Source organism: Nocardia jejuensis NBRC 103114, from assembly GCF_001613145.1.
Taxonomy (GTDB): domain Bacteria; phylum Actinomycetota; class Actinomycetes; order Mycobacteriales; family Mycobacteriaceae; genus Nocardia; species Nocardia jejuensis.
This window is the reverse complement of the sequence record NZ_BDBU01000030.1, coordinates 57,672-113,746: the sequence shown is the minus strand read 5'-3', so window position 1 is coordinate 113,746 and position 56,075 is coordinate 57,672. Positions and strand designations below refer to the sequence as shown.

The following is a 56,075-nucleotide window of genomic DNA, read 5'->3' as shown; positions in this document are numbered from 1 at the left end:
TCGATGCCCGCACCGTGTTGCACGGGATCGCCCTGGCGAGCGCGGCCCGCGCCCAGTCGCCAGGTGGCGAGGCCGATGTCGAGGGCGTCGAGGTGGGTGACGGTGCCCGAGGCGGTGGCGAGCAGGGTTTCGGTGTGGCGGGCGGACGGGAGCTGGGCGTCGGGATCTCCGCCCTGCGCGGAGATCATCGCGCGCCAGTGATCCATGGCCCGGCCGTCGGCGAGGGCGTCGGCGGGATCGATGCCGTCGAGGCCGGCCTGGGCGAGCATCTCCCGGGCGAGGGCGAGGGTGAGGTCGACGACGTCGGCGGGTCCACCGCCCGCGAGCACATCGAGCGACTCGGCCACCTCCAGCGAGTTGCCCGCCGTACAGCCCAGCGGCGTATCCATGGCGGTCAGCAGCGCGACCGTGCGCACGCCCGCGTCGGTGCCGAGTTCGACCATGGCGGTGGCCAGTTCGCGGGCCTGGTCGAGTTGCTTCAGGAATGCTCCGCGCCCGACCTTGACGTCCAGCACCAGGGCCCCGGTGCCCTCGGCGATCTTCTTGCTCATGATGGAACTGGCGATCAGGGGGATGGACTCGACGGTCCCGGTGACGTCACGCAGCGCGTAGAGCCGTTTGTCGGCGGGGGCGAGATCGGCCCCGGCGGCGCAGACGACCGCGCCGATGGACGGGTCGGCGAGGATCTCGCGCATGCGCGCGGCCGAGATGTCGGCCTGCCAGCCGGGAATCGCCTCCAGCTTGTCGAGAGTGCCTCCGGTGTGGCCCAATCCGCGTCCGGACAGCTGTGGCACGGCGGCCCCGCACGCCGCGACCAGCGGCGCGAGCGGCAGCGTGATCTTGTCGCCCACGCCGCCGGTGGAGTGCTTGTCGACGGTGGGCCGGGGCAGGTCCCGGAAGTCCATCCGCCGACCGGACTCGATCATCGCCTGGGTCCAGCGCGCGGTCTCGCGGCGGGTCATGCCGCGCAACACGATCGCCATGGCCAGCGCGGACATCTGTTCGTCGGCCACCTCACCGCGGGTGAACGCGTCCAGAACCCAGTCGATCTGCGCGTCGCTGAGTTCCCCACCGTCTCGCTTCGCAGTAATCACCGACACCGCCGAATGCACAGTCACGCCTCCTACCCTGGCACGCCCGGCACGCCGGCGCACCGAACCTCGTACACCCCGGCTCGTCTCCGCAGCTCACGCGGAAGGCCCCCGGCGCCGGTATCGAAAGCCGCGTGCCGCACCGCCTTTCCGGCGGCCGAATGCCCGGCGGTAGCGGACAGCTATGGCCGCGGGAGCTACTGCTGCCCGGCTTCGAGGTCGCCGGGCCCGAAGGCGTCGGGCAGCAGGGCGCCCAGCGTCACCACCTCGCCGCGATGGTCGATCAGAAGTTCGGCGCCGCCGTGCTCGTAGAGCACCTGCCGGCAACGACCGCAGGGCATCAGGATTTCGCCCCTCGAGTCGCACACGGAGACCGCCCGCAAGCGCCCTCCGCCGGACGAAATCAAGTTACCGACCAGTACACATTCGGCGCAGAGCCCCAATCCGTATGAGATATTTTCCACATTGCACCCGCTCACAATTCGGCCGTCCGCGGTGAGAGCAGCCGCCCCGACGGGGAATCTGGAGTAGGGCGCATAGGCATTCCGCATGACTTCAGATGCCCTGTGGCGCAAGGTTTTCCAGTCAATATCAGACATATCGGACCATCCTCTCACGCCCATGCGGGGGCCCGTCCGGAAGCCTTCCGAGACCACCCGGAAAATCAGGAAAGGCAAACCTAACTTGCAACAATTCGGGCCAACGAGCGGCACGCCGAATTAGTTCCGTCAACACCCACGGATTAGAGTTCACGACAGATCGGTTCAGGATCCCGAATGCGGGCCTGCAGCACTGCCTACGGATGTTCATTCCTCTCCTGAGCAGGTGTTATCGACAGTCCGAAGGCTCCGCGGCCGGATCTGACCGGGTCCATCAACGACGTTGGAGGCACCGCACTCTATGACCACGCTAGAAGCTCCGGCCAAGCCGAAGCGGACCCTGTACCGAGGCGACCCCGGCATGTGGTCCTGGGCAATGCATCGAATCACCGGTGTGACGATCTTCTTCTTCCTGTTCGTCCACGTGCTCGATACCGCGCTGGTGCGCGTCAGTCCGGACACCTATGACCGCGCGATCGAGACCTACAAGAATCCCCTCGTCGCACTCATGGAGATGGGCCTCGTCGTCTGCGTGCTGTTCCACGCATTCAACGGCATCCGGGTCATCCTCGTGGACTTCTGGTCGAAGGGCCCCCGTTACCAGCGTCAGATGCTGTGGGTAGTCCTGGCCATCTGGATTCTGGTCGCGGGCGCAGGCGTCGGCCGCCAGTTCTTCTACCTGCTGACGAATTGAGCCGCTGACATGACCGCACCTGTCCTGGGCAAGTCCTACGACCGCCCCGCGAGCCTCGATGCTCCCCGCGCCCCCCGCCGCACCTCCGGCAACAACTTCGAGAAGTACGCGTGGCTGTTCATGCGTGCCTCCGGCCTGCTCCTGGTCGTCCTGGTCATCGGCCACATGACGATCATGCTGATGATCGACGGCGGCGTGCACCGGCTGAACTTCGCCTTCGTGGCCGGCCGCTGGGCCAGCCCGTTCTGGCAGATCTGGGACCTGACCATGCTGTGGCTGGCCCAGCTGCACGGCGGCAACGGCCTGCGCACGGTCATCGACGACTACGCCCGCAAGGACTCCACCCGCTTCTGGCTGAAGGCCGCACTGGTCGTCTCCATGATCCTGGTCATGGCCACGGGCACGTACGTCATCTTCACCTTCGACCCCAACATCAGTTAGGAACAGGCCACCTCGAATGAGTGAGCACAGCGAACGAATCAACACCGCTGAATCTCGTCCTGTTCAGGAGCACCGCTACGACGTCGTGATCGTCGGTGCCGGTGGCGCGGGCATGCGCGCGGCCATCGAGTCCGGTCCCCGGGTCCGCACCGCGGTGCTGACCAAGCTCTACCCGACCCGCAGCCACACCGGCGCGGCGCAGGGCGGCATGTGCGCCGCCCTCGCGAACGTGGAAGAGGACAACTGGGAGTGGCACACCTTCGACACCGTCAAGGGTGGTGACTACCTGGTCGACCAGGACGCCGCGGAGATCATGGCCAAGGAGGCCATCGATGCCGTGATGGACCTGGAGAAGATGGGTCTGCCGTTCAACCGCACTCCCGAGGGCAAGATCGACCAGCGCCGTTTCGGTGGCCACACCCGTGACCACGGCAAGGCCCCGGTTCGCCGCGCGTGCTACGCCGCCGACCGCACCGGCCACATGATCCTGCAGACGCTGTACCAGAACTGCGTCAAGCACGACGTGGAGTTCTACAACGAGTTCTACGTGCTCGACCTGATCATGACCGACGGCCCCGGCGGTTCGATCGCGACCGGCGTGGTGGCCTACGAGCTGTCCACCGGCGAGCTGCACATCTTCCACGCGAAGTCGATCATCTTCGCGACCGGCGGCTCGGGTCGCATGTACAAGACCACCTCCAACGCCCACACCCTCACCGGTGACGGCATGGCGATCGTGTTCCGCAAGGGACTCCCGCTGGAGGACATGGAGTTCCACCAGTTCCATCCGACAGGCCTCGCGGGCCTGGGCATCCTCATCTCCGAGGCGGTCCGAGGCGAGGGCGGCATCCTGCGCAACTCCTCGGGTGAGCGGTTCATGGAGCGCTACGCCCCCACCATCAAGGACCTCGCGCCGCGCGACATCGTCGCCCGCTCGATGGTGCTCGAGGTGGCCGAGGGGCGCGGTGGCGGCCCGAACAAGGACTACGTCTACATCGACGTCACCCACCTGGGCGCGGACGTGCTCGAGGAGAAGCTCCCCGACATCACCGAGTTCGCCCGCACCTACCTGGGCGTGGACCCGGTGCAGGAGCCGGTGCCGGTCATGCCGACCTGTCACTACGTGATGGGTGGCATCCCGACCAAGATCCGCGGCGAGGTGCTGCGCAACAACACCGACGTCGTCCCGGGTCTGTACGCGGCCGGTGAGTGCGCGTGCGTGTCCGTGCACGGCGCGAACCGCCTGGGCACCAACTCGCTGCTGGACATCAACGTGTTCGGCCGGCGCGCGGGCATCGCCGCCGCCGAGTACGCCGCGCGCAGCGAGTTCGTGGAGATGCCGGAGAACCCGGCGCAGATGGTGCAGGACTGGCTGGCGCTGATCCTGTCCGATCACGGCAACGAGCGCGTCGCGGACATCCGCACCGAGCTGCAGGCGACCATGGATGCCAACGCGGGCGTGTTCCGCACCGAGGACACCCTCAAGAAGGTGCTCACGGACATCCACGGCTTCAAGGAGCGCTACACGCGAATCACGGTCACCGACAAGGGCCGTCGCTACAACAGCGACCTGCTCGAGGCCGTCGAGCTCGGCTTCCTGCTGGAGCTGGCCGAGGTCACGGTCGTCGGCGCGCTGAACCGCAAGGAATCGCGCGGCGGCCATGCCCGCGAGGACTACCCGGACCGGGACGACACCAACTACATGCGCCACACCATGGCCTACAAGGAGAGCCCGGAGCTGATCTCCGACATCCGGCTCGACTACAAGCCGGTGGTGCAGACCCGTTACGAGCCGATGGAGCGTAAGTACTGATGACTGCCACACTCGACAAGGCGGTTCCGCAGACCCCGGCTCCGGTGCCGGACGGGTCGACCATGGTCACGGTCAAGATCGCCCGTTTCAACCCGGAGGACGGGCTGGGCAATCACTGGGACGAGTTCCAGGTGCCGGTGCTGCCGACCGACCGCTTCCTCAACGTGCTGATCTACATCAAGTCCTACCTGGACGGCACGCTCACCTTCCGTCGCTCGTGTGCCCACGGCGTCTGTGGTTCGGACGCCATGCGCATCAACGGCGTGAACCGGCTGGCGTGCAAGGTGCTGATGAAGGACCTGCTGCCCAAGGGCGGCAAGCAGCTCTCCATGACCGTCGAGCCGATCCGCGGCCTGCCGGTGGAGAAGGACCTCATCGTCGACATGGAGCCGTTCTTCGACGCGTTCAAGGCGGTGAAGCCGTACCTGATCACCTCCGGTAACGAGCCGACCCGCGAGCGCATCCAGTCCCAGCACGACCGGGCCCGCTTCGACGACACCACCAAGTGCATCCTGTGCGCCTGCTGCACCACCTCCTGCCCCGTGTACTGGAGCGACGGCAGCTACTTCGGCCCGGCCGCGATCGTGAACGCGCACCGCTTCATCTTCGACAGCCGTGACGAGGCGGCGCGTGAGCGCCTGGACATCCTCAACGACGTCGAGGGTGTGTGGCGCTGCCGCACCACCTTCAACTGCACCGACGCGTGCCCCCGTGGCATCGAGGTCACCAAGGCGATCCAGGAGGTCAAGCGCGCTCTGCTCTTCGCGCGCTAGGGATTTCGCAGTCGTACCCCGAGGCCGCTCTCATCTCCGGATGGGGGCGGCCTTCGCGTTGTCCTGCCCGGGCGTTCCGGCGGCTGTTTTCCTTCACAAAATCCAGAACGGTCGCCTCGATTCGCCGGTTCGGAGCGCTATGGTTCGGACGTGGGTTCGAGGGGGCGTCGATGATGTACGGGCACAGCACCGGGTTCCGCGCGCGTACGCCGGGCCGTTTGTCGGCGATCGCGCGGCGTCTGTCCGGGCCGACGCGGCGGCATCTGTCCGGGCCGACGCGGCGGCATCTGTCCGGGCCGACACGGCCGTCTCACGGCAGGCTGTCCCGGCTGCTCCTGGTCGGCGTGCTGCTCACCGCGGGCTGCGGAACCCTCGGCGGCGCTTCGGAATCGGCGCTGGACCGGTTCTACGAGCAGCATGTCGAGTGGGGCTCGTGCGCGGGGTATCCGGGCGCGAAAGAGTTGGTGGACTGGGGAACTCAGTGTTCGCGCGTGAGGGTCCCGCTGGATTACGACCATCCCGGCGGCGAGACCGCCGAGATCGCGATCTCACGACTACCGGCGCGCGGGAAGCGGATCGGTTCGCTCCTGACCAATCCCGGCGGCCCCGGCGGCGCGGGTCTCACCCGGTCGCTGATGCTCACGAATTCGCCGCTGTCCGAACAGTTCGACGTGATCGGGATCGACGTGCGGGGGCTGGGCGCCTCCACGCCGAAGGTGGCGTGCCGCACCGCCGAGGAGTTCGCGGCCGAACGCAACGACGCCGACCTCGACTACTCACCGGCCGGGATCGCCGCCACCGAGCAGCGGCGCAAGGACTTCGTCGCGAAGTGTGTGCAGCGCACCGGAATCGACGTGCTCTCCCATGTCGGCACCCGTGAGTCCGCGTGGGATATGGACGTGATCCGGTCCGCGCTCGGGGACAGGAAACTCACCTACTTCGGTTCCTCCTACGGCACCCGGATCGGCTCGACCTTCGCCGAGATGTTCCCCGATCGGGTGCGAGCCATGGTGCTGGACGGCGGGATCGACGCGAAGGCGGACATCGCCGACGCGGTCAACCGCCCGGCGGCACTGCAGCGAGCCTTCGACGCCTACGCCGCCTGGTGCACGAGATCCGCGAACTGCCCGCTCGGCAGCGATCCCGCCAAGGCCACGGAAACCTTTCGCGCACTGGTGAATCCGCTGCACGATCGCCCCGCCGCCACCGACGTGCAGCGCACCCTCGGATACAAGGACGCGGTGGCGGCGGTGAACATCCTGCTCTACAGCCCCGTCTCCTGGCAGAGCATCAGCACCGGCCTGACCGAGCTGACCAGGGGGCGCGGGGACACCCTGTTGTTCTGGGCCGATTTCGCCGCCACCAGCACCGTGGATCGCGATCTGCAGAAGGCGGTGCTCTGCCGCGAGGAACACACCACCGCGGACCGTGCCGTCGCCGCCGACCTGGATCGCAAGACCCGTTCGGCCGCACCGGCTTTCGACGACGGACGCGCCACCGGTCAGGTCCCCCTCGACGCCTGCGCCTTCTGGCCACTCCCCCCGGCGTGGCTCCCCCACTCCCCCGCCGTCACCCACCTGCCCAAGGTGGTCGTGATCGCCGCCACCGGGGATCCCGTAGCCCCCTACGACGGCGGCGTCGCCCTCGCACGCGAACTGGACGCGGCGCTGATCACCTACCAGGACTACCGCCACGGCGTGGTCGGTGTCGGCTCCGCCTGCATCGACGACGCGGTTGCCCAGTACCTCACCGTGCTGACCCCTCCGGAGAATCTGCACTGCCCCGCCGCCTGACCGCCAACGCGACCTCTGACAGCACCCCTACGGCGTCAACTTCCGGTGGCGGGCGAGGTTTCCTGGTGCGGGGCAAGGGATTCCCAGGACCAGGTGAGGGTCCCGGCGACGAGGTCGGCGATAACGCTTCGGACCCAGCGCAATTCGGCTTCGGTCATGGCGCGCAGGTATTCGTCTTCGAGCATGACCACACGTGGCAGGTGCATGCTCGCGGCCTGGACGGCGTCCTCGCCCATTTCGGTGAGGATGCTCTGGAGGGTATCGGCGCGGCGGGTGAGTTCCTCGCGCGCGCCGTCGGGGCCGAGCAGCATCAGGAACGACAGGGCCGCGGGGAATTCCGGGAATTCGTTGCGCGGGACCGCGACCATGTCGGCGAGCCAGGTCGCGCAGGCGGCGCGACCCGCCTCGGTGATCTCGTAGACGGTGCGCTCGGGATACTGCTGATCGCGGCCGGTTTCGCGGACCGCGACGAGTCCGGCCTCCTGCAGCCGGGCAATGGTCTTGTAGAGGCCAGCGCGCTGGCCGACATTGACGACCTTGTCCTTGCCCCACTCCTTGATGCGGCGCTGGATGGCGTAGGGGTGCATCGGCTCCAGGTGCAGGATCCCGAGCAGCGCCATGGCCAGGGGGGTCCGCTTGAACTGCGCCGATGCCGTCATGTCCCCATCGTACTAGATGCCCGGTTACTAGTTTCTCGGAAACTAGTTGCCAAGATACTAGTTCTCATGCAACTATTGAGGAGCAGGCGAACTCGACAACTACTCCCGACAAGGACCGAGATCATGAGCACCACCACCCCCGTTCGCATCCACACCGACCACGACACCACCAAGCGCCTCGGCGACTGGACCAGCGCCGACCGGTTCGACATCAAGGCCCGCTACGGCAGCATGGTCATCGACCTGCGCTCGCCGCTGATCGAGGGCGATCAACCCATCGAGATCCACGCCGACATCGACCACGGCATGGTCAAGCTCCTCGTCCCGGACGACGCCGTCATCGACCAGAGCGAGCTGCGGTGGACCGGCCGCGGCCGCGTGAAGGACTTCGCGCGGCCCTCCGATGCCGCGGGCCGTGTCATCCGGCTCACCGGTTCGGTCAAGTCCGGCGAGTTCCGCGTCCACCGCGCCGGAATCGCCGTGCTGTCGGCGCTTTTCAGCCGCGAGTTCTTCGAGGACGCCCGCCGCGCCCGCAAGGAGGGTCGCACCCCGACCCTGGTCGACCCGGCCAACGCCCCGCGCTGACCCACCGCCGTCCGGGTGCTGCAACACCCGGCCTCGGCTCGAACACCCAAGGCCGCCTTGCTCTTTCGAGCAAGGCGGCCTTCGGTGTTCCTCTCACGCGGCCGCGCCCGACACCGCCGCGGCCGGGCGGCCGACGGCCCCGTCCCGGCGTCGCCCGCCCGACCGCCCCCGATGGGCAGTCGCAACCTCTGGTGCCGCGCGATCGGCAGCCGATGACTCACCGAGTTGAACGGGAAGGCCCGAGCACGAGCCCGGGGTCAGCACATCACCCGGTGCGCTGGTTGTAAGGGTCTTCGCGTACGACTGCGCGCCTGAGCGGAGACCGCGCTCCCCGAACTTGGCAATCTGTTCAGCTGTCCGGGCTTTCGTTGTCGCCCGGGTCGCACAGTGATTGCATTCATGGCATGTTCACCGAGGCCCAGCTCTATTCGCCCGTCACCACGAGCGTCGACGGAGATGTGACCGTGCACCTGAGCGATGAGCATCCGGGGGTGCGCGATCCGGAGTACCGCGCCCGCCGCAATGCGATCGCGGCGCTGGCGCTGAGCCACCGGCCCGGGAGCCGGACCCCTCGCATCGATTACACCGGCGAGGAGCAGCGGGTCTGGCGGATAGTCTCCGCGGAGCTCGCCCGCAAGCGAGAGCGCTATGCCTCCGTCGAGGTGATCGAGGCCGCCGAGCGCCTGGGCTTGCCGACCGATCACATTCCACAGCTGGACGAGGTGACGTCGAAACTGGTGCCGCTCACCGGTTTCCGGTACGCGCCCGCCGCCGGACTGGTGCCGCTGCGGGAGTTCTTCGGGGCGTTCGCCGACCGCACCTTCCACTCCACCCAGTACATTCGCCACCATTCCGCGCCGCTGTACACCCCCGAGCCCGACGCGGTGCACGAGATCCTGGGCCACGCCAACCAATTGGCGAGCCCGCGCTTCGCCGCGATCTACGCCGAGGTGGGCGCGGCGGTCGCCCGGATCACCGGCGAAGCGGCGCTGAAATTCCTCGCCGACGTCTTCTGGTTCTCGATGGAATTCGGCGTGGTCCGCGAGGCGGGCGAAGTCCGTTGCTACGGAGCGGGTCTGCTGTCCTCGTTCGGCGAGATCGAGGAGTTCCGGCAGGCGGATCTGCGGCCGTTGAACATTCGCGAGATGGGCACGGCGGTCTACGACATCACGCACTATCAACCGGTGCTGTTCTGCGCCGAGTCGATCGACGAGATCGAGGACGTGGTGGGCGGTTTCTTCGCGACCGCCAGTGACGACGCGGTCGCCGCCCTGACCGGTGTGCAGCCGGTCTAGATCGGCATTCCGGCTTCCAGGAAATCGATGACGCGCAGAATTTTCTCGAGATCGAACGAGTGGCGCCCCATCTGCGCCAGCATCGCGCCGGTGAGCGCTCCGGCCAGCGCGCGGATCTCGAAATCGTCGGTGTCGCGCCCGGTTCGCGCCGCCGAGAGTTCGACCATCATCTCGATATTGCGGTCGAATTCACGAGCTATGACCCCGCGCAGTTCCGGCACCGAGAACACCAGATCGGTGCGCTCCCGCTCGAACGCGTAGTCCTCCGCGGACATCCCCTCGAAGGATTCGATGGTGGCCTGACGGAAGGCCGCGAGCAGCGACCGATCGGCGGGCTGGCGTTCGAACGCCTCGATCAGGACCGGGTCCAGATCGTCGGCGAGCACCACCTGTTCCTTCGAGGGGAAGTACCGGAAGAAGGTGCTGGGCGAGATGTCCGCGGCCTCCGCGATGTGCTCGACGGTGGTCTCGGTGTAGCCCTGCTCACGAAAAAGACGGAACGCCTCGGTGCGAATCGTGCGCCGAGTGCGTTCCTTCTTCCGCTCCCGCAGCGACGGCTTGGGCCGAAGCTGCGGGTCCGGGGACGTGGTGGTGGGCTCAGCCGGCATGCACCGATTGTGCAACATGGCTCTCGGGATTCTGTGGTTGTGCCGGTCGCCGGGTCGATACGGCGGCGAGCACGGTGGCGGCCAGGCAGATCGCGGCGCACACCCAGAGCATGAGGCTCATGCCGTCCATGAAGGCTGTCTGCACGTGGGTGAGCACGGCCGGATCCCCGAGCGTGCGCGCGACTCCGACGCCGGCATTGACGCCGTCGGAGACCGGGTCGTGGTTGAGCTCGCCCAGACTCGCGCGGTACTGCGTGGACAGCACGGTGCCCAGAACAGCGACACCGATGGTGCCCGCCGCCTGACGCAGCGCCTGCAGCAGCGCCGAGCCGGAGCCCGCGCGCTCGGGGGTGAGATCGTCCATGGCCAGACCCATGGCGGCGGGCATGACCAGCCCCATTCCGAACCCGAGCAGCGCGAGTGCGGTCGCCGCGAGCCCGTATCCGCTGTCCACGGTGAGCAGCGCACCCATCGCGAGTCCGGCTGCGAGCAGGGCGAATCCGACGGTGAGCACCACGCGCAATCCGGCCTTGGGCAGCACCTTGTCCACCACCCGGCTGCCGACCGCGAGGCCGCCGATCAGCGGCAGCAGTCGAAGCCCGCTGCCGAGCGTGTCGGTGCCGAGCACCGACTGGAAGTACTGCGGCATGGTGAAGAAGATGCCGAACATGGCGAAGTTCACCAGGACCATATAGACGGTGCCCCAACGGAATCCGCGGGCGCCGAACAGTCCGAGATCGATCAGCGGGTAGGTCGCGCGCCGCTGCCAGAGCACGAACGCGCCCAGAACCAGGACTCCGGCGACGATGGCCGCCCACGCGAGCCCGTCGCCCCAGCCTTCCTGGCCGCAGCGAATGAAACCGTAAGTGAGACCGAGCATTCCGAGGATCGACAGTCCGACACCCGGCAGATCGAGCCGGAACTTGGTGTCGGAACTCGACTCCGGCACCAGCAGCGCGACGGCGGTCGCGCCGACCGCGACCATGGGCACGTTGAGCAGGAACACCGAGCCCCACCAGAAGTGCTGCAGCAGCCAGCCGCCGACGATCGGACCCAGCGGCAGGCCGATGGCGGTGGAGGTGATCCAGATGGTGAGGGCGCGCTGGCGTTGCGCCGGCTCGGGGAACAGCCCGGGCAGCACCGACATCGACAGCGGCATCATGGCGGCCGCCGCGACGCCGAGCACCACGCGGGCGGCGATCAACTGCCCGGAGGACACGGCCAGGGCGCACGCCACCGAGGCGACGCCGAACAGCAGCAGGGCCCCGAGCAGGAACTTCTTGCGTCCGTAGCGGTCGCCGAGCGCGCCCGCCGGGAGCATGAACGCGGCCAGGGCCAGGGTGTACGCGCCACTGAACCACTGCAGTGCGGCGGTGTCGGCGTGCAGGTCGACGGCGAGGGTGGGCAGGGCGACGGTCAGGACGGTGACGTCGAGGCCGATGGTCAGCATGGCGACGGCCAGGGCGCCGAGCGCCAACCAGCGGCGCACGCCGGGTTCCTTCATGACAGATCCAATCATTTGGCTTCAACTAGATAATGAGAGCGTCTCTCATTTGATTGCAACTGTCAAAGCTTGTCGTGTCATCGACCCGCCTCTCGTTTACGGACACCTGTCCATCTCTCGATGCGACAGCGGCGTAGGGGGCTGCTACCTTCGTTCGGTCCGTTTTCAATTGGCAGACCCCGCAACGGGTCTGAATCTCTAAGGCTCGAAATGACTGTTGAAACAACCGAACCCGTCGAGACCCCCTTGCATCTGCAAGGGCGCGAAGCGGTTATCGCCGCCGCGGCCCCGGAAGACTGGCGGGACGGGGCTCCCGACTATCACCTCAGCCACCAGGTGATGCCGGTCGAGCGCACCACCCAGCACGCCCCCGATTCACTCGAGTTCATCGTCGAAGAGCTGGTCAAGGTCTTCGAAATGGAGGTCTCGCACAAGGCCGATCCGGCCAAGTGGGTCTCGCTGGTGGCCGAGCACTACCGCGGCCGCGTCAACGGCGGCAAGTGGCAGGACGCCCAGGAGTTCGCCACGATCGGCTCCTACAACATCCTGATCGGCGAGAACCCCTTCTACGACGTCGACAACGAGACGTTCGAGTCCTCGCACCACGTCTTCCACACCGCCTTCCCGGGCGGCTTCTTCTGGGAGGTGCTCGAGGTGCTGTCCGGCCCGCCGACGGTCACCTTCAAGTGGCGGCACTGGGGCCGGTACACCGGCGAATACAAGGGCCATCAGCCCACCGGCGAGCTCATCGAGATGACCGGCATCACCATCGCCAAGGTCGCCGATGACCTGCGCATCGTCGAACTCGAGCACTTCTACGACAACAACAAGCTGCTCGGCCCGCTGGCGCACGGCTGCCCGGTCACCAAGTCGGCGAACTGACGCCACACAGGCAGCGCGGATTCCGCACCGTCGTCCCCCGATCGCACAGCCCTGAGGGTCGGGGGATCCTCGCGGTCACGCCGCGGACCGGGCGTCGCCGCGCCGAGCGAGCGGGTTCGGCGATATTCTCGGGCGCGATGAGTATCCGCAGGCATTCGCGCCATGACCACAGTTCCGCGGGACACCGTCCGCGCCTTCGCGACCGGGCCCGCTCACCTCGCGTTCCGGTCCTCGTGGCCGCCGCGCTGACGGCGGGGCTCACCGCCTTCGCGGGCGTCCTCTACGCCCCGTCACCCGGTATCGCCGCAGCCCAACCGACAACCAGCACAACGCCTTTCACGACGCCGAACACCGAGGGCTGCCCGAACAAGACCACTCCCCCCTCGCCCATCGACACCTCCGAGGTGCCGGAGCCGGGTGAGACGACACCGAGCGCGCTGCCGATCCCGGATTCCGCGATCGGCGGAAGCAAGCTCGGCAGTTGCGGTCTCGTCGTGCCCAGCGGCGCGGGGGCGGTGCCGGAGGGCATTTCGGCCACGGCCTGGATGGTGTCGGACCTCGACACCGGCGCGGTGCTCGCGACCAAGGATCCACACGGGCGATACCGGCCGGCCTCCACCATCAAGGTGCTGCTCGCCGATGTGGCGCTGCGCGTGCTGGATCAGACGAAGGTGATCACCGGCACCCAGGACGACGCCAACGCCGACGGCACCCGGGTCGGCATCGGACCCGGCGGCAAGTACACGAATCGTCAACTGTTCCAGGGGCTCATCATGGCCTCGGGCAATGACGCGGCGCACGCGATCGCCGCGCAGCTCGGTGGCGACAAGGCCGCGGTGGCGAAGATGAACGACCGCGCGAAGGAGCTGCACGCCTTGGACACTCGCGCGGCGACGCCGTCCGGGCTGGACGGTCCCGGTATGAGCACCTCGGCCTACGATCTGTCGCTGATCTTCCGCGACGCGATGACGCTGCCGCTGTTCGCCGAGTTCATCCACACCGAGCAGGTCGACTTCCCCGGGTTCCCCGCCGATCCGAAAGACCCCGAGGACAAGGATCACCCGGGCTTCCCGATCGCCAACGACAACCACCTGCTGTACGAGTACGACGGCGCGATCGGCGGAAAGACCGGTTTCACCGATGATGCGCGGCAGACCTTCGTGGCGGCCGCGCAGCGCAACGGGCACCGGCTGGTGGTGACGCTGCTCAAGGCGGACGTGCTGCCGTTCCGGCCCTGGGAACAGGCCGCGAAACTGCTGGACTACGCGTTCGCGCTGCCGTCCGGGGCGAGCGTGGGCAGCCTGCCCGACAACACGGTGAAGGCCGGGAACTCCCCCGACTCGTCCGTGGTGCTCGCCAGTCCGCCGACCGACGAGGTCTCTGCCGATGATTCCGGGTCCGAGCACCGCGGGGTGCGCACGGTTCTCCTCATCGGCGGATTGATCGTCGTCGCGGCACTGCTGGGAGCCGCGGCCAGGCTCGCTCGCCGTCGGCGCTGACCGCGATCCGGCCCGACCGGACGACGCGGAGCCTCAGCGCTTGCGCCGCGACGAAAGCAGCGCCGCCACAGCGGCTCCCGCGCCGAACAGCGCCGCGCCCGCGCCCGCGGACAGGCCCGGACGGATCGCCCTGGTCTCGATGATGGCCGGGGCGGGCGCCGGAATATCCTCCGGCACTTGGTTCTCCGAGGCCGTCGCCGCCCAGGCGGTGGCGAACAGAATGATTCGCGCGGTGATGTAGGCGAAGACCATCAGCGAGATGATCGGGCCGAAGGTGACACCGGCCGGACCGGACACCACCGACCGCAGAATGATCGACGCGAGCTGCTTGAACAGCTCGAACGCCACCGCCGCGAACAGGGCGGCCCGGGCCGCGCTGCGCAGTGTGACCGCGTGCCGCGGCATGCGCGCGATGATCCACACGAACACCGCCCAGTTCGCCGCGACCGCCAGCAGCAGCGACAGCACGGTGAGCAGCACCGTCGCCCAGGGCGCGTCCTGCATTCCCCAGTGCCGCAGCAGGGTCGAGATCAGGCCGCTCGAGGCCAGGATCGACAGGCCGAGCGAGATCGCGATGGCCACGAACAACCCGACCAGCGCGGCCAGGTCCGACAGCTTGGTCACCGCCCAATTGCCCGGTTCGCTGGGCTGGTCCCACTGCTCGGTGAGCGCGGCGCGCAGGTTCCCGATCCAGCCGAGTCCGGCGTACGCGCCGGTCGCCAGACCGATCAGTCCGACCCCGGTGCGCGATTTCACGGCCTGATCGATCAGATCGTTGACCTGATCACCGGCCGAGCCCGGAATGTTCTCGACGATCTTGTCCTGCATCTCGACGAGCAGGTCCGGATTGCGCGACAGCACGAAGCCCGCCGCCGCGAAACCGACCATCAGCAGCGGAAACAGCGACAGCACAGTGAAATACGTGATGCCCGCGGCGTAGTAGTCACCACGCTGGCGCTGATAGCGTCCGCCCGCGCGCACCAGATGGTCGAGCCAGTGCCGCTTCTGGATCTCACGTTCGATCCATGCCTGGATCTTGCCGAACACCGCATACCTCCGCAACGCTCGGCGCGCGGGTGCCGACCGGATGGAACCGCACGCCGATCAGCGTGGCAGCAGCCCGACCCGGTCGTACACCTGCGCGAGTGTCTTACCGGCGATCTCCCGTGCGCGTTCCGCGCCGATGGCGAGAATGCGGTCGAGTTCGCCCTGATCAGACATATACTCTGTCACCTTCGCCCGCAGCGGGGTGACAAATTCGACCAGCGCGTCGGCGGTATCGGACTTGAGGTCGCCGTACCCCTTGCCCTCGTACTGCTGCTCCAGGCTCACGATCGGAGTGTCGGTGATGGAGCTCAGGATCACCAGCAGGTTGCTGATGCCCGGTTTGGCCTCCGGGTCGTAGCGGATCTCGCGTTCGGTGTCGGTGACCGCCGAGCGGATCTTCTTGGCGGTGACCTTCGGATCGTCGAGCAGGCTGATCAGACCGGCGTCGGAGGTGGCCGACTTGCTCATCTTCGCGGTCGGATCCTGCAGGTCGTAGATTTTCGCGGTGCCGGAGATGATGTACGGCTCCGGCACCACGAAGGTCTTCTTGAAGCGAGTGTTGAAGCGCTGCGCCAGGTTTCGGGTCAGCTCCATGTGCTGGCGCTGATCCTCGCCGACCGGCACCAGGTGCGGGCGGTAGAGCAGGATGTCCGCGGCCATCAGCACCGGATAGGTGAACAGGCCGACGGTCGCGTTCTCCGCACCCTGCTTGACCGACTTGTCCTTGAACTGGGTCATCCGGCTGGCCTCGCCGAAACCGGTGATGCAGTTCAGCACCCAGGTCAGCTCGGCGTGCTCGGGGACCTGGCTCTGCACGAACATGGTGGACTTCTTCGGGTCCACGCCCAGGGCCAGCAGCTGCGCCGCGGACTGCTTGGTGCGCTTGCGCAGCTCCTTGGGATCCTGCGGCACCGTGATGGCGTGCAGGTCCGGGATGAAGTAGAAGGCGTCGAATTCGTCCTGGAGCCGCACCCAATACTGCACCGCGCCAAGGTAGTTCCCGAGATGGAACGAATCGCTGGTCGGCTGGATCCCGGACAGGACCCGCTGCTTGGGCTCGGCGGCTGGTTCAGGACTGGACATGCTCCGATCTTCCCATGCCCATCAAGCCGAATTTCGCGCCACCCAGTTCCGTGGATCCACCCCCGGCATACTGGGCCGACCAGCGTGCACGAGCTCCTGTTCGCGGCGTGTCGCGATCTTGTAGAGCGGGTAGCTCGGCCCGGTCAGCGAACCGCGCAGCAACCGGGGGGCCAGCGGCGGGGTGAAGTGCGCGGCGCGAACGGCCCGGGCCAGCGTGCGGCAGGCCAGTTCCTCGCGAATGCCCCAGTCCAGACCGTAGATCCGGCGGATGCGGTCGGGCAGGCTGCCCTGCACGAGCAGGTTGAAGCCGCCGAGCGCCTGCTGCACGGGCATCGAGAGCGGATAGGCGATGCGCTGGCCCATCAGATACGCGCCGACGAGTTTCGCCTCCTCGGTGAGGAACAGTTCGTCCGAGGCGAGGTAGGCGTCGAAGTCGCGGCGGAATCGCGCGTAGGTCTCCGGCGCGGCGCTGCGCGGCATGCCGAACAGCTCACCCCAGCGCACGTAGTCCTGATAGAGGCCCTCGCGCTCACCGTCGGTGAGTCGGCGGACCAGCAGATCGTGCATGGCCTCGGCGGAGTCGAAGGTGAAGGCCATGGTCATGAACATCAGGTGCGGATCGTGTGCGGAGTAGCGGGTGCCGGCCGGATGGTGTGCGCCCGCGTCCTCCGGGAGCGCGCCGCTGACCTTGGCGTGCTTCTTGTCGGTGAAGGCCCGGGCGCGGTCGGCTTCGGCCTTGCTGCCCAGGGACACGGCTTCGAAGAGCCTGCCGGTCAAGGCGAGTCGCGTGTACGGGGTGGTGCGGTGCTCGGTGTTCTCGGCCGTGCCGACGTAGAGCAGCGGGTTGATCGCGCCGACGACCAGGGCGCGCTGGCCGTAGGTGAGCCCAACGGCTCGCTTGCGCATGACCCGCCGAATCATGGAGTCGTCGGAGAAATATCCGGGTTCCGGACGTGCAGGCATCGTTGCCTCCTCGAACAGGGTGTGTGCCGCGCACCACATCTGGGTACAGCGTCTCTCGGATCACGAATTCTGGCAAGGCCTGCTACCAGAATTGCCCTCGTGCCAGAATCGAACCGTGACCGGGCAACGGACGTACGGCGGCATCTCCGCGGAAGAACGCCGCGCCCAGCGCCGCGCGGCCCTGCTCGACGCCGCCCTCGACATCCTCGGCGACCAGGGCGTGGACAAGCTCACCGTCTCCGCGCTGTGCACCCGCGCCGGGCTCAACGAGCGCTACTACTACGAGAACTTCGACAGCCGCGACGCCGTGCTGGGCGCGCTGTTCGACACCATCGCCGAGGAACTCGCCACCGCCCTGCTGCGCGCGGTGCAGACCTCCCCCACCGGCACCCGCGACAAGGCCCACGCCGCCATCACCGCCGGCATCGGCGTCCTCACCGACGACCCCCGCAAAGCCCATGTGGCCCTGCTGGTCAGCTCCTCCACCCCCGAGCTGCGCACCCGCACCACCCACACCATCCGGGCCTTCGCGCACCTGGTCGCCGCCGAAGGCATCGACTTCTACGGCCTCACCGACGAAAACCCCGCCCCCGCAATCAATTTCCGCGCCACCTACCTGGTGGGCGGCCTCGTCCAAACCCTCACCTCCTGGCTGCAGGGCGACCTGCCCATGACCCGGGACGAACTCATCGCCCAAACCACCGACGTCTTCGTCCTGCTCGCCGAAGATCTCGCCGGGCAACTCCGCGCCGACTGACCCGCCGCCACCCGATGTCGATCCGACCGCAGTGCCGCATTTTCATCTCCGAAGCGCCGGAATGAATGGCACGGCGAAAGGTTGGTACACAGCATGAAACTCGATGACGCAGCTCGCGAACTCATCGGCGCGGGGGCCGATGCCACGATCGTCACGCTGAATCCGGACGGGAGTCCGCAGATCAGTGTGGTGTGGGTGGAATTGCAGACCACGCCCGAGGGCGACGACGAATTGGTGGCCGGGCACTTCGGCGTCTACCAGAAGATTCGGAACGTGCGGCGGGACGGGCGGGTCGCGGTGACCATCCTCTCGCCCGAGCAGGGCGGGGTGATGCGCCCGTACATCGCGATCAACGGCACGGCGCGGATCACCGAGGGCGGTGCGCCCGAGGTGCTGACCCGTCTCGCCAAAGCCATCGTCGGCCCGGACGCCACCTTCCCGCCGCCGGACTCCCCGCCCGGCTACCTCACCCGCATCCGCATCGACAAGGTCGGCGGCATCGGCCCCTGGGCCTCGAAGTAACCGCCGAACCTGTCCGATTCGTTCGGTCCGATCCGTGACGCGTCCACTTCCGGCTCGGGACGCCGTGCGATCGCTTCGGAGCGGGAGCCGGGGCGCGCGGGGTGAGCGGGCGTAGGCGGGGCAGACTGGGGCGATGTCTGGTCATCCGGTTGCGGCGGTGGTGTGCGCGTTCATCGGGGCGGTGATGTTCGCGGTGGGGGCGGTGGCGCAGCAGCGGGCCGCCGCCGACGTGGGTGAGGGTGAGGCGTTGATGGCCTCGCTGATCCGGAGTCCGCGGTGGTGGGCGGGGCTGTTCGGAGATCTGGGCGGGTTCGGATTCCAGGTGGCGGCACTGGCTTTGGGTTCGGTGCTGGTGGTGCAGCCGATCCTGGTGACGGCGCTGGTTTTCGCGTTGCCGCTGGCGGCGCACTACAGCGGGCTGCGGGTGACACCGGTGATGTGGGGGTACGCGGCGGCGCTGTCACTGGCGCTGGCCGTGTTCCTGGTGGTCGGCGATCCGACGGAGGGCATCACGAATGCGTCGTGGCAGCGGTGGGCCGGGCCGCTCGGCCTGCTGATCGCGGTGGTCGTGGCGGGTGTCGTCGCGGGTTCGACGGTGAAAGCCCCTACGCTGCAAGCTCTTCTGCTCGGCACCTCGGCGGGCCTGCTGTTCGGCGCGTCCGCCGCCCTCACCACGCACGTCACCGAGCTGTTCGGCGAGAGCATCACCGCAGCCCTGACCAGCTGGGAGCTCTACGCCATGGCCGCGGGTGGCGTGATCGGCCTCTACCTGCAGCAGCGCGGTTACCAGGTCGGCCCACTCTCGGCCTCCCTGCCCGCCTTCACCGTCGCCGAACCCCTCGGCGCGGCCTTCCTCGGCCTCACCGTCCTGGACGAGCGCCTGCGCAGCGGTCCCGTCGGCACCGTCTTCGTCCTGGTCGCGGTCCTGGTGATGGGCATCGGCGCGGTTCGCCTCTCCCGCGCCCAGGCCGCCGACACCGATTCGCCCGCGCCGCGGGACATTCCACACACCGCCGAGACAGCGTCGAACGACAACTGAGCCCGCTCCGGCCCGGACTACCCCTCGGTTCGCGCGCACCGTGGCCCGGCGGCGATCGCTCGAGCAGCTGGGACCTCCCCGCGAAGGGATATGCGGGTTCCGGCGCAGCGTCGGTATCGACGCGAAACGGCGGCTGCCCGGCCGCGTGAGTTCGCGGTCGGGCAGCCGGGACGCACGGGATCAGGACTCTGTGGCCGAATCCGGTTCCAGGGCAAGGGTTGTCGCGGGGAGACCGGCGGGGGCCGCATCCTGCAGGACCACCCGGAAGGCGGTGTCGCGGGTGGACCAGACCGTGGCGGCGTCGGTGACGGCCTCGGCGAACCAGGCTCGTTCCCCGGGCTGGTCGGCGAGCAGGAGGGCGGCGTTGCGGATCACCACCACGTACCCGTCGGCGGGACCGACGAAGTCGTCCAGATCGCGGAGGCATTCGTCGAAGGCGTCCTTGTTCTGGCCGAAGTAGTAGGGGAATTGGAACGCGGCGGCGAACTCGTCGAAAAGGTCCGCGACGGTGCGCATCTTGCGGCCGCGGAGTTCGCGCGCGAGATAGCCCGCGGGGATCGCGCCTCGGACGGAGGAGAATTCGGCCGCACCCACGGGCAGCACCCCGACCACCGGGATCCGCGCGCCCGATCCGGCGGCGCGCGCTTCGCCCCGCACGCCGGAACCCACCGGCGCCGAGAGGAACTGCGACAACGTGACGGTTTCGCTCATCAGCGCATCCTCGTGAAGGTCGAGTAGTGGTCGCCGGTGTACCAGGCGGAGCCGTCACTGCCGGTGACGATGCGCTCCGCGTCGCGATCCTGGCCGCGGCGTTTGGGGTTGACGTCCCACTCCTGGTAGGTGATTCGCTTACCGCTCGAATCCTGAGTGGGGAGATCGCGGCCGCGGTTCATCCAGGTGTCCCCGCCCTTGGTGCCGGGCGCGTTCGCCGAACCCGGCCAGCGCCCCGCGTCGATCTCGACGAGGGTGTCGTAGGCCTTGCCCGGAACGCCCGCGACCCGGGACGGCGCGAGGACGCTCTGCTCGGCGGCATCGGGGGCCTGCGTTCTTCCACCGGGCTTGGGCGCGGTGCTCTTGCTCGCGGTCGAGGTGGCCGCCGCCTTGGCGCCGGTTTCCCCGCTCCGGTCGTCGCCGCCGCGCGAGGCGACCACGGCGACCAGCACCAGTGCGAGAGCCACTCCCAGCAGCAGCCAGGCGCGCACCTTGGGCGACACCTTCATCGGTATTGCACCGTGACGGGCGCGTGGTCGGACCAGCGCTCGGCGTAGGTCGCGGCGCGCTCCACCACGGCCTGCTTGGCGCGAGAGGCGATTTCGCCGCGCGCGAGCTGGTAGTCGATGCGCCAGCCGGCGTCGTTGTCGTAGGCGCGACCGCGGTAGGAGTGCCAGCTGTACGGTCCGGGCACGCCGGGATGCAGGTCCCGCACCACGTCCCGATATCCGGCGGCGAGCATCGAGGTCACCCAGGCGCGTTCCTGCGGCAGGAACCCCGAGTTCTTGACGTTGCCCTTCCAGTTCTTGATATCCAGCTCGGTGTGCGCGACGTTCCAGTCGCCCATGATCACGAAGTCACGTGCGATGGCGGTCATCCGCGCGCCGATGGCATCGAGGAACCGGTACTTCTCGTCCTGCATCGGGGTGTCGGCCTCGCCGGTGTGCACGTACACACTGGCAACGGTGAGGTCGTCGAAATCGGCCTCGATGTAGCGGCCGAGCGGGGCGAATTCCTCGACGGCGGACCAGGTTCCGGCCTCGTCCACCCCCACGCCGATCCGCACCGCGTCGGGTTCGCGCCGGGACAGGATCGCGACCCCGGCCCGGCCCTTGACGCCCGGTTCGGCATTGCTCAGATACCAGCCCGCGTCCAGCGCGGGAGCCAGCACGCTACGGGTTTGCTCGTCGGTCGCCCGCGTCTCCTGCAGGCATACGATGTCGGTTTCGGTATCCGCCAGCCAGGCGAGCAATCCCTTGCCCGCCGCCGCACGCACACCATTCACGTTGACTGTAGAGATGATGTAGGCCACCGTACGACCGTACAATGCGGGACATACAACCTTCTCCGCGGACATCGAGGTCCAGGAAGGGGTGATGACGATGACGTCAGGCACTCCCACGCCCGCCACCCCGCTCGCGCCCATGCGCGCCCTTCACACCGGTTCCGGTGATCCCCTGCTCCTGCTGCACGGCTTCATGATGTCGCCGCACTGCTGGGAACAGGTGGCACAGCGCATGTCGAGTCATTGCGAGGTGTTCGCTCCGGCCTTCACCGGCCATTGGGGCGGCCCCGATTTCGACGGCTGGTACCTGGATGTCAGTGCCCTTGCCGATCGAGTCGAGAATCAGCTCGACGAGCTGGGTTGGCGCACCTGCCATATCGCGGGCAATTCGCTCGGCGGCTGGGTGGGCTTCGAACTGGCGCGCCGCGGCCGAGCCCGCACCCTCACCGCAATCGCCCCGGCGGGTGGCTGGCAAACGCTGTCCCCCCTGCAGATTCGGGTCGGCCTCAAGTTCCTGTCCCTGGTCCCGGTGGTGGAGCTCGGCAAACATCTTCCGCACGCCATCGCCTTCAGCGCGCCCATCCGCCAGGCCGTGGCGATGATCCTGAGCAAGAACACCGCCTCGGCCCCGCGCCGCGCCATCGAGGCCGCCATCACCTCGGCGATGCACTGCAGCGCCATGCTGCCCATGCTGGCCGGCGGCATCCGCGCCTCGGAGCTACCCGATATGTCGACTCTCGACACGCCGGTGCGCCTGCTCATGTGCGAGAACGACCGGGTGATCCCCTACCGCGCGTACGCCCGTCGCTTCCTGCAGGAACTGCCCGAATCCGCCGACCGCATCCTGGTCCACGACGTCGGCCACGTCCCGATGCTCGAGGCGCCGGACCGCATCGCCACCCTGATCGCCGAGCACGTCTACGCCAGCCGCACCCGCCTGCGCGCGGTCTGACCCGTCCGACGCGATCCACGGCGTGTCCGAACGCGCACCGGTGGGCCACAGGCGCCCGAGCGACGGGTTCACGAATGCCGCACTCCGCGTGAGCGATTCGGCAAACGAGGTCGTCGCCCGAACGCGAGTCCGGCGGGATCGGGTGCACTCGGCCGGGTGCCGGGGCGCGTCCGGATGCTCGCGCCTCGGCTGTTCCTCGATGGTCGTTCAGCCGACCTCTCCGTGCCGCGCGGACAGCCGCCGATCGATGAAATCTGTTATCAGCACGGCGGTTCCGGCAGGGTCGTCGAGTTGTGGGCAGTGCCCGGCATCGGGCAGGACGATCAGGGAACTGCCCGGAACCATGGCGTGCAGAGCGCGGCCGGACTGCACCGGAATGATGCGGTCCCGGCGGCCGTGCACGACCAGAACGGGGCAGTGCACCGGGTCGGGGGTGTAGCCCGACACCGACTCGTGGGCGAAACGCACTGCGTGCTCGGCCATCCAGGCGAGGCCCGTGGTGGTGCCGTAGCGGTCTCCCCACAGCCGCATGAGGTGTCGATCGGCCCGGCGCGGGCTGCCGTAGAGCAGCACGCGCAGGCCGTTCTCCACCAGCCACCGGGTGGGCCGTGCGGGCATGCGCACCCGGTGCAGGACTCGGGCCAATCTCGGCGCGAACGCGGTGCGCGAGAACCTGGCCAGCCAGTTCGCGGACAGGGTCGGCTCGTCCAGCGCCACGATGCCGAGCACCAGATGCGGAGTGCGTTGCGCCGCCCGGATCGACTCCGCGACCCCGAGCGAATTGCCGACCAGCACCGCGGGACCGGTCTCGGCCAGCACCCCGTCGACGAATCGATCCAGTTGCGGCAGCAGCGGTCCGGGCGCGAACGCATCGGCCACGCCGAATCCGAGCACGTCCACCGCCCGCGCGTTCCGCCCGGGCAGCCTTCCCAGGACTCCGCGCCAGGTCTCGGCGGTGTCGGCGAACCCGTGCAGCAGCACTATCGACGGCCCCTCGCCCCGCGTCACCAGTTCGCGGGTGCTGACGCCCGCGTAATGCGCTGGGCGCTCCAGAATTTCGGCTCTCGCAGGGGGTGACGACATTGTCACGACTACTCCTCGATGGGCTGTCCGCCTGTCGCGGCACCCGATTCGGCACGACCGACCACACCGCACACCCCGACGATCGATGCGGCCGCTGGGACAGAGGGCATGGTTGCTGCGAGAGGTGTTCGCAGCATGCGGCTTTCGCACGATCGAACCGCGGGGATGTGAGTTCCGGTGCCGTGCGGTCCCCGCACGGCACCGGCGTCTGCGCTCAGCCGAGCAGACCCTTGGCGACGTGGGTCACCTGGATCTCGTTGCTGCCGGCGTAGATCATCAGCGACTTGGCGTCGCGAGCGAGTTGCTCCACGCGGTACTCGGTCATGTATCCGTTGCCGCCGAACAGCTGTACCGCCTCCATGGCCACATCGGTGGCGGCCTCGGAGCTGTACAGCTTCATGGCCGAGGCCTCCGCCAGGGTCGGCGGCTTGCCCGCGCGGGAGCGTTCCAGGGCGTTGAACACCATGTTCTGCACATTGATTCGCGCGATCTCGATCTTGGCGAGCTTGAGTTGCACCAGCTGGAAGCGGCCGATCTCCTGACCCCACAGCTTGCGGTTCTTCGCGTAATCCAGGCACAGCCGGTGGCATTCGTTGATGATGCCCAGCGCCATGAACGCGACGCCGATCCGCTCGGCGGTGAAAGACGAACGGGCGCTTTCGCGTCCGTCACCGCCCTTGTGCTCCTCGGTCTCCCCCAGCAGCCGGTCGCGACCGAGGCGGACATTGTCGAAGAACAGTTCACCGGTCGGCGAGGCGTGCAGGCCCATCTTGCGGAACGGCTTGCCCTGCGCGAAGCCCTCCATGCCCTTGTCCAGCACGAAGGTCAGCACCTTGCGGTCCCGCTTGTCGGCGCCGTCGCCCTCGTCGAGCTTGGCGTAGACCACCACGGTGTCGGCGTACGGACCGTTGGTGATGAAGGTCTTCTGCCCGTTGAGGATGTAGTCCTCACCGTCGCGGCGCACGTAGGTCTTCATGCCGCCGAAGGCGTCCGAGCCGGAGTCCGGTTCGGTGATCGCCCATGCCGCAACCTTTTTCATGGTCACGATGTCGGTCAGCCAGCGTTCTTTCTGGGCCAGGGTGCCGCGCGACATGATGGTGGTCGCGCCGAGCCCGATGCTCACGCCCATGGCGGTGACCAGACCCATGCAGACGCCGGACAATTCACCGACCAGCACCGCCATCAGCGATTCCTGACCGTCGAACGGCCCGCCGCCGGATCCGCCGGACTTCTCCTTCTTCTCCGGCAGCGGCTCCCCGGCGGCGAGCGCCTCCTCACGCTTGCGCTGGCGCGCAAGCAGTTTGGTGATCGCGTCTTCGCCGAGAGCATCGATCCCGAACTCGGAGAACAGCTTCCGGATGATCGGATACGGCGACATCTCGCCGCTGTCCAGCTCGTCCAGATGGGGGCGGATCTCCTTGTCGATGAAACCGCGCACCGCGTCGCGGATCATCACATCGGTCTCGGACCATTCGAACATCGTCGTTCGCCTTCCTTGTCGGGGCAGTAGTCCTCGAGCAGCCGTGCCGAAACAGCCTGCTAGGGCAGCCGCGAGCCGATGTCGTCGATCGACCACGGCCCCTCGGTCTCGATGGTCTTCACGTCGTGCCACCCGGCCAGTTCGGAGATGGCTCCGCCCTGCACCGCGAACACCTTGCCGGTGATCGGGCACTTCTCGGTGGCGAGGTACGCCACCACCGGGGAGATATTGGCCGGACTGAAGGCATCGAACTCGCCCTCTTCCAGGGACGCGGCCTCCGCGGCCATCATCTCGCCCATACCCGGCGTGGCCAGGGTCAGACGGGTGCGCGCGATGGGCGCGATGGCATTGACACGGACACCGTATCGGCCCAGCTCATCGGCCGCGACCAGGGTGAGCGCGGCGATCCCCGCCTTGGCCGCGCCGTAATTGCCCTGCCCCGCGTTGGGCACGGTGACGCCCGAGGCCGAGGCGGTGTTGATCACGGCCGCGTTCGGCTGATTGCCCGCCTTGGACTGGTCCTTCCAGTACCCGGCCGCGTGCCGCAGCACCGCCGCGTGCCCCTTGAGGTGCACCGCGATGACCGAATCCCACTGCGCCTCATCCATTCCCGCGACGAACGCGTCGCGCAGGATGCCGGCGTTGTTCACCACGACATCGAGCCGCCCGAACTCCGACACCGCCTGATCGATCAGGTTCTTCGCGCCCTGCCAGTCGGCGACGTTGTCGGTGTTGGCGATCGCCCGCCCCCCTGCGGCGATGATCTCCTGCGCGACCTCGTGCGCGGGCCCGGAATCGACGCCCTCTCCGGCATTGCTGCCGCCCAGATCGTTCACCACGATCAGGGCGCCCTCCCGGGCGAACAGCAGTGCGTGCTCACGGCCGATGCCGCGTCCGGCTCCCGTGATGACGGCAACCCGTCCCTCGAGTGCACCCATCGAACTCTCCAATCGAAAAGATATGGCCGCGAGGGCGCGTCGGCTTCGGCGCACCCTCGCGGAAAGACATGTCAGTCCTTGATTTCCGCGACGCCGTCACCCAGGACGACGTCGTCGCCGCGCACCGTGCGGAAGGCGTAGGTGGTGACCCCGTTCTCCGAGCCGACCTTCCAGATCTGGGTCTGCAGGTCGTCGCCCGGGAACACCAGCTTGGAGAAGCGGACCGCGAAGCGTTGCAGCCGAGCCACATCCGAGCCGGCCAGCTCCGTGAGCACACCCCAGGAGGACATGGCCATCGTGCACAGCCCGTGCGCGATGATGCCGGGCAGACCGGCGTCCTTGGCCACCTGTTCGTCCAGGTGCAGCGGGACCGGATCACCCGATGCCGGCGAGTACCGGAACGTCTGATCCTCGTCCACGTGCGCCGTCGCGGTGGCCAGCGGCGGCTGGTCCAGCAGCGACTGATCGAACCGGTGCGCGGGCGCGGCGTCGCCGACCCGCTTGCCCACATCGATGTTCCGGAAGAAGGCGGTCAGGTACTGCTCGTTGACCAGTTCCCCGTCCTGCGCGCGGCATTCGATGAGGATGGTGATGGTGGTGCCGTTCTCCTTGCCCTCGAAGCCGATGGCCTTGGCGCGGGAGACCAGCCGGTCGCCGGGACGGATCGGGCGGTGGAAGTGGAAGTCCTGCTCCCCGTGCACGACCCGGCCGAAGATGTCCATCGGGGCGACGTCGATGACGGGCATCATCATGGCCTCGAAGACCGGCACGATGGCGAAGACCGGTGGTGCGACATCACCTTTCAGGTGCTCGGCGATGGGATCGTTGGTCGCGGCCGCGTATTCGGCGATCCGCTCCCGGGTGACCTCGAACCGCTCCTCGTCGCACCAGGTGCCGAGCCCGGTCTCGTCGAATACGACTGTGGCGTCGGCCATCTCAGGCCGCCGTGGCCAGCGAGTCGAGGGCGGTGAGGGTCTTGTCCAGCTGATTCAGGCCGTCCTTCTCGACCGCCTTGCCCAGCGCGCCCTTGATCAGCGCGCCCTCGAAGTCACCCGAGACCGAGAACGTGCTGCCTTCGCCCTCGGGCACGATGTCGAAGGAGAACTTCACCTTCACACCGGCCATTCCGGTACCGCCCAGCACCAGGCGATTCGGGGCGTCGACGCTCTCGACGACCCATTCGATCTTGTTGGCCATACCGAGCATGAGGATCTTGGCGACCAGCTTCGCGCCCGGCGCCAGCACGGCCGGCGGCTCCTCCATCCAGCGCTCGTGGATGGAGAACCACTTGTCCCAGGTCTGCGGATCCGAGACCACGGCCCAGAGGGCCTCGGGGGTGGCGTTCAGGGCGCGGGAGGCTTCGATGTGTCCCATGATCTTCTCTTTCCGAAAGCAGGGTTACCGCCGCAGCGGCGAAAAATGTTGAGTGGGAACAGATTCAGCGGTCTGCGCGCTGGTAGGCCGCGATGACCGCCGCGCCGCCGAGACCGATGTTGTGCTGCAGCGCGGCGGTGACGTTGTCCACCTGACGCTTGTCGGCGGTGCCGCGCAGCTGCCAGGTGAGCTCGCTGCACTGGGCCAGGCCCGTCGCGCCCAGGGGGTGCCCCTTGGAGATGAGCCCGCCCGAGGGGTTCACGACCCACTTGCCGCCGTAGGTGGTCTGCCCGGCGTCGATGAGCAGTCCGGCCTCGCCCTCCTTGGCCAGCCCGAGCGCCTCGTACAGCAGCAGCTCGTTGGCGGAGAAGCAATCGTGCAGCTCGATGACCTGGAAGTCCTCCGGGCCGAGCCCGGCCTGCGCGTACACCTTCTCGGCCGCTTGGACATTCATGTCGTAGCCGATGAGGTTCTTGGCGGTGCCGTCGAAGGTGGACTGATAGTCGGTGGTCATGACCTGACCGACGATCTCCACGGCCTGACGCGAGAGGTCGTGGCGATCCACGAAGTCCTCCGAGGCCAGGATGACCGCGCCGGAACCGTCGGAGGTCGGCGAGCACTGCAGCTTGGTGAGCGGGTCGTAGATCATCCGCGAGCCCAGGATGTCGTCGAGCGAATACTCGTCCTGGAACTGCGAATACGGGTTGTTCACCGAATGCTTGTGGTTCTTGTAGCCGATCTTGGCGAAGTGCTCGCGGGTGGTGCCGTACTTCTCCATGTGCTCACGGCCGGCCGCGCCGAACATCCACGGCGCCACCGGGAAGAGCACTTCGGAGATCTCCGCCAGCGCCATGATGTGCCGCGCCATCGGCTGTTCGCGGTCGTCCCAGGTGGAACCGAGCGAACCCGGCTGCATCTTCTCGAAGCCGAGCGCCAGGGTGCAGTCCGCGAGGCCGCCCCGAATCGACTGTGCCGCAAGGTAGAGCGCGGTCGATCCGGTGGAGCAGTTGTTGTTGACGTTGACCACGGGGATACCGGTCATGCCCAGCTCGTACACCGCGCGCTGGCCCGAGGTGGATTCGCCGTAGACGTAACCGACGTACGCCTCCTGGACTTCGCGGTAGTCGATCCCGGCGTCCGCGAGGGCCTTGGTGCCCGACTCCCGCGCCATGTCCGGGTAGTCCCAGTCGCTGCCGTCTTCGTTCTTGCGCCGCCCCGGCTTTTCGAACTTCGTCATGCCGACGCCGACGACGTAGACCTTGTTCGCCATCGAACTCCTCAGATCAGGGCCGCCCGCATCCCGCGGGCCGCAGTCGATCCAGCCGGATCGGACTGCAAACAAACATACAGAGATGTATGTAAGGTCGCAAGACTGCGGCATCCACTGGCTCTTCAAGATCGATTCTCAGGGACAGAACCGCAGCTGGACAGATACATACAGCAGTTTGTGTATGTACCTGGAGGCTCGATGTGCGTGACCCGCGCCACCCGGAGGGTGAAGTAACAGCCGTGTAATGGTTCGGCAATTCCCCGGGCACATCCCTGGACGAACGTACAAATCGTCGCCGTGGACGCGGTGAAGGTGAACGAGGGAGATGAACGTGGTCGATGTCGACACCCGATCGGCGAACTCCGACGGACTGGCCGCCGCGAAGGAGACTCTGGAGGACTACACCCTCCGATTCGCACCGCGCAGCTATCGCAAATGGAGTCCGGCCGTCGTCGGCATCTCGGCCCTGGGTGGCATCGCCTACCTGGCCGACTTCGCCATCGGCGCGAATATCGGCATCTCGTACGGCACCGGCAACGCGCTGCTCGGCATCGGCCTCTTCGCGATGGTGGTGATGCTGACCGGTTTCCCGCTCGCGTATTACGCGGCCCGCTACAACATCGACCTGGACCTCATCACGCGCGGTAGCGGATTCGGCTACTACGGCTCGATCATCACCAATGTGGTGTTCGCGTCCTTCACCTTCATCTTCTTCGCGCTCGAAGGCTCGATCATGGCGCAGGGCTTGAAATTAGGGCTCGGCATCCCGGTGTGGATCGGCTATCTGCTCTCCACGCTCATCATCTTCCCGCTGGTCAAATACGGCATGAACACCCTGGCCAAGTTGCAGGTGTGGACCACTCCGCTGTGGCTGCTGCTGATGGTGCTGCCGTTCGGGTTCCTGCTGGTGCGCCACCCCGACTCGGTGTCGGGGTTCTTCGCCTACGGCGGCGAGAACGGTTCGGGCGTAAGCCTTTCCGGCACGCTGCTGGCCGCGGGCGTCTGTCTCTCGCTGATCGCCCAGATCGCCGAGCAGATCGACTACCTGCGCTTCATGCCGCCGCGTACGCCCGAGAACGCGCGCAAGTGGTGGGGCTGGATGCTGCTGGCCGGGCCCGGATGGGTGCTGTTCGGCGCGGCCAAGCAGGTCGTTGGCCTGTTCCTGGCGGTCTACCTGATCGCGAATCTGCCTGCCGCACAGGGCATCGCGAATCAGCCGGTGCACCAGTTCCTGGAGATCTACCGCGATATGGTGCCGGGCTGGCTGGCCATGACGCTGGCCGTGGTGCTGGTCGTCATCAGCCAGATCAAGATCAACGTGACCAATGCCTACTCGGGCTCGCTGGCCTGGACCAACTCCTACACCCGCGTCACCAAGACCTACCCGGGCCGGCTGGTGTTCCTGGTGGTGAACCTGGGCATCGCGCTGGTCCTGATGGAAGCCAACATGTTCGACTTCCTCAACAACATCCTGGGCTTCTACGCCAACTGCGGCATCGCCTGGATCGTCACCGTCGCAACGGATATCGCGATCAACAAGTACGTGCTGAAGATCTCGCCCAAGGTGCCGGAGTTCCGTCGCGGCATGCTGTACGACTGGAATCCGGTGGGCCTGGTCGGGTTCGGGCTGTCCGCGGCGCTGTCGATCATGACCTTCTTCGGCCTCTTCGGTGAACTCCTGAAGCCGTACTCGCCGCTGGTCGCGGTCCTCGTCGCCTTCCTCGCCACGCCGCTGACCGCCATTCTCACCAAGGGCCGGTACTACCTGCGCCGCACCGACGACGGCATCGAACTGCCGATGTTCGACGAGCACGGCAACCCGTCCGGCGAGACGCTGACCTGCGTCGCCACCGGCATGGAGTTCGAGCGGCCGGACATGATCGCCTCCGCGATCCCCGGACCCGAGGGCGAGATCCAGTACATCAGCTCACTGGCGCTCTCGACCGACCGGGACGGCATTCACCTGCTGCCCCACAACCGGTGACGGATTCACCGTCCGGGGACCGGCTCAGTCCGCGACGAGAATGCCCGGGACCGCGACCCGCGCCGCCTCCCGTAGATGTGCCGAGGCGCGCAGCCAACGCCGGTGTGCCCGTTCGGGATCCGAGGCGATGAAGCTCGAGACCAGGATGCCCCGGATCGCGTCCATGGCGGTGTAGACGAAATCGCGCGCGTCCTTGCGGCGCACCTCGTCCGGGACGTACCGGTTCAGCGCGATCAGCACGGCATTGTTGACGAACGGTTCCACCTTGCCCATCTCCGCGGCCAGCACCGGATCGGTGCGCCCGGCCACCCACAGCTCCATGGCGGCGATGAACAGCGGACCCTGATGCAGCTCCCACAGGAAATCCAGCACGGTGGCGATGGGATCCGGGCCCGCCTTGATTCGCCCGACCTCCTGCATGGCGGCCTCGGTGCGCCGCTGCGCCAGATGACTGATGGCCGCGACCACGAGATCGGTCTTCGAGCCGAAATGATGCACCTGCGCACCCCGGGTCACCCCGGCCAGTTCCGCGACGCGGGGCGTGGTGGTCCCGGCGTACCCGTACTCGACCAGACAATCGATGGTGGCGTCCAGCAACCGGATGCGCATCTCGGTACTACGCTGCTCCTGAGTGCGGCGCGGTTGCTTCGACGCGGCTTCGGTCCTGGTCATGTCGCGGATTCTACACTTACATACACGCGTGTATGTAATCGGCGAGATTCTGGCTCACGCCCGATCCGAACGGCGCGCCACCGCGACGGTGAGCGCGAAGAGCAGCACACCCAGCACGGCCAGACCGGTGCCGACCACGGCGGGAGCGGTGTAACCGAGGCCGGCCGCGATCACCAGGCCGCCGAGCCACGCGCCCGCGGCGTTGGCCAGGTTCAGGGCCGCGTGGTTGAGCGCGGCGGCCAGGGTTTGCGCGTCGTGCGCCACGTCCATGAGCCTGGTCTGCAGCGCCGGACCCAGCGCCGCACCGGACGCCCCGACGAAGAAGGCGCCGATCGCCGCCGTGTACGGATTGTGCGCCGCCGCAATGAAGATCGCGAGGATCACCACCATCGAGATCAGCGCCGCGAACACCGCGCGCGTGACGCCGCGGTCGGTGAGAATGCCGCCGAGGATATTGCCCGCCACCATGCCGAGGCCGAACAGCATGAGCACGATCGGCACGAGGCCCAGGCTCATGCCCGCCACATCGGTGAGGGTCGTGGTGATGTAGGTGTAGACGGCGAACATGCCGCCGAAGCCGACCGCGCCGACGAGCAGGGTCAGCAACACCTGCGGGCGGCGCAGCGCGCCCAGTTCGGTCCGGGGATCGGTGAGGCGAATGCCGTGCAGCTCGGGCACGAAGCGCCAGATGGCCACCACCGTGGCGATGCCGATGACCACGACCACCGCGAAAGCATCCCGCCAGCCCAGATGCTGGCCCAGCCAGGTGGCCGAGGGAACGCCGACAACATTGGCGGCGCTCAATCCGAGCATAACCGCGGCAACCGCCTTGGCGCGCTGGCCCACCGGTGCGAGCGAGGCCGCGGCCAACGACGCCACGCCGAAATACGCCCCGTGCGGCAGCCCCGAGAGGAATCGCGCCGCCATCAGCGTCGAGTAGGAGGGGGCGAGCACGGTCGCGGCGTTGCCGATCGTGAACGCGACCATCAGGGCCATCAGCAATCGCTTGCGGGGCACTCGCGCGCACAGCGCCGCGATCACCGGCGCGCCCACCACGACGCCCAGCGCGTAGGCCGAGACCACATGTCCCGCAACAGGTTCGGTCACGTGCACCGCGCCCGCGATATCGGGCAGCAGGCCCATGGTCACGAATTCGGTGGTGCCGATCCCGAAGCCGCCCAGCGCCAGCGCCAGCATGGCCGGGATGTTCCACGTCCGGCGCGGTTCGATCGCCCCATCACCGAGATCGATGGTGGTCGGCGTGTCGGCAGGCATGGCAGAGATTTCGGGCACGAACAAGCGCAACACACCAGCGAACCGCCTCGATACCCCCGCACGCGGTGATCTCACTCACGACCCCGCAGGTCAGCAGCCCGAATCACCGACTCGCCCCGGCCGATTCGCGCCCACGCCGACCGGATTCGACGACCGCTTCGACCGCGGCCGAGGTCGCCGGATTCGGCGCTTCATCGACCGGCGTCGCGGCACCCCGGCCGAGAGAATCGGCGCACCCGGCGCGACGGCGTCGCAGCACCCGCGAACAGTTCGGGCACCCGCGGCCCGCCGGTGTCGGCGGGGGCAGGTGCCCGGCATGTGTGCGGCGCGATGGTCCCGGCCGGGACTGTGGTCCCGGCCGCCATCGTTCGCCGCGGCGCGCTGTTCAGAGAATCCCGAGAGTTGGCGAATCCCGAGAGTTGGCGATCTATCGCAGTTCGCGAGCCAGATTGGCATCCAGGACGCCGAGGAATTCCTCGGTGCTCAGGTAGCCCTGATCGCCGCCGACGAGCAGCGACAGATCCTTGGTCATCTGGCCGCTCTCGACGGTCTTGATGACGACGTCCTCGAGCTGCTGGGCGAACCGGATCACCTCGGGGGTGTTGTCCAGCTTGCCGCGATGCTCCAGGCCACGGGTCCAGGCGAAGATCGACGCGATCGGGTTCGTCGAGGTCGGCTTGCCCTGCTGGTGCTGACGGTAGTGCCGGGTGACGGTGCCGTGCGCGGCCTCCGCCTCACAGGTCTTGCCGTCCGGGGTCAGCAGCACCGAGGTCATCAGACCCAGCGAGCCGAAGCCCTGTGCCACCGTGTCGGACTGCACGTCGCCGTCGTAGTTCTTGCAGGCCCAGACGTAACCGCCCTCCCACTTCATGGAGGAGGCCACCATGTCGTCGATGAGGCGGTGCTCGTAGGTCAGCCCGGCCGCGTCGAACTCGGCCTTGAACTCGCTCTCGTACACCTCTTCGAAGGTGTCCTTGAACATGCCGTCGTACGCCTTGAGGATGGTGTTCTTCGTGGAGAGGTACACCGGGTAGTTCTGCTGCAGGCCGTAGTTCAGCGAGGCCCGCGCGAAGTCCCGGATGGACTCCTTGAAGTTGTACATACCCATCACGACGCCGCCCTCTTCGGGCATCTTCACGACCTCGTGGATGATCGGCTCGGAGCCGTCCTCGGGGGTGAAGGTGAGGGTGACCGTACCGGCCTCGTACACCTTGAAATCGGTGGCGCGGTACTGATCGCCGAAGGCGTGACGGCCGATGATGATCGGCTTGGTCCACCCCGGAACCAGACGCGGAACGTTGGAGATGATGATCGGCGCGCGGAAGATGGTGCCACCCAGAATGTTGCGGATGGTGCCGTTGGGCGACCGCCACATCTTCTTGAGCCCGAATTCCTTGACGCGGGCCTCGTCCGGGGTGATCGTCGCGCATTTCACGCCGACGCCGTGCTGCTTGATGGCGTTGGCGGCGTCGATCGTGACCTGGTCATCGGTCTTGTCGCGGTATTCGATGCCCAGGTCGTAGTACTCGAGGTTCACATCGAGGTACGGGTGGATCAGCTTGTCCTTGATGAACTGCCAGATGATCCGGGTCATCTCGTCGCCGTCCAGTTCGACGACGGTCCCTTCAACCTTGATCTTGGACATGGATCTTCGTGTCCTCCTAGGAAGGTGGTGCTCCCATTGCACGGCCAGGTGAGCACACTTGTGAGTGGACCCCGACTGCTCAACAGACAACGTATACGCTCGGCGATTTCCACGGGACCTGTGGTACCAAGTCGACGTGCGTTGTGGCGCCAAGCAAGACAAGCGTACTGCTGCTATGAACCTCACCGCGCGGGCAGCCCCCGCTGTGCGGGATTCGCGGACGGTTACTCATAAGTAGGTTCGCGGGTGATCTCGGCCACTGCCGCGGACGATGAAAAGCCCGCGGGCCGCACCCCTCGGATGCGGCCCGCGGGCCCTCGCTCACAGTAGTTCGAGAGTGCCTCTCGGTATCGATTCGAGAGTGCCTCTCAGCGTCGATTCGAGAGTGCCTCTCGGTGCCAGTTCGAGAGTGCCTCTCCGTGCCAATTCGAGAGTGCCTCTCAGCGCCTCACACTCCGGCATGTACGACATGCTCGGAACCCTCGAGCAGGTTCTCCGGCTTGTCCCGGATCATGAACCAGATGATCGGAATGCTCAGCGCGAAGAATCCGGCGCCGAGATAGAACGCGATGTCGTAACTGTGAATGGACGCGCGCGCCACCACATTGTCGATGGTCGGGTGATTGGTGACGTAGCGATCCGCGGCCTGCACCGAGATGGTGGTCAGCAACGCGGTGCCGATGGAACCGCCGACCTGCTGCGCGGCATTGAGCAGCGCACTGGCCACACCCGAATCCTTCTCCTCCACCTGATGCAGCGCGGTGGTCTGCATGGAGACGAACACCCCGCCCATGCCCAGCGCGATCAACGCGATGGCGGGCAGCACGCTGGAGGCGTAGCTGTCGCCGAATTCGAGTTGCGCCAGGTAGAGCAGGCCCGCCATGCCCAGGCCCGCGCCCGCCAGCATGATCGGACGCGGTCCGATCTTCGGCAGCAGCGCACTGGCCACACCAGCCGAGATGACGATGCCCACCGGGAAGGGAAGGAAGGACACGCCCGCCTTCATGGCCGAGTACCCGAGGGTGATCTGCAGGTAGTAGCTCAGGTTCAGGAACATCGCGAACATGGCGATCGGCACCAGCAGCGCCACCAGGAACGAGCCGCCGCGATTGATCTCACCCGGAATACGCAGTGGCAGTAGCGGATTCGCCGTTCGCGACTCGATGAACACGAAGGCCACCAGCAGCGCGACGCCGCCGATGATCAGGCCCAGCGTGGTCGCCGCGCCCCAGCCGTCCTCGGCCGCGCGGCTGAAGCCGTAGACGACCGAGATCAGACCGGCGGTCGCGGTGATCGCGCCGGGCAGGTCGTAGCCGCCGGTGCGCGGCGCCGGAACGTCCTTGATGACGAAGGCCATCGCACCCAGGAAGGCCAGCAGCGCGATGGGCGTGTTGACCAGCAGGCACCAGCGCCAGTTGGCGTACTCGGTGAGCGCGCCGCCCGCGATCAGGCCGATGGCCGCGCCACCCGCCGAGACGCCGGCGAACACGCCGAACGCCCGGGCGCGCTCCTTGGCCTCGGTGAAGGTCACCGACACCAGGGACAGCGCGGCCGGAGCCAGCAGTGCGCCGAACGCGCCCTGCAGACCACGTCCCGCGAAAAGCTCGGCGGCGTTCTGCGCGAGCCCGGCCAGCGCCGAGGCTCCCGCGAAGCCGACCAGGCCGATCAGGAAGACGCGGCGGCGGCCGAGATAGTCGGCGAGCCGGCCGCCGAGCAGCAGCAGTCCGCCGAAGATGAGCGTGTAGGCGGTCAGCACCCACTGTTTGTTGCCGTCGCTGATGCCCAGGTCCTGCTGAGCGAACGGCAGCGAGATCGTGACGATGGTGGCGTCCAGCACCACCATCAGCTGGGCCAGGGCGATCACGCCCAGGGCCCACCAGCGCGCTGATCCGCGCCGTTCCGTCGATTTCTCGGGAACGAGAGTTGCTGTCCCGGCGGTCATGTCTTCTCCTCGTGGACTCTCCGAACACCCGGGACCCATCGTGGCACCGTCCGACATTTGGCGTCAAGAGAAAAATGTCGCAGTCAGACAGTTGGCGGTTCAAGTCACAATCAGCGCGGGTCGGGATATGATTGCGGTATGTCCGAGTCCTCAGCGCACGCCGCCGTGCTGGAGCGTCAGAAGCCGGGCCTGCGCGAACGCAAGAAGCAGCAGACCCGGACGCGAATCATCGACGTGGCCCTCGCGCTGTGCGATTCCCAGGGATTCGAGGCCACCACCGTCGAGCAGATCGCCGACGCCGCGGACGTCTCACCGCGCACCGTGAACCGGTACTTCGACAACAAGGAGGCGATCGTCATCGCCCCCGTCGAGGATTGGGGCGCCGCGGTCGCCGATCAGCTGCGCGCGCAGCCGGTCACCGGCAACGAGCTGCAGGCGCTGCTCGATTCGTTCCTGGCCGTGGTGGACCAGGTCATCGAGGGTGACAACCCGGTGCCGTTCCGCTGGTTCCAGCAAATGCAGCGCATCACCCGCGGCAGTCCCACCGTCCGCGCGCAGAGTCTCGAAGCCGCCGACACCAAGACCCGGGCCATGACCCTCGTGCTGGCCGAGCGCCTGCGCACCTCGGTCGACGCCATGCCGGTCCGGCTGATCGCGGCCACCTGGCACGGCATCGTGCGCGTCGGCATGGAATGCGAGTTCGACTCCGACTCGGAATTCCCGGACTGCTCCTCCACAACCTCGGTTCAAACCCTTGTGAACAACGTCATCGGCGCGTACGAAGAGTTCGCGAAGAGTTGTGCCCTCCCCGTCGCGGCGGCCGACTCCTCGCACCGTTAGAATCCCGAAACAGGTCAAGAGCATCAGCGCCAAGCCCCGGCTCGCTGATCGGCAACCCTCCAGCTGCGGTGGGGTGCTCCGGGTGAAGACCGGGCGTTCGAAGGCCGAGCGCAAGCGCACTGTAGGAGGCACCGAGATGTGTTGTTGTCGAAGCCAATTCGCCTTCCGATAGCCATCCACTCCGCCAATCGGCGACCTCGTATTCCTGGAGCATGACATGAGTGACTCGAACGCGCCCGCTGCCCTGTCCGCAGACCCTGCCGACTGGTCCTTCGAGACCAAGCAGGTCCACGTCGGCCAGGCCCCCGACGCCAGCACCGGCGCCCGCGCCCTGCCGATCTACCAGACGACCTCGTACGCCTTCCGCGACACCGATCACGCCGCCGCGCTGTTCGGTCTCGCCGAGCCGGGCAATATCTACACCCGCATCATGAACCCCACCCAGGACGCGGTGGAGCAGCGCGTGGCCGCCCTCGAGGGTGGCGTGGCGGCGCTGCTGCTGGCCTCGGGACAGGCCGCGGAGACCTACGCGATCCTGAACCTGGCGCAGGCCGGGGACCACATCGTGTCCAGCCCGCACCTGTACGGCGGCACCTACAACCTCTTCCACTACTCGCTGCCCAAGCTGGGCATCGAGGTCAGCTTCGTCGAGGATCCGGACGACCTGGAGCAGTGGAAGGCCGCCATCCGGCCCAACACCAAGGCGTTCTACGGCGAGACCGTCGCCAACCCGAGCAGCTCCATCTTCGACATCCCGGGCATCTCGGATGTGGCGCACGCGGCGGGCATCCCGCTGATCGTGGACAACACGGTCGCCACCCCGTACCTGATCCAGCCGCTGAAGCAGGGCGCCGACATCGTCGTGCACTCGGCCACCAAGTACCTGGGCGGGCACGGTTCGGCCGTCGCGGGCGTGATCGTGGACGGCGGCGCCTTCGACTGGACCGTGACCGACGCCGAGGGCAAGTCCCGCTTCCCCGGCTTCACCACCGCGGATCCCAGCTACCACGGTGTGGTGTTCGCCGATCTGGGCGCTCCGGCCTATGCGCTCAAGGCGCGCGTGCAACTGCTGCGCGACCTCGGCGCGGCCGTCTCACCGTTCAACGCCTTCCTGATCAGCCAGGGCATCGAAACGCTGAGCCTGCGGGTGGAGCGGCACGTGTCCAACGCGCAGGCCGTCGCGGAGTTCCTGGCCGAGCAGCCCGGGGTGGAGAAGGTGTTCTACGCCGGACTGCCCGGCTCGCCCTGGTTCGAGCGTGGCAAACAACTGGCCCCGAAGGGTGTCGGCGCGATCGTGTCCTTCGAACTGGCCGGCGGCGTCGACGCGGGCAAGAAGTTCGTGGACGCACTGGTGCTGCACAGCCATGTCGCTAACATCGGGGATGTGCGCTCGCTCGTGATCCACCCGGCCTCCACCACGCATTCGCAGCTGACGCCCGAGGAGCAGCTCGCTTCCGGCGTCACGCCTGGTCTGGTGCGTCTGGCCGTGGGCATCGAGGGTATCGAGGACATCCTGGCCGATCTCCGCGCCGGACTGACGGCGGCCACGAGTTGACCGTGAACATCGAATCGAGCACCTCTCGTTCAGCGGCGGAACTTCGGCTTCCGCCGCCGGACGGGACGCTCGGCAGCATCGCGATCGGGGACGTCGAGCTCGAGAGCGGGGTCGTCGTCCCCGACGTGACGCTGGCGGTACAGCGCTGGGGCGAACCCTCGGCTAATGCGGACAACATCGTGCTCGTCGAGCACGCGCTGACCGGTGATTCGCACGTGGTCGGTTCGGTCGACGTGCATCACGCGCAGCCCGGCTGGTGGGACGGCATCGTCGGCGAGGGCGCGGCGATCGACACCCGCGAGTGGTGCGTCATCGCCACCAACGTGTTCGGCGGCTGCAAGGGCAGCACCGGGCCGGCGTCGCTGGCGGCGGATGGAAAGCCTTGGGGCGCACGGTTTCCCGAGATCTCCATTCGCGATCAGGTGACGGCCGAGGTGAAGCTGGTCGACCTGCTCGGCATCGACCGGCTCGCGGCGGTGGTCGGCGGCTCGATGGGCGGCATGCGCGTGCTCGAGTGGATGATCGGGCATCCCGAGAAGGTCGGCGCAGCACTGGTTCTCGCGGTCGGCGCACGCGCCACCGCCGATCAGATCGGCACCCAGACCACCCAGATGGCCGCCATCCGGTCCGATCCGGACTGGCAGGGCGGCAACTACCACGGTTCCGGCCGGGCGCCGATGACCGGCATGGGCATCGCCCGCCGCATCGCGCACCTGACCTATCGGACCGAGTTCGAACTCGACCATCGCTTCGAGAACCACGGCCAGGGTGAGGAGAACCCCTGGGACGGTGGGCGTTACGCGGTGCAGTCCTATCTGGAGTACCAGGCGGACAAGTTGATCTCGCGCTTCGATCCGGCCACCTACGTGCTGCTGACCGAAGCCATGAACCGGCACGACGTCGGCCGCGGGCGCGGCGGCGTCGAGGCGGCGCTCGCGCGCACCGAGGTGCCCTGCGTGATCGGCGGCGTGGATTCCGATCGCCTGTATCCGCTGCGGACCCAGGCGGAGCTCGCGGAGCTGCTGCCCGGGTGCAAGGGCCTCGAGATCGTTCGCTCGCGCGACGGGCACGACGGGTTCCTCACCGAGACCGAACAGGTCGGCAAGCTCATGATCGAGACGATGGATCTGGCCCGCGCGACGCGCGCGGCCCGGCCCTGATTTCGGCCTCCCTGAGCGAATCCCACGGGGACCCTGAACGGATCCCGTAAAGACGCTGAGTGAATCTCGTTAAGAACAGGCCGGACGGTCTTCCAGTAGCACTGCAACACCGCTGGATGTCCGGCCTGTTTCGTACGAATTGTCCTGACCCACTGACGGTTTCATCGGGGTGACACCTCCGTAACCGATCGCGGGAATTAACAACGTGCGAAACGCGGCTACGTACAGTGTTTCCCATGACGTCACCATTCGATGACATGGAACTACGAGACCTCGTCGGACTGCTGTCGGAAGACGAACAGCGCGAGCTACGCCCCGCCGTGCTGCGGGTGCTCGAACGACTCCCCGCACAGGAGGTGTTGCGCCGCGAACTCGGCCGCCGCCTGACGGTCTAAGTGACGCCGAGGCTGCTGATGGTCCACGCCAACACGATGATCGCGACACCGAGCACGGTCATCCACACCACATCGAAGACCTTGCCGCGCACCGCGAGCAGGCCCACTCGATCGGCCGGCAGCAGCATCCGCAATGCCGCCGCCAGCAGCGTCGCACCACCGAAGAAGAACGTTCCGCGCCGCCATCTGTCCCAGGCCAGGAACACCACCGCCACCACCATCACCACGGCGACCAGCAGCATCGGCAGATTGTCCCGGACGAACGCGCCGGTGCGACTGTTGCGGCTTTCGGGCGCGGCATGGGCTGGGCTCACGCGCCGAGTGTAACTACCGACCTGGACCAGGGGTCCCCTCCCGGTCCAGCCGGTCAAATCTGAGATGCTGGAGCGCGTGTTCCATCTGGTGTTCTTCGAACCGCGCATCCCGCCCAATACCGGCAACGCCATTCGCCTGGCCGCCGGTACCGGCTGCCACCTGCACCTGATCGAACCCCTCGGCTTCGACCTGTCCGAGCCGAAACTGCGCCGCGCGGGCCTGGACTACCACGATCTGGCCGCTGTCACGGTCCACCCGAACCTGCCCGCCGCCTGGGAGGCCATCGCCCCCGAGCGCGTCTTCGCCTTCACCGCGGCCGCCACCACCCGCAACACCGACATCGCCTACCGCGACGGCGACGCCCTGCTGTTCGGCCCCGAACCCACCGGCCTCCCCGAGGACGTCCTGTCGGACCCCCGGATCACCGAGCGCCTCCGCATCCCCATGCTCCCCGGCCGCCGCTCCATGAACCTCTCCAACGCCGCCGCCGTCGCGGTCTACGAAGCCTGGCGCCAGTTGGGCTTCCCCGGCGCGGTGTAGGTGTGTGACGGGGGAAGTCGTTCCCGGCGGTGAGCGGTCCGGGAGCGCTCTCGTTCGGGGACATCGTGTCTCAGCGGAAGTCTCGGGAGCGGGCCTCTATGCGCAGGTCCATGCGTTGGAGATGGTCGGCTACGACGGTGACCGCGCCTTCGGCGTTCTGCACTCGGCCTCGGATGAGCAGGGCGGGGGCGGATTGGGCCAGGCGGCGGTAGCGAGCCCACAGGCCGACCGAGCAGACGACGTTGACCATGCCGGTTTCGTCCTCCAGATTGAGGAAGGTGACGCCGCCGGCGGTGGCGGGGCGCTGGCGGTGGGTGACCGCGCCGCCGACGAGAACCCTTGTGCCGTCCCGGATATCGAGCAGATGGGCGGCGGGGACGACGCCGAGGGCATCGAGCCGGGGGCGCAGGAATTCGGTGGGATAGCTGTCCGGGGAGACGCCGGTGGCCCAGACATCGGCTGCCGCCAGTTCCAGATCGCTCATGCCGGGCAGGGCGGGGGCGTCGGTGACCGCGCCGGTGCCGGGCAGGCGATCGGGGCGCTCCCCGGCGGCCGCGCCCGCGGCCCAGAGGGCCTGGCGGCGGGTGATGCCGAGACTGCCGAGCGCGCCCGCGGTCGCCAGGGATTCAGCTTGGGGCACAGTCAGTTCCACGCGGCCGGTGAGATCCAGGAACGAGGCGTAGGGGGTGTCCGCACGGGCCTCGACGATCTTCTCGGCCAATTCCGTGCCGATGTGGCGGACCGCGGCCAGGCCCAGGCGGATCTGCATGCCCCGGGCCTCCAAGGTGGCCTCGGCCAGACTGTGGTTGATATCGGGACCGTGCACCGCCACGCCGTGCCTGCGCGCGTCGGCCACCAGGGACTGCGGGGAGTAGAAACCCATCGGCTGCGCACGCAGCAGTCCGGCGCAGAAGGCCGCCGGATGGTGCAGTTTGAACCAGGACGAATAGAAGACCAGGGAGGCGAAGCTCTGTGAATGGCTCTCGGGGAAACCGAAATTCGCGAAGGCGTACACCTTCTCGTAGATGCGGTCGGCCTTCTCGCCGGTGATGCCGTGCAGATCGCGCATGCCCTGGTAGAAGCGTTCGCGCAGTCGCTCCATCTTGTCGGTGGACCGCTTGGAGCCCATGGCGCGGCGCAGCTGATCCGCCTCGGCGGCGGTGAATCCCGCGACGTCCACGGCCATCTGCATGAGCTGCTCCTGGAACAGCGGGATGCCCAGAGTCCGTTCCAGCGAATTCTCCAGTGCCGGATGGTCGTAGTCCACCTTCTCCTGGCCGTTGCGGCGGCGGATGTACGGGTGCACGGAACCACCCTGGATGGGTCCGGGGCGAATGAGCGCCACCTCCACCACCAGGTCGTAGAAGGTGCGCGGTTTCAAGCGCGGCAGGGTCGCCATCTGCGCCCGCGATTCCACCTGGAACACGCCCACCGAGTCGGCGCGGCACAGCATCTCGTACACCGCGGCCTCGGACAGATCCAGCCGGAACAGCTCGACGGTCTGCTCCTTGTGCTCGCGCACCAGGTCGATCATGTAGTGCAGCGCCGACAGCATGCCCAGGCCCAGCAGGTCGAATTTTACCAATCCCGCTGCGGCACAGTCGTCCTTGTCCCACTGCAGGACGCTGCGGTTGGCCATGCGCGCCCATTCGGTCGGGCAGACGTCCGCGATCGGCCGATCGCAGATCACCATGCCACCGGAGTGAATGCCCAAATGCCTCGGCAGACCCTCCAGTTCACCGGCAAGGCCGAGCACGTCCGCCGGAATGTCGGTGTGCTCCTCCCCGGACACCCCGGTCCAGCGGCTCACCTGCTTGCTCCACGCGTCCTGCTGACCGGGCGAAAACCCCAGGGCGCGAGCGGCATCGCGCACCGCGGACCGCCCTCGATAGGTGATCACATTGGCCACCTGCGCCGCGTACTCGCGCCCGTACTTGGCGTAGACGTGCTGGATCGCCTCCTCCCGGCGATCGGATTCGATGTCCACGTCGATATCGGGCGGCCCGTCCCGCTCCGGCGCCAGGAACCGTTCGAACAGCAGTTTGTTCTCGACCGGATCCACATTGGTGATGCCGATGGCGTAGCAGACGGCCGAGTTGGCCGCGGAACCCCTTCCCTGACACAGGATGTCGTTGTCCTTGCAGAAGCTCACGATGTCGTGCACCACCAGGAAGTAGCCCGGGAACTTCAGCTCGGAGATCACCGCCAGCTCGTGTTCGAGCTGTCGGTACGCCCGCGCGTTTCCCGCGCGCGGGCCGTAGCGCCGGGCCGCGCCCATCATGGTGAGTTCCCGCAACCACGAACTCTCGTCGTGCCCGGGCGGCACGTCGAAGGGCGGCAGCTGCGGCGCGATCAAACGCAGATCGAACGCGCACTCCCGGGCCAGGGCGGCCGCATTGGCCACCGCCTCCGGGCTCTGCGCGAACAGCCGCGCCATCTCCGCGCCGGAGCGCAGATGCGCGCCACCGGTGGGGGCCAGCCAACCGGCCATCTCGTCCAGGCTCTGCCGAGCCCGGATGGCGGCCAGCGCCATGGCCCGCCGCCGCTGCGGCGGCCCCGCGAAATGCGCTCCGGTAGTGGCGAGTACGGGCAATCCCACCCGATCGGCGATCGCGACGAGCCGGGCATTGCGCTCGTCGTCCTCGGGGATGCCGTGGTGGGTGAGCTCCACGCTCACGTGTTCGCGCCCGAATCGCTCCATCAGATCCAGCAGGGCGGCCTCGGCGGCGGCATCGCCGCGCGTGAGTGCCTGGCGCACAGCCCCTTTCCGGCATCCGGTGAGCACATGCCAGTGCCCGCCCGCCGCCTCGGTGAGCCGGTCCAGGTCGTAGCGCAGGATTCCCTTCTCCCCCGCCGCCATGTGCGCGGCGGCCATCTCCCGGGACAGCCGCCGGTAGCCCTCCTGTCCGCGCGCCAGCACCAGCAGATGCGGACCGGTGGGATCGGGCGATCCGGTGCGCGGGGCGGAGTCGGTGACGTCGAGCGGCAGCGCTCCCACGGCGGGGGCCTGCTTGCGGCCCCGCCGCCCACCGCGCGGTGCCAGATGCGCACCCGGCCGGGCAGCGGTGCCGATCGAGAGCTCCGCACCGAACACGGTCGGCATCCCCCATTCCCGGGCCGCCTCCGCGAATCGCACCACCCCGTAGAACCCGTCGTGGTCGGTGAGCGCGAGCGCCTCGAGCCCGAGGCGCACCGCCTCCTCCACCAGTTCCTCGGGCTGGCTCGCACCGTCGAGGAAGCTGTAGGCGGAGTGGGTGTGCAGTTCGGCGTACGGCACCACCGGCCCTTCGGGCCGAAGCAGCCCCCCGGCCTCGTATTTCTCCCGTCTGCGCGACCAGGCCGGGCTGTCGCCGCCGTCGCCCTCGGGAACGGGCCGCGCCGGATCGGGTCGTCCGGACAGCACCCGTTCCAACTCCGACCACGTGGGTGGTCCGTGATGCCAGCCCATGACGCACCTCCTTTCGCGACGACCGCAGATGTCGAACATACATTCGAAACCGATCGGTCTCTACGGGGACCCGCCGAGGTGAAACCCACGAATCACACCGGGCTCGAGCGGCACAACCGCACCACCGTCACCGCGTCCGCGGAGCCGCCGCCCACCGGCGCCGGACTGTTGCGCGAGGCACTCTGGCCGTGGAACTTACTTTGGAGTAAGTTCTAGGCAATTCGATCCGCAGCAAGGGAGCAGCGATGACCGACACCACCAACGGTTACCTGGCCCGTCGGCGCGCACGCCGCGACCTGACCGGCAAGCATGTCCTCATCACCGGCGCTTCCTCGGGCATCGGCCTGTCCGCCGCGCACGCCGTCGCCCAGAAGGGGGCGGTGGCGATCCTGCTCGCCCGCCGCGCCGACGAACTCGCCATCGAGGTGGAGAAGATCAACGCCGACGGCGGCACCGCCCACGGTTACCAGTGCGACGTCACCGACGCCGAATCCGTCGATCGCGCGATCACTCTCATCCTCGACACGCACGGTCACGTCGACATGCTGGTCAACAATGCCGGGCGCTCCATCCGCCGGGCCGTGCACCGCTCCACCGATCGCATGCACGACTTCGAGCGCACCATGGCGGTCAACTACTTCGGCGCGGTCCGCATGACGCTGGCCCTGCTGCCGCAGATGCGTGAGCGCAAGGACGGTCACATCGTCAACATTTCCAGCGCCGGCGTGCAGGTCGCCACGCCGCGCTTCGCCGCGTACCTGGCCAGCAAGGCCGCGCTGGACAAGTTCACCGAGGTGACCGCGGCCGAAATGCTCGCGGACAACGTCACTTTCACCACCATCCACATGCCGCTGGTGCGCACGCCGATGATCACGCCCAGCGGCGATCAGGGCGCGCCCACCCAGTCCGCGGAGTGGGCCGCCGCGCTCGTCGTGCGCGCCCTCAGCGAACGCCCGCGCCGCATCGACGTCCCACTGGGCACGCTCGCCGAATACGGCAACCTGGTCGCGCCCGCCATCAAGGAGCGGGTGCTGCACCGCTACTACCGCGCCAACCCGGATTCGGCCGCCGCCAAGGGCGAAACGGTGATCGAGACCGAGACCGACGATCAGGAGATCGCCGAACCTCAGCGCCGCCGCCGTCCGGTCCCGCCCGCGGTCCGGATCACCGGCACCGCCCTGCGCCGCGCGGCGCGCCTGGTCCCCGGCACCCACTGGTAACCGACCCCGGGCCGAACTTCATTGTCGTGCAACGCCTTCCCGCTCTCCGATGAGCGGGAAGGCGTCGTCGTTCCCGGACCGCGCGGATTCTTACACGGTTTTGCCGTCGGCCTGACTTCGCTTTGCCGTCGCTCGCGCAGGATCGCTGTCGACGCCCCGGTGATCACCCGGAGCAGTGGACGACGAAGAGGAGTTTCCAGATGCGCTCAGTAGTGCGCTCGGTGAGCCTGGCACTGGCGGCGGCCGCGATCGCGGGTGCGGTCCTCGGCTGCGGCGGCGAGCCGGCCGCCCGGGTGGCGGCGAGCCCGCAATGGTGCCCGGCCGTGACGGGGCACGCGGTGGATTGCGGTGTGCTGCAACGCCCCCTGGTGACCGGACAGCCGGACCTGGGCACCATCGACGTCAGTTACGCGCTGGTGCGGCACAGCAACGGCGCGGTACCCGCCGCGGGCACCATCACCCCGAATCCGGGCGGCCCGGGGGTGCCGATGATCTCGCACGCGGCCGAGGCCGCGGCCCTGTCCCAGGCCATGCTGGACGATCACGATCTGCTGCTGATCGATCCGCGCGGCACCGGCCTGTCCAGCCCGCTGGAATGCGGCGCGGACAACCGGGACTATCAGGTGGGCACCCGCGAGCAGCAGGTGCGCGCGGCCGAGCGATGCGGGCAGGAGCTCGGAGCGAAGGTCGCGGGCTACACCTCCGCGGCCACGGTCGACGACTTCGACGCCGTGCGCGAACGGCTCGAGATCCCGAAGCTGGTGCTGTACGGGATCTCCTACGGCACATACCTGATGCCGATCTACGCCCAGCGCCACCCCGAGCACGTGCAGTCGATGATCCTGACCGGCGCCTACCCCGCCGATTTCGACCGGTTGCAACGCCCCAACGCGGAAGCGGTATCGCTGACGCTGCAACGCATCTGCGAACGCAGCCGAGCCTGCGACGGTGACACCGCCGTCGCGGACCTGCGCGTCACCGCGGAACGCCTGCGCGCACAGCCGATCACCGTTCCCGGCGAGCAGCCGATCCTGCTCACCGAGGGCATGCTGGGCAATCTCGTATTCGAGGCCGCCACCAGCAATGTGGGCGCACAACCGGATTCGATGACTCCACTGGGCACCCTGCCCGCCGCGCTGCGTGCGTCCGTACGCGGCGACGACGGCCCGCTGCGTGAATTCGTCACCGCCACAACGTCCGAGCCCGGCTACGAGAACATCGACGCCTACATCGCGGTCACCTGCAACGACTACGCACCGCTGTGGTCGGCCACCGCGGACCGCCCGCAACGTGAGCAGCAGTACCGCGACGCGCTGGCCACCGCACCCGGCGGACTGGGGGCGTTCAGCGCCGCCGGCTTCGGCGCGGCCCAGCGGGACGGCGGCGACTCGTGCATCGGCTGGCCCGCGCTCGCGAATCACCAGCGGCCCGATCAGATGACCGAGCCGATGCCGGACGTGCCGGTACTGGTGCTGTCGGGCGATCTCGACGCGATCACCCCGGACGCCAACGGCAAGCGGGCGGCGGCGCGCTTCCCGCACGCCACCTTCCTGTCGGTCCCGAACACCGGGCACGTGCCGGACATGGAGCCCAGCGGCTGTGTCACCGGGATCGTCGCCGAGTTCGTGCGCACCGGAGCCGCTCCCTCCAGCACGTGTGTGGCAAACATCCCGCCCATCGCCGTGACCCCGGTCACGAACTGACCGGGCGCACACCGTGACAACGTCCACCACCACCCAGAATGAGTCCATGGCCTTCGCGAATCCGGCACTGCCCGCGCCCTCGGTGCTCATCGTCGAGGACGATCCGAACGTACGCAGCACCCTCGAGCAACTGCTGCGCTTCGAGGGGTACCGGGTGCTGACGGCCCAGGACGGCCAGGCCGCACTGGAACTGCTCGAGAGCGATCGGCCGGATGCGGCGGTGGTGGACGTGGTCATGCCCCGGCTGGACGGGCTGTCGCTGTGCCGCCTGCTGCGCCGGCGCGGGGACCGGCTGCCGATCCTGGTGCTGACCGCCCGCCACCAGGTCGGCGACCGAGTCGCGGGTCTGGACGCCGGGGCCGACGACTACCTGCCCAAGCCGTTCGACACCGAGGAACTGCTGGCCCGGATCCGCGCGCTGCTCCGGCGCGGCGCGCCCGAGCCCGATATCGCCTCCGGCACTCTGGGTATCGCCGATCTGACGCTGGATCCGGCCACCCGGGAGGTACGTCGCGGCGAGATGCCGGTGGAGCTCACCCGCACCGAGTTCGACGTGCTGGAACTACTTCTGCGCAATCAGCGGGTGGTGCTCACCAGAGGCCGGATCTACGAGCACATCTGGGGTTTCGACTTCGACACCGAATCACGATCCCTGGACGTGTACATCGGCTATCTGCGGCGTAAGACCGAACAGCACGGTGCGACCCGGCTGATCCACACCGTGCGCAACGTCGGTTTCACCATCCGGGAGCAATGATGTTGCGCACCAAGGTGACCCTGGTCGCCGTGACCGCCATCGTCGCGGCGATCCTGGTGACGATCGTGACCGCCTACCGCGCGGTGTCACCGCTGGTGGCCGATCAGATCGATCGCGGTCTCACCGATCGCGCCGATACCGTGCTGGCCGTTCTCGACGCGGGCGCGACCCCGCCGGTGCGCCCGGACGTGACCGAACAGCTGCTGCTGCCCGACGGCACGGTGCGTCCGCTGACGCCCGGCCGAGATCCGTTGCCGGTCACCGACGCCGACCGCGCCGTGGCCCGTGCGGGCCAGGGCGCCAACGAGACCGAAGTGGTCGCCGACGGGGAGACCCACGGCGTGCTCACCAAGGGTCGCCCGGGCGGCGGTGCGGTGATGGTGAGCCAGAACTGGGCCGAGGTCGAGCGCATCGATCACCAATTCCTCTGGCGCACAACCTGGATCACCCTCGTCGCGGTCGCGGTGGCGGCCCTGTTCAGCTGGCTGGTCATCGGCCGGATCCTGCGGCCGATCCACCGGCTTGCCGCGGCCACCAAGCACATCACCAGCACCGGGGACCTGTCCGCCGCCACGCTGCCCGATCCGGGCGGCGGCGAGGTGGGCGATCTCACCCGCAGCTTCGACAGCATGCTCTCGGCGCTGAGATTCTCCCGGGCACAACAGCATCGGCTGGTGCAGGACGCGAGCCACGAACTGCGCACCCCGCTGACCTCGGTGCGCGGCAGCGCCGAGCTGCTGCAGCGGGCGCGCGGGCGGCTCACCCCCGAGGACGAGGCCACGGTGCTGACCACCCTGGTCCAGGAGGCCAGAGCGCTCGATGCCCTGATCGGCGAGCTGGTCGACCTCGCCACCGATCAGCACACCGCCGAAGCGGCCGTGGCCCTGGAGCTTCCGGCCCTGGCCGAGGATTGCGCACAGCGCTTCCGTCGTCGCACCGGCCGCACCATCACCGTCACCGCCGACGATCCGGTCACGGTGACCGCCCGGCCCCAGGGCCTGGCCCGCTGCGTGGACAACCTGCTGAACAATGCCACCAAATACAGTCCGGAGGACACCCCGATCGTCGTGCACATTCATCGAACGCGACTGTCGGTGCGCGACAACGGTTCCGGTATCGACCCGGCCGACATCGACTCGGTGTTCGACCGCTTCTACCGGGCGGGGCGCACCCGGTCCACCCCGGGATCGGGCCTCGGCCTGGCCATCGTGCACGACATCGTCACCGCGCACGACGGCACCGTCTTCGCCCGGAATCGGCCCGAGGGCGGTGCGGAGGTCGGATTCGAGCTATCGCAGCGGAACTGAGAGTCGCGCCGAGTTCTTTTCGCCACCGGAGTATGGACAGCAGCCCAGTGGTCATGAAATATGCTTAGCCTAACCTAGCTCAGGAGATGTGCTCATGATCCGCAAGTTCGTCGCTACCTCGATGGCTGCCGCCGGCCTGCTGCTGCCCGTCGGCGCCGCAGCCATCGTGGCCACCGCCCCCGCCGCCGTCGCCGCCCCCGCCACACCGTCCACCGGTGAGCTGAAGGGCAAGCTGCAGAACGCGCTCAACGGTTCCGGCGCGGAGCTGGAGTCCGGCGACGGCAGCCAGATCGTCAAGGTCGGCCAGATCATCGCCCGCATCCCCGGCTACAGCTGGGACGTCATCGGCCCGGTGAGCGTCGAAGGCGACGTGCTCTCGGCAACACTCAACAGCTGCGCGGGCGGCTCCTGCTTCCCGATCCCGGTGACCTGGAAGAACATCGGCGGCAGCTGGAAGCTCTCGCAGGAGAGCCAGGACCTGCTGGTCAGCTACTCGAGCATGGCGGGCTGAGACCACACGCCGAACGCCGAACGGTCGCACCGGAGCAAGCCGGTGCGACCGTTCCGTCTCTCACCAGCCGGGGCGGCCGCCGATCGGAACGTTGATCCAGCTGGGCGCGCCGGGATCGAGTTCGATGTGCTGTGGGCGCAGGCCGCTCTCGTTCAGCAACGGGCGCAACGGAAGTCCGCGCGGGAAGTTGAACGCGAAGACGTCCACGCGCAGGCGATGACCCGGTTGCAGGACCGCGTCGGTGGCGGTCAGGCCCAGATCCACCTGGGTGGGCTGACCGGGCACCAGCGGTTGCCGGTCGGCGAGGGTGAGGAACGGGTACGGGTCGGTGTAGTCGCCGTTCGCCGAGCGGGTCGATCTGGCCTCGTCCACGGCGCGCAGCGAGGCGGTGATCTGGCCCGAGGTCAGTACCGTCGACTTACCGTCCGGCGCAACGTCGTTGAGCGTCGCTGACCAGTAACCGTCGGTGGCGTCCAGCACCGTGTTCAGGTGCAGGTTCACCGGGCCGGAGATGATGGTCGGCTCGGCCACCGGCGCACCGGTGAAGGTGAGGCCGTTCATCTCCATCGCCCGGCCGTCCTTGGCGCACAGGTCGAGAATGGCGGTGATGCCCGCGGTGATCTGCGCGGAATCCCTGGAGCACAGGCTCATCACGCCGGGCGAGACGGTAAGCCGCTCGGCCGCACCGGGTTCGGCGGTCAGGCTGCCGTCGTGCACGCTGCCGGCGCTGGTGCCGCTGGGCGCGCCGGACAGGTACAGGCGACGGTATTCGGCCTCGCTGCGCGGGAATTCACCGGCGGTGGTCCAGCCCCCGCCCTGCTGGAACAGCGTCACCGGGCCGTAGCCGTCGATGCCGTTGTCGATTCCCTTGAGCCACTTGTCGAACCACGCGCGCTGCAGTACGTCCATGCGGGGCGGAGTGCCGGGCTCGCCCATGCCGCTGCCCGGATTCGCGTGGTAGGTATCGCCCATGACGAGCTGTTTCTGCCCGGGCGGCAAGGGAATCGCGTTGTAGATGCGCGGCTCGGAGTAGGTGAAGATGTCGTGCCAGCCGCCGTAGACGAAGGTCGGTACCTGCACCCGCTCCGGATGTCCGAGCCAGCCGCTGCGCAGCGGGCTGTCGGTCTCCAGAATGCTCTTGAGATTGTCGGGGATCTCCGGGACGCTCTGCACCGTCAGTGCCTGAATGATGTAGTCGAAGAACGTCATCGGGCTCTGCGAACGGTCCGCGAGCCACTTCCAATCGAAGTTCCCGCTGAAGACCGAGGCCAGATCCGGCATCAGTTTGAGCGTGTTGACCGCGAGCAGCCACGGCGGAATGAATCCGAAACCCAGTGCGCCACCGGTGGCGAGCACGTCACGCACCAGGTCGCTGCCCGGCTCCACCGGGAAGATGGCCTTGAGCGCCTCCGGATGATGCTCGGCGGCGTGCATCTGGTTGATCGCCGAGTACGAGATGCCGCTCATCCCGACCTTGCCGTCGGACCAGGACTGACGGCTGGCCCAGTCGATCACCTCGACATTGTCGAGCTGCTCGCGCTCCTGGAAGACCTGCCAGACGCCCTCGGAGAAACCGGTGCCGCGCACATCGGCGACCACCTGCGTGTAACCGCTCTGGATCAGCGTGCGGTCGGCGGTGAACAGGCGAGCCGCCCCGCCCGGAAGCGCCTTGGTGAGCTCGGTGAGTCCGCCGAGGCCGACCGAGGACAGGTCGAAACCGCGCAGGAAACTGCTGAGCACGTCGTTGAGCCCCGGGATCGAGAGCGCCGAGTCGGCGATCATCGACACCAGTTTGGTGTACGGGGTCAGGTTCACGATGGTCGGCAGCGGGGTGTCCACGATCCGGCCCTGCGCGTCCATCGGCCGATAGACGTTGGCCTTCAACACGGTTCCGTCGCTCATGGTGATCGGCACATCCCAGTCGATGTGCACACCGGGATACAGCGGCGCCGCATCCTGAGCCGCCGTCCATGCCGCGCCGAGCGCGCCGGCATCGGGTTCCGCTGTCGCGGCGGGGGTCGCCAGCGCGCCGACGGTCACCGCCGCCGTGAGTAGTGCGAGCGTGCCGAGCACGCGTCCTCTGAGCTTTCCGAAATTCATCCGACCCCGCCGCGTCCTGGAAACATTGCCGTACCCAACGGGTCGTGACTGTAACGGGCGCCACCTCGGTGCGCAATGATGGTGGACGCCACATCGAAATCGCGTCGCGCGTGCACCGATTCGCCGAGCGCTCACGTCATGTACCGATGCGCCAGCACTCACGTCGTGCACCGATGCGCCAGCGCTCACATCGTGCACCGAGCGGCTCACGCCCGACTCGATACCCTTGACATATGAGTCTCGATCCCGCCGTCGACCGCGCCCGGCTTCCCCGCGGCACACACGGGCTGGACCGGACGACGGTGGAGAAGTCGCAGCGCTTCCGGTTGATGCGCAGCGCACTGGAATCGGTCGCCGAGCGTGGATACGCCCCCACCACGGTGGCCGATATCGTTGCCCGCGCGGGAGTTTCCCGCCGCACCTTCTACCAGTTCTTCACCGATCGCGACGATTGCTTCGCCGCCGCCTACGACGAGGCCGTCGCGTACGTGATCGCGACACTGGACGCCGCCACCGCGTCAGCGCCCCGGACCGACTGGCGCACACTGGTTCACACCACACTCGTGGAATATCTGCGGGTGCTGACCGAGCACGGCGAATTCGCCCGCGCCCTGCACATCGAGGCCCTCGCCGCCGGACCGCGCGTGGCCCGGCAGCGCACCGTGCTCAAACGCGTCTTCGCCGACCGGATGCGCGCCGCCTTCATCATCGGCCGCGCGGCGGGCGATATCCCCGCCGAGATCGACCCCGAGTTCTTCGACGCCCTGATCGGCGCGATCGACGACCGGATCCGGGACCGGCTGCGGCTGTTCGAATCCGAACCGCTGATGGAACTCGCTCCGCAGCTGTACCGATTCACCCTGGCGGTCTTCGGCACCCCGGAGCGGTGATCGGCGCGGGCGCCGATCAGGAGAGCGCGTGCACCCGATCCGCGACCACGGCGGTCGCGGGCTTGGGGGACGCGCCGCAACTGGCCTGACGCGGGGCGTAGGCGACGGTGCGGGTGGTGACGAGCCAGCGACGGCCGTCCGGGTGGGTGACCACGGCCGCGCCCGCGAAATCCGCTGGGTCACGCGGGAATTCAGCGTCCTCGGCAGCAGGCTCCACTCGCAGCGAGACGGAATTCGCGTCCCGGTCCGCAACCGTATCGAAGGCTCGCGTGGACGACTCGTCCGTGATCAGTCGGCGCACAGCGATTTCCGCGATCTGCTCGACCGGGGTGTAGCAGCTGCGACCGCGCAGGCCGGGCAGTGAGATCTCACCGCGCCGGGCGGCGGCCACGGTGGCGCGCGCCTGCGCCGGAGTCAATCGGCCGTAGGTGAGGCCGGTGGGCAGGACGATCACGGCCGGGGCGAAGCGGTGACCGCCGGTGTGCGAGCACTCCCACACCTGGTCGGGGTACTCCGCGGCCAGATCGGCGGCGATCGGGCGGCCCAGCAGAGCGCAGCACCGATCGCGCTTGCCGTGCGCACAGACCAGCGTCAGCGGATCGGTGACCGCGGCGCCGAGTCCGGGCGCGGGACCGTTGAGCAGATGCAGATCCAGATCCAGGAGTTCCTTCGGATCGGTGATCTCCAAGCGCTCGCACCAGGAGCCCTCGGGACGCGAGCTGGCGATGAGAACCGTTCGGACGCCGGAGAATTCACTGCGCCCGGGGCGGCGGATGAGTGTCGGCCGCACCCGTGCGGCCTTGGTCCGAGCGCCCAGTTCCGGTGTGATCTCCGGTCCGAGCACCGCGTCCCCGATCACATCGCGCCCCCACGCCCCGGGCTGTTCCACGCACAGCCAGCCGGTGATCCGGGTCGCACTGCCGGGTAGTGGAATCTCCTGTGCCGCAACCGAACACGATAGGCCGGCGAACTCGGTCACAGCGGCTGCCCGTCGATGAGCTTGCGAATCATCTGATCCATCCGCCGGGCCCGCGTCTCCGGACGGACCGCGCTGCCCAGTTGCAGACCCGCCGCGACCCGCGCCTGCACGGGCAGGGTCTGGAAGAACGCCTCCGCCTCCGGATACTTGGCGAGTTCGTCCAGGAAGTCCTGCGGCAACTCGCGACCGTAGGCGCTGTCCCAGCGGCCGTCCTGCTTCGCGCGGTCGATTTCCGACTGCCCCGCCGGATGCATCAGCTCCTGCTCGATCAGCTCCGCCACGATGCCCACATTGCGCTGCGACCACGGACTGCGCCGACGCCGGGGCGTGAACCCGATCAGATAGAACTCGTCGTCCAAGCGGCGCGACTGCCCGTCGATCCAGCCGAAACACAGGGCCTGCCGCAGCGCGCCGTCATAGTCGAGGCTCTCGATCCCCGACCCCTTCTTGGCGAACTTCATCCAGATACCGTCCACCGCGGCGTGGTTGGCCGCCAACCACTGCCGAAACGACTGCTCATCAGCGAAGAACAGCGTAGGACGCTCGAGTGCGGACACGGCTCAACTGTAGATTCCGCCCACGCGCGCCCCACACCCCGGCGAGGCGAACGCACGAGTACGCATCCGTCGAACGGGCACTTGACCGACTTCGAGCGGGTCAGTGGCCCTCAGTAGCCCTCAATGGCAGCCCTCAGTGGCCCAGAAAAGGTAAGACCGCGGATTCGAAGGCCTGGTAGCGGTCGCGATGGATGCTGTGGCCGCAGGCGAAGGGCTGGACGGTGCAGTCCGGGACCGCGGTGCGCAGGTGGTCGAGTTTGTCGGGATCGACCATGCCGGTGGGACCGCCGCGCAGAAAGAGGGTGGGGGCGGTGATGGCCCGCAGGCCCTCCCACCATTCGGGGTGGGGCTTGCGGAACTGCTCCAGGGCCGAGGTGGTCATGGAACGGTCGAAGGCCAGCACGGCGCGCGGATGGCGCAGCAGGCTGGTGGTGGCGTGCCAGAGCTCGGCAACCGACGGCAGGCGGCGGGTCAGGGGGACCTGTTCGTCGCCCGACCGCAGCGGCAGGGGCTGCTCCTCGATCACCAAGCGGCGCACCAGGTCCGGGCGTTGCATCGCCGCCCAGGACGACGCGAAGCCGCCGAGGGAGTGGCCGATCAGGTCCACCGACTCCACGTCCAGGCGCTCGCACAGGCGCAGGATGTCGGCCCCGAACTCCTCGAAGAGGTAGGAGTCGGCGTGCGCGCTGTGACCGTGCCCGCGCAGGTCGGGAATGACCACCCGGCGACCCCGGCGCATCAGCTGCGCGGCGAACCGGTCCCAGGTGTGGCCGTCGCCGCCCATACCGTGCACCAGCACCACGGGGGTATCGCTGTGCGCATGACCGGCCGCCGCCCCCGAATCCCGGTAGGCGATCAGCACGTCGTCGAACTCGACCCGGGTGACCGTCAACTCCACGATCAACCAGACTACGGACCGGCCCACAGCGCCGCCGCAGGGTGTGCGCACCGCCATAGCCCGGCCTCCGGATCAGGGGACCGGACCCCGCACTGTCGAGGGGACGGCGAACTCCGGGTCCACCCGGGCGCGGCGGCGACGTCCCACAGCGCCGCTCACTCGTACAGCCCTTCCACATGCCAGGCGTCGTCGTAGCCGAGCAGCAGCAGGGCGCGGTTGTCCTCCTCGAGCAGGACTTGGGCGCGGGCGGCGAACCCGGGCCGGCCCCGGGGCGCCCACCAGTGGGCGTCCAGCGTCCAGGGCCCGGCCCAGCCGATCAGTTTCCAGCTGCGGCTCCCCCAGCGCAGCAGCGTCGGATCCGCCGTGAACAGACCACGCTCGCTCACCCACACCGGCTCTCCGGCCGCGTCCTGCAACCGCACCCGCGGCCGATGCGCCGGCACCACGGCCGGCGCGGGTTCCGGCAGCCGGCCCGGCCACGGCTGGGCCGGATCCGCCGCGGGCACCGGCTCGTCCCCCAGCGGGACCATGGTGACCCGCTCGGCCGGTCCGCGCCCGCCGCTGAGCACACCCAGCCGCACCGCATCACCGCCCAGCAGCCCCTGCACCCGGATCAGCGCCCGCCGCGCCCGCTCCTCGTCC

At 68.0% G+C, this 56,075-nt stretch carries 53 protein-coding genes and 1 riboswitch (2 of these 54 cut by a window edge); of the genes, 25 read left to right on the top strand and 28 right to left on the bottom strand.

The window, feature by feature from the left end:
- A protein-coding gene (locus NJ1_RS24440; RefSeq protein WP_067698490.1) for a thymidine phosphorylase crosses the window boundary here: on the bottom strand, window positions 1-1,112 show its 5' portion. It extends 175 nt beyond the left edge of the window; the window shows 1,112 of its 1,287 coding nt (coding positions 1-1,112); it begins with the start codon at window positions 1,110-1,112; its stop codon lies off the left edge, out of view.
- A 176-nt stretch (window positions 1,113-1,288) separates the two neighbouring features.
- Window positions 1,289-1,690 (bottom strand): cytidine deaminase, encoded by a 402-nt coding sequence (locus NJ1_RS24435; protein WP_067698340.1) that lies wholly within the window; start codon window positions 1,688-1,690, stop codon window positions 1,289-1,291.
- A gap of 301 nt (window positions 1,691-1,991) precedes the next feature.
- Between NJ1_RS24435 and sdhC the strand changes: the two genes are divergently transcribed.
- From sdhC to NJ1_RS24410, 5 genes are all read left to right on the top strand, one after another.
- Window positions 1,992-2,384, top strand: coding sequence for a succinate dehydrogenase, cytochrome b556 subunit (gene sdhC, locus NJ1_RS24430; RefSeq protein ID WP_084478733.1), 393 nt, complete (start codon window positions 1,992-1,994; stop codon window positions 2,382-2,384).
- Window positions 2,385-2,393: 9 nt separating this feature from the next.
- A complete protein-coding gene (locus NJ1_RS24425; protein WP_067698336.1) occupies window positions 2,394-2,825 on the top strand; it encodes a succinate dehydrogenase hydrophobic membrane anchor subunit in 432 nt (143 codons plus the stop codon).
- Between the two features lie 16 nt (window positions 2,826-2,841).
- Window positions 2,842-4,638 carry a succinate dehydrogenase flavoprotein subunit gene (sdhA, locus tag NJ1_RS24420; RefSeq protein WP_067698334.1) on the top strand — a complete coding sequence of 599 codons (1,797 nt, stop codon included), beginning with the start codon at window positions 2,842-2,844 and terminating at the stop codon, window positions 4,636-4,638.
- On the top strand, window positions 4,638-5,411 hold the full coding sequence (locus NJ1_RS24415; RefSeq protein WP_067698332.1) for a succinate dehydrogenase iron-sulfur subunit: 774 nt from the start codon (window positions 4,638-4,640) through the stop codon (window positions 5,409-5,411). Before sdhA ends, NJ1_RS24415 begins: the two co-directional genes overlap by 1 nt.
- A gap of 170 nt (window positions 5,412-5,581) precedes the next feature.
- Window positions 5,582-7,204 (top strand): alpha/beta hydrolase, encoded by a 1,623-nt coding sequence (locus NJ1_RS24410; protein WP_245717567.1) that lies wholly within the window; start codon window positions 5,582-5,584, stop codon window positions 7,202-7,204.
- A 35-nt stretch (window positions 7,205-7,239) separates the two neighbouring features.
- On the opposite strand, the gene NJ1_RS24405 is transcribed toward NJ1_RS24410, so the two are convergent.
- A complete protein-coding gene (locus NJ1_RS24405) occupies window positions 7,240-7,863 on the bottom strand; it encodes a PadR family transcriptional regulator (RefSeq protein WP_067698330.1) in 624 nt (207 codons plus the stop codon).
- A gap of 123 nt (window positions 7,864-7,986) precedes the next feature.
- Between NJ1_RS24405 and NJ1_RS24400 the strand changes: the two genes are divergently transcribed.
- Window positions 7,987-8,448, top strand: coding sequence for a hypothetical protein (locus NJ1_RS24400; protein WP_067698328.1), 462 nt, complete (start codon window positions 7,987-7,989; stop codon window positions 8,446-8,448).
- 404 nt (window positions 8,449-8,852) lie between these two features.
- Window positions 8,853-9,743 carry a phenylalanine 4-monooxygenase gene (locus tag NJ1_RS24395; protein ID WP_067698326.1) on the top strand — a complete coding sequence of 297 codons (891 nt, stop codon included), beginning with the start codon at window positions 8,853-8,855 and terminating at the stop codon, window positions 9,741-9,743.
- On the opposite strand, the gene NJ1_RS24390 is transcribed toward NJ1_RS24395, so the two are convergent.
- Together NJ1_RS24390 and NJ1_RS24385 are read right to left on the bottom strand one after the other, a co-directional pair.
- Window positions 9,740-10,351 carry an acyl-CoA-like ligand-binding transcription factor gene (locus NJ1_RS24390; protein ID WP_067698324.1) on the bottom strand — a complete coding sequence of 204 codons (612 nt, stop codon included), beginning with the start codon at window positions 10,349-10,351 and terminating at the stop codon, window positions 9,740-9,742. The genes NJ1_RS24395 and NJ1_RS24390 overlap by 4 nt on opposite strands.
- Complete coding sequence (locus NJ1_RS24385; RefSeq protein ID WP_174557114.1) at window positions 10,341-11,855, bottom strand: MFS transporter; 1,515 nt, start codon at window positions 11,853-11,855, stop codon at window positions 10,341-10,343. The genes NJ1_RS24390 and NJ1_RS24385 overlap by 11 nt, the downstream gene beginning before the upstream one ends.
- A gap of 210 nt (window positions 11,856-12,065) precedes the next feature.
- Here NJ1_RS24385 and NJ1_RS24380 point away from each other — a divergent pair, with 210 nt between their 5' ends.
- Both NJ1_RS24380 and NJ1_RS24375 read left to right on the top strand, forming a co-directional pair.
- The gene (locus tag NJ1_RS24380; RefSeq protein ID WP_067698320.1) at window positions 12,066-12,737 is read left to right on the top strand and encodes an ester cyclase; all 672 of its coding nucleotides are present in this window, start codon (window positions 12,066-12,068) and stop codon (window positions 12,735-12,737) included.
- Between the two features lie 137 nt (window positions 12,738-12,874).
- Window positions 12,875-14,236, top strand: coding sequence for a D-alanyl-D-alanine carboxypeptidase family protein (locus tag NJ1_RS24375; RefSeq protein WP_084478731.1), 1,362 nt, complete (start codon window positions 12,875-12,877; stop codon window positions 14,234-14,236).
- Window positions 14,237-14,269: 33 nt separating this feature from the next.
- Here NJ1_RS24375 and yhjD read toward each other — a convergent pair whose 3' ends face one another.
- From yhjD to NJ1_RS24360, 3 genes are read right to left on the bottom strand one after another with little or no spacing between them, the layout of a single operon-like run.
- Complete coding sequence (gene yhjD / locus NJ1_RS24370; RefSeq protein ID WP_067698315.1) at window positions 14,270-15,283, bottom strand: inner membrane protein YhjD; 1,014 nt, start codon at window positions 15,281-15,283, stop codon at window positions 14,270-14,272.
- A gap of 57 nt (window positions 15,284-15,340) precedes the next feature.
- Window positions 15,341-16,366: a tryptophan--tRNA ligase gene (gene trpS, locus NJ1_RS24365; RefSeq protein ID WP_067698313.1), complete on the bottom strand. Its 1,026-nt coding sequence runs from the start codon at window positions 16,364-16,366 to the stop codon at window positions 15,341-15,343.
- Window positions 16,367-16,387: 21 nt separating this feature from the next.
- Window positions 16,388-17,329, bottom strand: a complete 942-nt coding sequence (locus NJ1_RS24360) for an oxygenase MpaB family protein (protein ID WP_067698488.1) — start codon at window positions 17,327-17,329, stop codon at window positions 16,388-16,390.
- Window positions 17,330-17,444: 115 nt separating this feature from the next.
- Here NJ1_RS24360 and NJ1_RS24355 point away from each other — a divergent pair, with 115 nt between their 5' ends.
- From NJ1_RS24355 to NJ1_RS24345, 3 genes are all read left to right on the top strand, one after another.
- On the top strand, window positions 17,445-18,086 hold the full coding sequence (locus NJ1_RS24355; RefSeq protein ID WP_067698311.1) for a TetR/AcrR family transcriptional regulator: 642 nt from the start codon (window positions 17,445-17,447) through the stop codon (window positions 18,084-18,086).
- A 93-nt stretch (window positions 18,087-18,179) separates the two neighbouring features.
- On the top strand, window positions 18,180-18,608 hold the full coding sequence (locus NJ1_RS24350; protein ID WP_067698309.1) for a PPOX class F420-dependent oxidoreductase: 429 nt from the start codon (window positions 18,180-18,182) through the stop codon (window positions 18,606-18,608).
- Between the two features lie 133 nt (window positions 18,609-18,741).
- Window positions 18,742-19,647, top strand: coding sequence for a DMT family transporter (locus NJ1_RS24345; protein ID WP_067698307.1), 906 nt, complete (start codon window positions 18,742-18,744; stop codon window positions 19,645-19,647).
- A gap of 180 nt (window positions 19,648-19,827) precedes the next feature.
- On the opposite strand, the gene NJ1_RS24340 is transcribed toward NJ1_RS24345, so the two are convergent.
- The 3 genes from NJ1_RS24340 to NJ1_RS24330 are packed head-to-tail and all read right to left on the bottom strand — an operon-like array spanning window position 19,828 to window position 21,670.
- Complete coding sequence (locus NJ1_RS24340) at window positions 19,828-20,358, bottom strand: barstar family protein (RefSeq protein ID WP_067698305.1); 531 nt, start codon at window positions 20,356-20,358, stop codon at window positions 19,828-19,830.
- Window positions 20,358-20,867 carry a guanyl-specific ribonuclease gene (locus tag NJ1_RS24335; protein ID WP_067698303.1) on the bottom strand — a complete coding sequence of 170 codons (510 nt, stop codon included), beginning with the start codon at window positions 20,865-20,867 and terminating at the stop codon, window positions 20,358-20,360. The genes NJ1_RS24340 and NJ1_RS24335 overlap by 1 nt, the downstream gene beginning before the upstream one ends.
- Window positions 20,864-21,670, bottom strand: a complete 807-nt coding sequence (locus NJ1_RS24330; RefSeq protein ID WP_245717566.1) for an exodeoxyribonuclease III — start codon at window positions 21,668-21,670, stop codon at window positions 20,864-20,866. The genes NJ1_RS24335 and NJ1_RS24330 overlap by 4 nt, the downstream gene beginning before the upstream one ends.
- A gap of 64 nt (window positions 21,671-21,734) precedes the next feature.
- Between NJ1_RS24330 and ephH the strand changes: the two genes are divergently transcribed.
- On the top strand, window positions 21,735-22,595 hold the full coding sequence (gene ephH / locus NJ1_RS24325; RefSeq protein WP_245717565.1) for an epoxide hydrolase EphH: 861 nt from the start codon (window positions 21,735-21,737) through the stop codon (window positions 22,593-22,595).
- 207 nt (window positions 22,596-22,802) lie between these two features.
- Here the strand turns inward: ephH and NJ1_RS24320 are convergent, their stop codons facing one another.
- The 6 genes from NJ1_RS24320 to NJ1_RS24295 all read right to left on the bottom strand — a co-directional run bounded on the left by NJ1_RS24320 (window position 22,803) and on the right by NJ1_RS24295 (window position 28,740).
- On the bottom strand, window positions 22,803-23,678 hold the full coding sequence (locus tag NJ1_RS24320; protein ID WP_067698300.1) for an alpha/beta fold hydrolase: 876 nt from the start codon (window positions 23,676-23,678) through the stop codon (window positions 22,803-22,805).
- A 214-nt stretch (window positions 23,679-23,892) separates the two neighbouring features.
- Window positions 23,893-25,158 carry an acyl-CoA dehydrogenase family protein gene (locus tag NJ1_RS24315; RefSeq protein ID WP_067698298.1) on the bottom strand — a complete coding sequence of 422 codons (1,266 nt, stop codon included), beginning with the start codon at window positions 25,156-25,158 and terminating at the stop codon, window positions 23,893-23,895.
- 59 nt (window positions 25,159-25,217) lie between these two features.
- Window positions 25,218-26,096 (bottom strand): SDR family oxidoreductase, encoded by an 879-nt coding sequence (locus NJ1_RS24310; RefSeq protein ID WP_067698296.1) that lies wholly within the window; start codon window positions 26,094-26,096, stop codon window positions 25,218-25,220.
- A 71-nt stretch (window positions 26,097-26,167) separates the two neighbouring features.
- Window positions 26,168-27,031, bottom strand: a complete 864-nt coding sequence (locus tag NJ1_RS24305) for a MaoC/PaaZ C-terminal domain-containing protein (protein WP_067698294.1) — start codon at window positions 27,029-27,031, stop codon at window positions 26,168-26,170.
- 1 nt (window position 27,032) lies between these two features.
- Window positions 27,033-27,470, bottom strand: coding sequence for a type II toxin-antitoxin system Rv0910 family toxin (locus tag NJ1_RS24300; protein WP_067698292.1), 438 nt, complete (start codon window positions 27,468-27,470; stop codon window positions 27,033-27,035).
- Window positions 27,471-27,534: 64 nt separating this feature from the next.
- Window positions 27,535-28,740 (bottom strand): lipid-transfer protein, encoded by a 1,206-nt coding sequence (locus NJ1_RS24295; protein ID WP_067698290.1) that lies wholly within the window; start codon window positions 28,738-28,740, stop codon window positions 27,535-27,537.
- A 325-nt stretch (window positions 28,741-29,065) separates the two neighbouring features.
- Between NJ1_RS24295 and NJ1_RS24290 the strand changes: the two genes are divergently transcribed.
- The gene (locus NJ1_RS24290; protein WP_067698288.1) at window positions 29,066-30,724 is read left to right on the top strand and encodes a purine-cytosine permease family protein; all 1,659 of its coding nucleotides are present in this window, start codon (window positions 29,066-29,068) and stop codon (window positions 30,722-30,724) included.
- Between the two features lie 24 nt (window positions 30,725-30,748).
- Here the strand turns inward: NJ1_RS24290 and NJ1_RS24285 are convergent, their stop codons facing one another.
- The 4 genes from NJ1_RS24285 to NJ1_RS24270 form a co-directional block, all read right to left on the bottom strand.
- Window positions 30,749-31,396, bottom strand: coding sequence for a TetR/AcrR family transcriptional regulator (locus NJ1_RS24285; protein ID WP_067698286.1), 648 nt, complete (start codon window positions 31,394-31,396; stop codon window positions 30,749-30,751).
- Between the two features lie 54 nt (window positions 31,397-31,450).
- On the bottom strand, window positions 31,451-32,671 hold the full coding sequence (locus tag NJ1_RS24280; protein ID WP_245717564.1) for an MFS transporter: 1,221 nt from the start codon (window positions 32,669-32,671) through the stop codon (window positions 31,451-31,453).
- Window positions 32,672-33,098: 427 nt separating this feature from the next.
- Complete coding sequence (locus NJ1_RS24275) at window positions 33,099-34,316, bottom strand: NADP-dependent isocitrate dehydrogenase (RefSeq protein WP_067698283.1); 1,218 nt, start codon at window positions 34,314-34,316, stop codon at window positions 33,099-33,101.
- A 448-nt stretch (window positions 34,317-34,764) separates the two neighbouring features.
- Window positions 34,765-36,258 (bottom strand): MFS transporter, encoded by a 1,494-nt coding sequence (locus NJ1_RS24270; RefSeq protein WP_067698281.1) that lies wholly within the window; start codon window positions 36,256-36,258, stop codon window positions 34,765-34,767.
- A gap of 138 nt (window positions 36,259-36,396) precedes the next feature.
- Between NJ1_RS24270 and NJ1_RS24265 the strand changes: the two genes are divergently transcribed.
- The 4 genes from NJ1_RS24265 to NJ1_RS39785 all read left to right on the top strand — a co-directional run bounded on the left by NJ1_RS24265 (window position 36,397) and on the right by NJ1_RS39785 (window position 40,208).
- Window positions 36,397-37,098, top strand: coding sequence for a TetR/AcrR family transcriptional regulator (locus tag NJ1_RS24265; protein WP_067698279.1), 702 nt, complete (start codon window positions 36,397-36,399; stop codon window positions 37,096-37,098).
- Window positions 37,099-37,110: 12 nt separating this feature from the next.
- Window positions 37,111-37,221: riboswitch (SAM riboswitch) on the top strand.
- A 94-nt stretch (window positions 37,222-37,315) separates the two neighbouring features.
- Window positions 37,316-38,653 carry a bifunctional o-acetylhomoserine/o-acetylserine sulfhydrylase gene (locus NJ1_RS24260; protein WP_084478729.1) on the top strand — a complete coding sequence of 446 codons (1,338 nt, stop codon included), beginning with the start codon at window positions 37,316-37,318 and terminating at the stop codon, window positions 38,651-38,653.
- Window positions 38,650-39,813, top strand: a complete 1,164-nt coding sequence (gene metX, locus NJ1_RS24255; protein ID WP_084478728.1) for a homoserine O-acetyltransferase MetX — start codon at window positions 38,650-38,652, stop codon at window positions 39,811-39,813. The genes NJ1_RS24260 and metX overlap by 4 nt, the downstream gene beginning before the upstream one ends.
- Before the next feature lie 236 nt (window positions 39,814-40,049).
- Complete coding sequence (locus NJ1_RS39785; RefSeq protein WP_169813196.1) at window positions 40,050-40,208, top strand: hypothetical protein; 159 nt, start codon at window positions 40,050-40,052, stop codon at window positions 40,206-40,208.
- On the opposite strand, the gene NJ1_RS24250 is transcribed toward NJ1_RS39785, so the two are convergent.
- The gene (locus NJ1_RS24250) at window positions 40,205-40,450 is read right to left on the bottom strand and encodes a DUF3017 domain-containing protein (protein WP_067698479.1); all 246 of its coding nucleotides are present in this window, start codon (window positions 40,448-40,450) and stop codon (window positions 40,205-40,207) included. The genes NJ1_RS39785 and NJ1_RS24250 overlap by 4 nt on opposite strands.
- 136 nt (window positions 40,451-40,586) lie before the next feature.
- Between NJ1_RS24250 and NJ1_RS24245 the strand changes: the two genes are divergently transcribed.
- The gene (locus NJ1_RS24245) at window positions 40,587-41,063 is read left to right on the top strand and encodes a tRNA (cytidine(34)-2'-O)-methyltransferase (protein WP_422615774.1); all 477 of its coding nucleotides are present in this window, start codon (window positions 40,587-40,589) and stop codon (window positions 41,061-41,063) included.
- Window positions 41,064-41,133: 70 nt separating this feature from the next.
- Here the strand turns inward: NJ1_RS24245 and NJ1_RS24240 are convergent, their stop codons facing one another.
- A complete protein-coding gene (locus NJ1_RS24240) occupies window positions 41,134-44,511 on the bottom strand; it encodes an error-prone DNA polymerase (RefSeq protein WP_067698277.1) in 3,378 nt (1,125 codons plus the stop codon).
- 245 nt (window positions 44,512-44,756) lie between these two features.
- On the opposite strand from NJ1_RS24240, the gene NJ1_RS24235 reads away from it, so the two are divergent.
- From NJ1_RS24235 to NJ1_RS24215, 5 genes are all read left to right on the top strand, one after another.
- A complete protein-coding gene (locus NJ1_RS24235) occupies window positions 44,757-45,731 on the top strand; it encodes an SDR family NAD(P)-dependent oxidoreductase (RefSeq protein ID WP_067698275.1) in 975 nt (324 codons plus the stop codon).
- A 200-nt stretch (window positions 45,732-45,931) separates the two neighbouring features.
- Window positions 45,932-47,434, top strand: a complete 1,503-nt coding sequence (locus NJ1_RS24230) for an alpha/beta hydrolase (protein ID WP_067698273.1) — start codon at window positions 45,932-45,934, stop codon at window positions 47,432-47,434.
- Between the two features lie 46 nt (window positions 47,435-47,480).
- On the top strand, window positions 47,481-48,191 hold the full coding sequence (locus NJ1_RS24225; protein WP_067698475.1) for a response regulator transcription factor: 711 nt from the start codon (window positions 47,481-47,483) through the stop codon (window positions 48,189-48,191).
- Entirely contained in the window at window positions 48,191-49,498 is a 1,308-nt protein-coding gene (locus tag NJ1_RS24220; protein WP_169813195.1) for a sensor histidine kinase, read from the top strand. The genes NJ1_RS24225 and NJ1_RS24220 overlap by 1 nt, the downstream gene beginning before the upstream one ends.
- A 94-nt stretch (window positions 49,499-49,592) precedes the next feature.
- Window positions 49,593-50,009, top strand: coding sequence for an MTB12 C-terminal domain-containing protein (locus NJ1_RS24215; protein ID WP_067698269.1), 417 nt, complete (start codon window positions 49,593-49,595; stop codon window positions 50,007-50,009).
- Between the two features lie 60 nt (window positions 50,010-50,069).
- Here NJ1_RS24215 and NJ1_RS24210 read toward each other — a convergent pair whose 3' ends face one another.
- Window positions 50,070-52,109, bottom strand: a complete 2,040-nt coding sequence (locus NJ1_RS24210) for a CocE/NonD family hydrolase (protein WP_067698267.1) — start codon at window positions 52,107-52,109, stop codon at window positions 50,070-50,072.
- A 233-nt stretch (window positions 52,110-52,342) separates the two neighbouring features.
- Here NJ1_RS24210 and NJ1_RS24205 point away from each other — a divergent pair, with 233 nt between their 5' ends.
- Complete coding sequence (locus NJ1_RS24205; protein WP_067698265.1) at window positions 52,343-52,999, top strand: TetR/AcrR family transcriptional regulator; 657 nt, start codon at window positions 52,343-52,345, stop codon at window positions 52,997-52,999.
- A 16-nt stretch (window positions 53,000-53,015) separates the two neighbouring features.
- On the opposite strand, the gene NJ1_RS24200 is transcribed toward NJ1_RS24205, so the two are convergent.
- The 4 genes from NJ1_RS24200 to NJ1_RS40650 form a co-directional block, all read right to left on the bottom strand.
- Window positions 53,016-53,978, bottom strand: a complete 963-nt coding sequence (locus NJ1_RS24200) for a ferredoxin family protein (RefSeq protein WP_067698263.1) — start codon at window positions 53,976-53,978, stop codon at window positions 53,016-53,018.
- Entirely contained in the window at window positions 53,975-54,535 is a 561-nt protein-coding gene (locus NJ1_RS24195; protein ID WP_067698261.1) for a YdeI/OmpD-associated family protein, read from the bottom strand. Before NJ1_RS24195 ends, NJ1_RS24200 begins: the two co-directional genes overlap by 4 nt.
- A gap of 133 nt (window positions 54,536-54,668) precedes the next feature.
- On the bottom strand, window positions 54,669-55,433 hold the full coding sequence (locus NJ1_RS24190) for an alpha/beta fold hydrolase (RefSeq protein WP_245717563.1): 765 nt from the start codon (window positions 55,431-55,433) through the stop codon (window positions 54,669-54,671).
- A gap of 155 nt (window positions 55,434-55,588) precedes the next feature.
- Window positions 55,589-56,075, bottom strand: the 3' end of a protein-coding gene (locus NJ1_RS40650; RefSeq protein ID WP_422615773.1) for a DNA polymerase Y family protein. 1,205 nt of this gene lie beyond the right edge of the window; only the last 487 of its 1,692 coding nucleotides appear in the window; the start codon falls outside the window, past its right edge; it ends in the stop codon at window positions 55,589-55,591.

Coding starts and splice junctions, on each gene's coding strand:
- NJ1_RS24265 (WP_067698279.1), top strand. CDS start 36,397: ATGTCCGAGTCCTCAGCGCACGCCGCCGTGCTGGAGCGTCAGAAGCCG.
- NJ1_RS24275 (WP_067698283.1), bottom strand. CDS start 34,316: ATGTCCAAGATCAAGGTTGAAGGGACCGTCGTCGAACTGGACGGCGAC.
- NJ1_RS24290 (WP_067698288.1), top strand. CDS start 29,066: ATGAACGTGGTCGATGTCGACACCCGATCGGCGAACTCCGACGGACTG.
- NJ1_RS24340 (WP_067698305.1), bottom strand. CDS start 20,358: ATGAGCGAAACCGTCACGTTGTCGCAGTTCCTCTCGGCGCCGGTGGGT.
- NJ1_RS24295 (WP_067698290.1), bottom strand. CDS start 28,740: ATGGCGAACAAGGTCTACGTCGTCGGCGTCGGCATGACGAAGTTCGAA.
- NJ1_RS24380 (WP_067698320.1), top strand. CDS start 12,066: ATGACTGTTGAAACAACCGAACCCGTCGAGACCCCCTTGCATCTGCAA.
- NJ1_RS24390 (WP_067698324.1), bottom strand. CDS start 10,351: ATGCCGGCTGAGCCCACCACCACGTCCCCGGACCCGCAGCTTCGGCCC.
- NJ1_RS24240 (WP_067698277.1), bottom strand. CDS start 44,511: ATGGGCTGGCATCACGGACCACCCACGTGGTCGGAGTTGGAACGGGTG.
- sdhA (WP_067698334.1), top strand. CDS start 2,842: ATGAGTGAGCACAGCGAACGAATCAACACCGCTGAATCTCGTCCTGTT.
- NJ1_RS24260 (WP_084478729.1), top strand. CDS start 37,316: ATGAGTGACTCGAACGCGCCCGCTGCCCTGTCCGCAGACCCTGCCGAC.
- NJ1_RS24410 (WP_245717567.1), top strand. CDS start 5,582: ATGATGTACGGGCACAGCACCGGGTTCCGCGCGCGTACGCCGGGCCGT.
- NJ1_RS24320 (WP_067698300.1), bottom strand. CDS start 23,678: ATGTCGTCACCCCCTGCGAGAGCCGAAATTCTGGAGCGCCCAGCGCAT.
- NJ1_RS24385 (WP_174557114.1), bottom strand. CDS start 11,855: ATGAAGGAACCCGGCGTGCGCCGCTGGTTGGCGCTCGGCGCCCTGGCC.
- NJ1_RS24305 (WP_067698294.1), bottom strand. CDS start 27,031: ATGGCCGACGCCACAGTCGTATTCGACGAGACCGGGCTCGGCACCTGG.
- NJ1_RS24250 (WP_067698479.1), bottom strand. CDS start 40,450: ATGCTGCTGGTCGCCGTGGTGATGGTGGTGGCGGTGGTGTTCCTGGCC.
- NJ1_RS24360 (WP_067698488.1), bottom strand. CDS start 17,329: ATGCCTGCACGTCCGGAACCCGGATATTTCTCCGACGACTCCATGATT.
- NJ1_RS24395 (WP_067698326.1), top strand. CDS start 8,853: ATGTTCACCGAGGCCCAGCTCTATTCGCCCGTCACCACGAGCGTCGAC.
- NJ1_RS24435 (WP_067698340.1), bottom strand. CDS start 1,690: ATGTCTGATATTGACTGGAAAACCTTGCGCCACAGGGCATCTGAAGTC.
- NJ1_RS39785 (WP_169813196.1), top strand. CDS start 40,050: ATGACGTCACCATTCGATGACATGGAACTACGAGACCTCGTCGGACTG.
- NJ1_RS24285 (WP_067698286.1), bottom strand. CDS start 31,396: ATGACCAGGACCGAAGCCGCGTCGAAGCAACCGCGCCGCACTCAGGAG.
- NJ1_RS24230 (WP_067698273.1), top strand. CDS start 45,932: ATGCGCTCAGTAGTGCGCTCGGTGAGCCTGGCACTGGCGGCGGCCGCG.
- sdhC (WP_084478733.1), top strand. CDS start 1,992: ATGACCACGCTAGAAGCTCCGGCCAAGCCGAAGCGGACCCTGTACCGA.
- NJ1_RS24280 (WP_245717564.1), bottom strand. CDS start 32,671: ATGCCTGCCGACACGCCGACCACCATCGATCTCGGTGATGGGGCGATC.
- NJ1_RS24345 (WP_067698307.1), top strand. CDS start 18,742: ATGTCTGGTCATCCGGTTGCGGCGGTGGTGTGCGCGTTCATCGGGGCG.
- NJ1_RS24245 (WP_422615774.1), top strand. CDS start 40,587: ATGCTGGAGCGCGTGTTCCATCTGGTGTTCTTCGAACCGCGCATCCCG.
- NJ1_RS24375 (WP_084478731.1), top strand. CDS start 12,875: ATGAGTATCCGCAGGCATTCGCGCCATGACCACAGTTCCGCGGGACAC.
- NJ1_RS24425 (WP_067698336.1), top strand. CDS start 2,394: ATGACCGCACCTGTCCTGGGCAAGTCCTACGACCGCCCCGCGAGCCTC.
- NJ1_RS24315 (WP_067698298.1), bottom strand. CDS start 25,158: ATGTTCGAATGGTCCGAGACCGATGTGATGATCCGCGACGCGGTGCGC.
- NJ1_RS24300 (WP_067698292.1), bottom strand. CDS start 27,470: ATGGGACACATCGAAGCCTCCCGCGCCCTGAACGCCACCCCCGAGGCC.
- NJ1_RS24220 (WP_169813195.1), top strand. CDS start 48,191: ATGTTGCGCACCAAGGTGACCCTGGTCGCCGTGACCGCCATCGTCGCG.
- NJ1_RS24335 (WP_067698303.1), bottom strand. CDS start 20,867: ATGAAGGTGTCGCCCAAGGTGCGCGCCTGGCTGCTGCTGGGAGTGGCT.
- NJ1_RS24415 (WP_067698332.1), top strand. CDS start 4,638: ATGACTGCCACACTCGACAAGGCGGTTCCGCAGACCCCGGCTCCGGTG.
- NJ1_RS24270 (WP_067698281.1), bottom strand. CDS start 36,258: ATGACCGCCGGGACAGCAACTCTCGTTCCCGAGAAATCGACGGAACGG.
- NJ1_RS24350 (WP_067698309.1), top strand. CDS start 18,180: ATGAAACTCGATGACGCAGCTCGCGAACTCATCGGCGCGGGGGCCGAT.
- NJ1_RS24215 (WP_067698269.1), top strand. CDS start 49,593: ATGATCCGCAAGTTCGTCGCTACCTCGATGGCTGCCGCCGGCCTGCTG.
- NJ1_RS24205 (WP_067698265.1), top strand. CDS start 52,343: ATGAGTCTCGATCCCGCCGTCGACCGCGCCCGGCTTCCCCGCGGCACA.
- NJ1_RS24310 (WP_067698296.1), bottom strand. CDS start 26,096: ATGGGTGCACTCGAGGGACGGGTTGCCGTCATCACGGGAGCCGGACGC.
- NJ1_RS24400 (WP_067698328.1), top strand. CDS start 7,987: ATGAGCACCACCACCCCCGTTCGCATCCACACCGACCACGACACCACC.
- ephH (WP_245717565.1), top strand. CDS start 21,735: ATGACGATGACGTCAGGCACTCCCACGCCCGCCACCCCGCTCGCGCCC.
- NJ1_RS24225 (WP_067698475.1), top strand. CDS start 47,481: ATGGCCTTCGCGAATCCGGCACTGCCCGCGCCCTCGGTGCTCATCGTC.
- NJ1_RS24210 (WP_067698267.1), bottom strand. CDS start 52,109: ATGAATTTCGGAAAGCTCAGAGGACGCGTGCTCGGCACGCTCGCACTA.
- NJ1_RS24405 (WP_067698330.1), bottom strand. CDS start 7,863: ATGACGGCATCGGCGCAGTTCAAGCGGACCCCCCTGGCCATGGCGCTG.
- NJ1_RS24235 (WP_067698275.1), top strand. CDS start 44,757: ATGACCGACACCACCAACGGTTACCTGGCCCGTCGGCGCGCACGCCGC.
- trpS (WP_067698313.1), bottom strand. CDS start 16,366: ATGTCCAGTCCTGAACCAGCCGCCGAGCCCAAGCAGCGGGTCCTGTCC.